The sequence below is a fragment of the Aldersonia sp. NBC_00410 genome (assembly GCF_026342035.1).
Lineage (GTDB): Bacteria > Actinomycetota > Actinomycetes > Mycobacteriales > Mycobacteriaceae > Aldersonia.
In genome coordinates this window covers 515,869-572,834 of the sequence record NZ_JAPENM010000003.1, presented here as the reverse complement: position 1 = coordinate 572,834, position 56,966 = coordinate 515,869, and the positions used below count along the sequence as shown (strand labels likewise).

General features: G+C 66.8%; 60 protein-coding genes (2 of these 60 only partly in view). 21 read left to right on the top strand and 39 right to left on the bottom strand.

Going from position 1 to position 56,966, the window contains the following annotated elements; translation table 11 throughout:
* The 5 genes from cydC to OG921_RS09665 all read right to left on the bottom strand — a co-directional run.
* Positions 1-1,043, bottom strand: partial view of a thiol reductant ABC exporter subunit CydC gene (gene cydC, locus OG921_RS09685; RefSeq protein WP_266112175.1) — the 5' portion only. It extends 649 nt beyond the left edge of the window; the window shows 1,043 of its 1,692 coding nt (coding positions 1-1,043); its start codon is at positions 1,041-1,043; its stop codon lies beyond the left edge, outside the window.
* Entirely contained in the window at positions 1,033-2,661 is a 1,629-nt protein-coding gene (cydD, locus tag OG921_RS09680) for a thiol reductant ABC exporter subunit CydD (RefSeq protein ID WP_266112174.1), read from the bottom strand. The genes cydC and cydD overlap by 11 nt, the downstream gene beginning before the upstream one ends.
* An 83-nt stretch (positions 2,662-2,744) precedes the next feature.
* Positions 2,745-3,782 (bottom strand): cytochrome d ubiquinol oxidase subunit II, encoded by a 1,038-nt coding sequence (cydB, locus tag OG921_RS09675; RefSeq protein ID WP_266112173.1) that lies wholly within the window; start codon positions 3,780-3,782, stop codon positions 2,745-2,747.
* A gap of 13 nt (positions 3,783-3,795) precedes the next feature.
* Positions 3,796-5,310, bottom strand: a complete 1,515-nt coding sequence (locus OG921_RS09670) for a cytochrome ubiquinol oxidase subunit I (RefSeq protein WP_266112172.1) — start codon at positions 5,308-5,310, stop codon at positions 3,796-3,798.
* Between the two features lie 64 nt (positions 5,311-5,374).
* A complete protein-coding gene (locus OG921_RS09665) occupies positions 5,375-6,247 on the bottom strand; it encodes an aminodeoxychorismate lyase (protein WP_266112171.1) in 873 nt (290 codons plus the stop codon).
* A 33-nt stretch (positions 6,248-6,280) separates the two neighbouring features.
* Between OG921_RS09665 and OG921_RS09660 the strand changes: the two genes are divergently transcribed.
* The 4 genes from OG921_RS09660 (at position 6,281) to OG921_RS09645 (ending at position 9,367) form a co-directional block, all read left to right on the top strand.
* A complete protein-coding gene (locus OG921_RS09660) occupies positions 6,281-7,417 on the top strand; it encodes a folate-binding protein YgfZ (protein WP_266112170.1) in 1,137 nt (378 codons plus the stop codon).
* Entirely contained in the window at positions 7,414-8,061 is a 648-nt protein-coding gene (locus OG921_RS09655) for an MOSC domain-containing protein (RefSeq protein WP_266112169.1), read from the top strand. Before OG921_RS09660 ends, OG921_RS09655 begins: the two co-directional genes overlap by 4 nt.
* On the top strand, positions 8,058-9,020 hold the full coding sequence (locus tag OG921_RS09650; RefSeq protein ID WP_266112168.1) for an asparaginase: 963 nt from the start codon (positions 8,058-8,060) through the stop codon (positions 9,018-9,020). Before OG921_RS09655 ends, OG921_RS09650 begins: the two co-directional genes overlap by 4 nt.
* 143 nt (positions 9,021-9,163) lie before the next feature.
* Positions 9,164-9,367 carry a DUF3073 domain-containing protein gene (locus OG921_RS09645; protein WP_266112167.1) on the top strand — a complete coding sequence of 68 codons (204 nt, stop codon included), beginning with the start codon at positions 9,164-9,166 and terminating at the stop codon, positions 9,365-9,367.
* 94 nt (positions 9,368-9,461) lie between these two features.
* On the opposite strand, the gene purM is transcribed toward OG921_RS09645, so the two are convergent.
* Positions 9,462-10,535 (bottom strand): phosphoribosylformylglycinamidine cyclo-ligase, encoded by a 1,074-nt coding sequence (gene purM / locus OG921_RS09640; protein WP_266112166.1) that lies wholly within the window; start codon positions 10,533-10,535, stop codon positions 9,462-9,464.
* Positions 10,536-10,699: 164 nt separating this feature from the next.
* Here purM and OG921_RS09635 point away from each other — a divergent pair, with 164 nt between their 5' ends.
* The 4 genes from OG921_RS09635 (at position 10,700) to OG921_RS09620 (ending at position 12,888) form a co-directional block, all read left to right on the top strand.
* On the top strand, positions 10,700-11,566 hold the full coding sequence (locus tag OG921_RS09635; protein ID WP_266112165.1) for an alpha/beta fold hydrolase: 867 nt from the start codon (positions 10,700-10,702) through the stop codon (positions 11,564-11,566).
* Positions 11,553-12,182 (top strand): TetR/AcrR family transcriptional regulator, encoded by a 630-nt coding sequence (locus OG921_RS09630; protein WP_266112164.1) that lies wholly within the window; start codon positions 11,553-11,555, stop codon positions 12,180-12,182. The genes OG921_RS09635 and OG921_RS09630 overlap by 14 nt, the downstream gene beginning before the upstream one ends.
* Before the next feature lie 100 nt (positions 12,183-12,282).
* Positions 12,283-12,564, top strand: a complete 282-nt coding sequence (locus tag OG921_RS09625; protein ID WP_266112163.1) for a type II toxin-antitoxin system RelE/ParE family toxin — start codon at positions 12,283-12,285, stop codon at positions 12,562-12,564.
* Between the two features lie 30 nt (positions 12,565-12,594).
* Complete coding sequence (locus OG921_RS09620; protein WP_266112162.1) at positions 12,595-12,888, top strand: HigA family addiction module antitoxin; 294 nt, start codon at positions 12,595-12,597, stop codon at positions 12,886-12,888.
* A 10-nt stretch (positions 12,889-12,898) separates the two neighbouring features.
* On the opposite strand, the gene purF is transcribed toward OG921_RS09620, so the two are convergent.
* Positions 12,899-14,473, bottom strand: coding sequence for an amidophosphoribosyltransferase (gene purF, locus OG921_RS09615; protein ID WP_266112161.1), 1,575 nt, complete (start codon positions 14,471-14,473; stop codon positions 12,899-12,901).
* Positions 14,474-14,648: 175 nt separating this feature from the next.
* Between purF and OG921_RS09610 the strand changes: the two genes are divergently transcribed.
* Together OG921_RS09610 and OG921_RS09605 are read left to right on the top strand one after the other, a co-directional pair.
* A complete protein-coding gene (locus tag OG921_RS09610) occupies positions 14,649-15,965 on the top strand; it encodes a YhgE/Pip domain-containing protein (protein WP_266112160.1) in 1,317 nt (438 codons plus the stop codon).
* Between the two features lie 127 nt (positions 15,966-16,092).
* Entirely contained in the window at positions 16,093-16,398 is a 306-nt protein-coding gene (locus OG921_RS09605; protein WP_266112159.1) for a hypothetical protein, read from the top strand.
* On the opposite strand, the gene OG921_RS09600 is transcribed toward OG921_RS09605, so the two are convergent.
* The 10 genes from OG921_RS09600 to OG921_RS09555 all read right to left on the bottom strand — a co-directional run bounded on the left by OG921_RS09600 (position 16,382) and on the right by OG921_RS09555 (position 25,941).
* Positions 16,382-17,005: a GNAT family N-acetyltransferase gene (locus OG921_RS09600; RefSeq protein WP_266112158.1), complete on the bottom strand. Its 624-nt coding sequence runs from the start codon at positions 17,003-17,005 to the stop codon at positions 16,382-16,384. The two genes, OG921_RS09605 and OG921_RS09600, sit on opposite strands and share 17 nt — an antisense overlap.
* A gap of 22 nt (positions 17,006-17,027) precedes the next feature.
* Positions 17,028-17,405, bottom strand: coding sequence for a sterol carrier family protein (locus tag OG921_RS09595; RefSeq protein WP_266112157.1), 378 nt, complete (start codon positions 17,403-17,405; stop codon positions 17,028-17,030).
* A 3-nt stretch (positions 17,406-17,408) separates the two neighbouring features.
* A complete protein-coding gene (gene purL / locus OG921_RS09590; RefSeq protein WP_266112156.1) occupies positions 17,409-19,700 on the bottom strand; it encodes a phosphoribosylformylglycinamidine synthase subunit PurL in 2,292 nt (763 codons plus the stop codon).
* 118 nt (positions 19,701-19,818) lie between these two features.
* Entirely contained in the window at positions 19,819-20,466 is a 648-nt protein-coding gene (locus OG921_RS09585) for a hypothetical protein (protein ID WP_266112155.1), read from the bottom strand.
* 70 nt (positions 20,467-20,536) lie between these two features.
* Positions 20,537-21,598: a hypothetical protein gene (locus OG921_RS09580; protein WP_266112153.1), complete on the bottom strand. Its 1,062-nt coding sequence runs from the start codon at positions 21,596-21,598 to the stop codon at positions 20,537-20,539.
* Between the two features lie 290 nt (positions 21,599-21,888).
* The gene (locus OG921_RS09575; protein WP_266112151.1) at positions 21,889-22,491 is read right to left on the bottom strand and encodes a signal peptidase I; all 603 of its coding nucleotides are present in this window, start codon (positions 22,489-22,491) and stop codon (positions 21,889-21,891) included.
* Positions 22,492-22,517: 26 nt separating this feature from the next.
* On the bottom strand, positions 22,518-23,255 hold the full coding sequence (locus tag OG921_RS09570; protein ID WP_266112150.1) for a hypothetical protein: 738 nt from the start codon (positions 23,253-23,255) through the stop codon (positions 22,518-22,520).
* A gap of 470 nt (positions 23,256-23,725) precedes the next feature.
* Positions 23,726-24,487 (bottom strand): SipW-dependent-type signal peptide-containing protein, encoded by a 762-nt coding sequence (locus OG921_RS09565; protein WP_266112149.1) that lies wholly within the window; start codon positions 24,485-24,487, stop codon positions 23,726-23,728.
* 9 nt (positions 24,488-24,496) lie between these two features.
* Entirely contained in the window at positions 24,497-25,177 is a 681-nt protein-coding gene (locus tag OG921_RS09560) for a hypothetical protein (RefSeq protein WP_266112148.1), read from the bottom strand.
* Between the two features lie 101 nt (positions 25,178-25,278).
* The gene (locus OG921_RS09555) at positions 25,279-25,941 is read right to left on the bottom strand and encodes a hypothetical protein (RefSeq protein WP_266112147.1); all 663 of its coding nucleotides are present in this window, start codon (positions 25,939-25,941) and stop codon (positions 25,279-25,281) included.
* A 165-nt stretch (positions 25,942-26,106) separates the two neighbouring features.
* Between OG921_RS09555 and OG921_RS09550 the strand changes: the two genes are divergently transcribed.
* Entirely contained in the window at positions 26,107-27,390 is a 1,284-nt protein-coding gene (locus OG921_RS09550; protein WP_266112146.1) for an ion channel protein, read from the top strand.
* On the opposite strand, the gene OG921_RS09545 is transcribed toward OG921_RS09550, so the two are convergent.
* Positions 27,387-28,082, bottom strand: a complete 696-nt coding sequence (locus tag OG921_RS09545; protein ID WP_266112145.1) for a hypothetical protein — start codon at positions 28,080-28,082, stop codon at positions 27,387-27,389. The two genes, OG921_RS09550 and OG921_RS09545, sit on opposite strands and share 4 nt — an antisense overlap.
* 147 nt (positions 28,083-28,229) lie before the next feature.
* Between OG921_RS09545 and OG921_RS09540 the strand changes: the two genes are divergently transcribed.
* On the top strand, positions 28,230-28,862 hold the full coding sequence (locus OG921_RS09540) for a maleylpyruvate isomerase family mycothiol-dependent enzyme (RefSeq protein WP_266112144.1): 633 nt from the start codon (positions 28,230-28,232) through the stop codon (positions 28,860-28,862).
* Positions 28,863-28,937: 75 nt separating this feature from the next.
* Here OG921_RS09540 and OG921_RS09535 read toward each other — a convergent pair whose 3' ends face one another.
* Together OG921_RS09535 and OG921_RS09530 are read right to left on the bottom strand one after the other, a co-directional pair.
* Positions 28,938-30,221: a M18 family aminopeptidase gene (locus OG921_RS09535; protein WP_266112143.1), complete on the bottom strand. Its 1,284-nt coding sequence runs from the start codon at positions 30,219-30,221 to the stop codon at positions 28,938-28,940.
* Positions 30,222-30,262: 41 nt separating this feature from the next.
* The gene (locus tag OG921_RS09530) at positions 30,263-30,655 is read right to left on the bottom strand and encodes a MarR family winged helix-turn-helix transcriptional regulator (RefSeq protein ID WP_266112142.1); all 393 of its coding nucleotides are present in this window, start codon (positions 30,653-30,655) and stop codon (positions 30,263-30,265) included.
* Positions 30,656-30,918: 263 nt separating this feature from the next.
* On the opposite strand from OG921_RS09530, the gene OG921_RS09525 reads away from it, so the two are divergent.
* Complete coding sequence (locus tag OG921_RS09525; RefSeq protein ID WP_266112141.1) at positions 30,919-31,893, top strand: R2-like ligand-binding oxidase; 975 nt, start codon at positions 30,919-30,921, stop codon at positions 31,891-31,893.
* A 48-nt stretch (positions 31,894-31,941) separates the two neighbouring features.
* Here the strand turns inward: OG921_RS09525 and purQ are convergent, their stop codons facing one another.
* Complete coding sequence (purQ, locus tag OG921_RS09520) at positions 31,942-32,634, bottom strand: phosphoribosylformylglycinamidine synthase subunit PurQ (protein ID WP_266112140.1); 693 nt, start codon at positions 32,632-32,634, stop codon at positions 31,942-31,944.
* Positions 32,631-32,864, bottom strand: a complete 234-nt coding sequence (purS, locus tag OG921_RS09515) for a phosphoribosylformylglycinamidine synthase subunit PurS (protein WP_266112139.1) — start codon at positions 32,862-32,864, stop codon at positions 32,631-32,633. The genes purQ and purS overlap by 4 nt, the downstream gene beginning before the upstream one ends.
* A gap of 139 nt (positions 32,865-33,003) precedes the next feature.
* On the opposite strand from purS, the gene OG921_RS09510 reads away from it, so the two are divergent.
* The 3 genes from OG921_RS09510 (at position 33,004) to OG921_RS09500 (ending at position 34,707) form a co-directional block, all read left to right on the top strand.
* Positions 33,004-33,651 carry an MBL fold metallo-hydrolase gene (locus OG921_RS09510; protein WP_266112138.1) on the top strand — a complete coding sequence of 216 codons (648 nt, stop codon included), beginning with the start codon at positions 33,004-33,006 and terminating at the stop codon, positions 33,649-33,651.
* Positions 33,648-33,959 (top strand): antibiotic biosynthesis monooxygenase, encoded by a 312-nt coding sequence (locus OG921_RS09505; protein WP_266112137.1) that lies wholly within the window; start codon positions 33,648-33,650, stop codon positions 33,957-33,959. Before OG921_RS09510 ends, OG921_RS09505 begins: the two co-directional genes overlap by 4 nt.
* Before the next feature lie 259 nt (positions 33,960-34,218).
* Complete coding sequence (locus tag OG921_RS09500; RefSeq protein WP_266112136.1) at positions 34,219-34,707, top strand: FBP domain-containing protein; 489 nt, start codon at positions 34,219-34,221, stop codon at positions 34,705-34,707.
* A 27-nt stretch (positions 34,708-34,734) separates the two neighbouring features.
* Here the strand turns inward: OG921_RS09500 and OG921_RS09495 are convergent, their stop codons facing one another.
* From OG921_RS09495 to OG921_RS09460, 8 genes are all read right to left on the bottom strand, one after another.
* Positions 34,735-35,499, bottom strand: coding sequence for an ESX secretion-associated protein EspG (locus OG921_RS09495; RefSeq protein WP_266112135.1), 765 nt, complete (start codon positions 35,497-35,499; stop codon positions 34,735-34,737).
* A complete protein-coding gene (locus OG921_RS09490) occupies positions 35,496-36,959 on the bottom strand; it encodes a PPE domain-containing protein (RefSeq protein WP_266112134.1) in 1,464 nt (487 codons plus the stop codon). The genes OG921_RS09495 and OG921_RS09490 overlap by 4 nt, the downstream gene beginning before the upstream one ends.
* A 28-nt stretch (positions 36,960-36,987) precedes the next feature.
* A complete protein-coding gene (locus OG921_RS09485) occupies positions 36,988-37,347 on the bottom strand; it encodes a hypothetical protein (RefSeq protein WP_266112133.1) in 360 nt (119 codons plus the stop codon).
* Positions 37,348-37,400: 53 nt separating this feature from the next.
* On the bottom strand, positions 37,401-37,934 hold the full coding sequence (locus OG921_RS09480) for a DUF3558 domain-containing protein (protein WP_266112132.1): 534 nt from the start codon (positions 37,932-37,934) through the stop codon (positions 37,401-37,403).
* An 89-nt stretch (positions 37,935-38,023) separates the two neighbouring features.
* Complete coding sequence (locus tag OG921_RS09475; RefSeq protein ID WP_266112131.1) at positions 38,024-39,679, bottom strand: FAD-binding dehydrogenase; 1,656 nt, start codon at positions 39,677-39,679, stop codon at positions 38,024-38,026.
* Positions 39,680-39,733: 54 nt separating this feature from the next.
* Positions 39,734-40,435 (bottom strand): DUF2334 domain-containing protein, encoded by a 702-nt coding sequence (locus OG921_RS09470; RefSeq protein WP_266112130.1) that lies wholly within the window; start codon positions 40,433-40,435, stop codon positions 39,734-39,736.
* Between the two features lie 59 nt (positions 40,436-40,494).
* A complete protein-coding gene (locus tag OG921_RS09465) occupies positions 40,495-40,986 on the bottom strand; it encodes a glutathione peroxidase (protein WP_266112129.1) in 492 nt (163 codons plus the stop codon).
* 77 nt (positions 40,987-41,063) lie between these two features.
* Positions 41,064-42,470: a cation:dicarboxylase symporter family transporter gene (locus OG921_RS09460; RefSeq protein ID WP_266112128.1), complete on the bottom strand. Its 1,407-nt coding sequence runs from the start codon at positions 42,468-42,470 to the stop codon at positions 41,064-41,066.
* A 128-nt stretch (positions 42,471-42,598) separates the two neighbouring features.
* Here OG921_RS09460 and OG921_RS09455 point away from each other — a divergent pair, with 128 nt between their 5' ends.
* Complete coding sequence (locus OG921_RS09455; RefSeq protein ID WP_266112299.1) at positions 42,599-44,149, top strand: sensor histidine kinase; 1,551 nt, start codon at positions 42,599-42,601, stop codon at positions 44,147-44,149.
* Positions 44,146-44,838, top strand: a complete 693-nt coding sequence (locus tag OG921_RS09450; protein ID WP_266112127.1) for a response regulator — start codon at positions 44,146-44,148, stop codon at positions 44,836-44,838. The genes OG921_RS09455 and OG921_RS09450 overlap by 4 nt, the downstream gene beginning before the upstream one ends.
* 18 nt (positions 44,839-44,856) lie before the next feature.
* On the opposite strand, the gene OG921_RS09445 is transcribed toward OG921_RS09450, so the two are convergent.
* A complete protein-coding gene (locus OG921_RS09445) occupies positions 44,857-45,801 on the bottom strand; it encodes an NAD(P)-dependent oxidoreductase (protein WP_266112126.1) in 945 nt (314 codons plus the stop codon).
* A 49-nt stretch (positions 45,802-45,850) separates the two neighbouring features.
* Entirely contained in the window at positions 45,851-46,633 is a 783-nt protein-coding gene (locus tag OG921_RS09440; protein ID WP_266112125.1) for an SDR family oxidoreductase, read from the bottom strand.
* Between the two features lie 217 nt (positions 46,634-46,850).
* On the opposite strand from OG921_RS09440, the gene OG921_RS09435 reads away from it, so the two are divergent.
* A complete protein-coding gene (locus OG921_RS09435) occupies positions 46,851-47,465 on the top strand; it encodes a TetR/AcrR family transcriptional regulator (protein WP_266112124.1) in 615 nt (204 codons plus the stop codon).
* Positions 47,466-47,474: 9 nt separating this feature from the next.
* On the opposite strand, the gene OG921_RS09430 is transcribed toward OG921_RS09435, so the two are convergent.
* Positions 47,475-48,899, bottom strand: coding sequence for a lipase family protein (locus OG921_RS09430; RefSeq protein WP_266112123.1), 1,425 nt, complete (start codon positions 48,897-48,899; stop codon positions 47,475-47,477).
* 102 nt (positions 48,900-49,001) lie between these two features.
* Here OG921_RS09430 and OG921_RS09425 point away from each other — a divergent pair, with 102 nt between their 5' ends.
* Complete coding sequence (locus OG921_RS09425) at positions 49,002-49,664, top strand: TetR/AcrR family transcriptional regulator (RefSeq protein ID WP_266112122.1); 663 nt, start codon at positions 49,002-49,004, stop codon at positions 49,662-49,664.
* A 20-nt stretch (positions 49,665-49,684) separates the two neighbouring features.
* Here the strand turns inward: OG921_RS09425 and OG921_RS09420 are convergent, their stop codons facing one another.
* From OG921_RS09420 to OG921_RS09395, 6 genes are all read right to left on the bottom strand, one after another.
* Positions 49,685-51,832, bottom strand: a complete 2,148-nt coding sequence (locus tag OG921_RS09420; protein ID WP_266112121.1) for a S9 family peptidase — start codon at positions 51,830-51,832, stop codon at positions 49,685-49,687.
* A 38-nt stretch (positions 51,833-51,870) separates the two neighbouring features.
* Positions 51,871-52,755, bottom strand: a complete 885-nt coding sequence (locus OG921_RS09415; RefSeq protein WP_266112120.1) for a phosphoribosylaminoimidazolesuccinocarboxamide synthase — start codon at positions 52,753-52,755, stop codon at positions 51,871-51,873.
* 107 nt (positions 52,756-52,862) lie between these two features.
* Positions 52,863-53,297 (bottom strand): HIT family protein, encoded by a 435-nt coding sequence (locus tag OG921_RS09410; protein ID WP_266112119.1) that lies wholly within the window; start codon positions 53,295-53,297, stop codon positions 52,863-52,865.
* The gene (gene purB, locus OG921_RS09405) at positions 53,298-54,761 is read right to left on the bottom strand and encodes an adenylosuccinate lyase (protein WP_266112118.1); all 1,464 of its coding nucleotides are present in this window, start codon (positions 54,759-54,761) and stop codon (positions 53,298-53,300) included.
* A 32-nt stretch (positions 54,762-54,793) separates the two neighbouring features.
* A complete protein-coding gene (locus OG921_RS09400) occupies positions 54,794-55,402 on the bottom strand; it encodes a TetR/AcrR family transcriptional regulator (RefSeq protein ID WP_266112117.1) in 609 nt (202 codons plus the stop codon).
* Positions 55,403-55,496: 94 nt separating this feature from the next.
* On the bottom strand, positions 55,497-56,645 hold the full coding sequence (locus tag OG921_RS09395) for an aminotransferase class I/II-fold pyridoxal phosphate-dependent enzyme (protein ID WP_266112116.1): 1,149 nt from the start codon (positions 56,643-56,645) through the stop codon (positions 55,497-55,499).
* Positions 56,646-56,756: 111 nt separating this feature from the next.
* On the opposite strand from OG921_RS09395, the gene OG921_RS09390 reads away from it, so the two are divergent.
* A protein-coding gene (locus OG921_RS09390; RefSeq protein ID WP_266112115.1) for a M23 family metallopeptidase crosses the window boundary here: on the top strand, positions 56,757-56,966 show its 5' end (the start). Its footprint extends 552 nt past the window's final position; 210 of the gene's 762 nt are visible here — the first part of the coding sequence; its start codon is at positions 56,757-56,759; its stop codon lies beyond the right edge, outside the window.

Here is a 56,966-nt window from a genome sequence, read left to right as displayed (position 1 = left end):
CCGCAGCGCAATTGCCGCGCCACCAGCGGGCCGTCGGGTACCGGCGCGCCCGCCGCCACGGGCACTCCCGCCGCGGCCCGGTCCAGCAGCGCCATGATCCGCCGGGCCGCAACCCGCGCCCGGGACAGTGCGACCGCGGCCGCGGGCAGCGCGCCGACGGCTTCGAACGCGGACAGCGGCAGCAGGACGAGGATCGCGAGCGCCATCGGCGTCATTCCACCTGGGCTGCCGCCGTCCGGGCCGTAGGCGACGATCCCGATCAGCAGCGCGCCGAGCACGCTCGCCCCCATCGCGAGCGGTGTGGCAGCGGCCGCGAACGCCCCACCTGCGGCGGCCCGGTCGGACTGACGCGCTGCGGTGGTCGCCGCACCCTCGGCCGCATCCAGCACCCCGTCGAGCCGACCTGCGACGCGAAGCTCGGCGGCATGATCGAGCGCGGTGACGGCATGTCCGGCGTACTCACCGGTCGCCGTCATGCTCGCCCGCTCCGCGGCACGAGCGGCCCGCGCACCGAGATTCGGCGCAAGTATCCCGGCCACGACCAGCGCCGCGGCGAGCACCGCAGCGGCGGGCAACGAGATGGTGGCGATCAGGCCGACCGCGGCGATGCCGAGCAGGATGGCGACAGCCATCGGCACGAGGGCACGCACGACCACCTCGCCCAGCGTTTCAACGTCCGCGCCGACGCGAGTGAGCAGCTCCCCGCGGCGAACGCCGGTCACCGCCGCCGGGTCACCGTCTGCGAGCCTTCGGTAGAGCTGAGCTCGCGCCGCGGTGGTGCCACGGAACGCCGCATCGTGGGTGGCGAGCCGCTCCAGATACCGGAACACGCCGCGCGAAATGCCGAGCGCACGCACCGACACGACGGCCACCGACAGGTCCAGCACCGGTGGCATCTGCCAGGCGCGGACAATCAGCCACGCGGCCAGCGCGGCGAGCGCAAGCGCGCTGCCAAGTGCCGCGACACCGCCGGCGATGGCGAGCGCGATGCGTCGCGGGTCGAGTTCGAGCAACGCGAGCGCACGGCGCAGATCACTCGCCATCGGCGCGCCATCCCACCGCGGCTCGGCCGTGCACCCCGATGACGGCGTCGGCTGCGGTCAGCGTGCGCTCGTCGTGCGCGACGAGCACGACGGTCGCGCCGGCGTGCGCCCGCGCCTGCAACGCGGCCAGCACCCGCGCCGCACTCACCGCGTCGAGGTGCGCGGTCGGCTCGTCGAGCAGCAGTACCGGTTTGTTCGCGACGAGCACCCGGGTCAACGCGAGGCGCTGCCGCTGACCGAGCGAAAGGCCGATCCCGCCGGTACCGAGCCGAGTCGCCCAGCCCTGCGGCAGGTCCGCCAGCACTGCATCGAAACCGGTTGCCGTACAGCATGATTCCAGATCGCCGTCGCGGCTGCCCAGCAACTCCACATTTTCGCGCACCGTCCCGGCGAGCAGCACCGGCCGGGCCGGGAGCCACGCAACGTGGCGGCACCACCACTGCGCATCCAGGGCCGCAAGGTCGGTACCATCCACGCTCACCCGGCCGGTGTCGGGCTCGACCAGGCCCAGGATTGCCAGCAACGCAGTCGATTTGCCCGCACCGTTGGGACCGGTCAGCACCGTGACTCGGCCCGGTGCCAGCACGGCATCCAACGATTCGGGTGCCCAACCGTCGCGCGACCGGATACCGATACCGCGCAGTTCGATTCGCCCCTCGAGCCGTGCCGGGATCGCGCCACCGTGCGCCTTCGCGGCGTGCTCCGGCTCGTCGAGCACCTCGAATGCCGCTCGAGCGGCGGCCATCCCATCCTCGGCGGCGTGGAACCGCTCCCCGACCGCCCGCAACGGTTGATATACCTCCGGTGCCAGGATGAGCGCCGCGATCCCCGCCTGCAGCGCCATCTCCCCGTACACCAGCCGTAGGCCGATGCTGACCGCGACGAGCGCGACGCACAGCGTCGCGAGCAGTTCGAGCACCATCGAGGACAGGAACGCGATGCGCAGCGCGGACATCGCTGTGCGCCGGTGCGCGTCACCGAGTTCGGTGACCCGTTCGCGCGGTCCCTGCTCACGGCCGAGGGCACGCAGGGTCGGCAGGCCGGTGAGCAGATCGAGCAGCTGCGCGGTGAGGGTGCTCATCGACGCGAGGGTGGCGTCCGCCTTGCCGCGGGTGAGCAACCCGATCAGCACCATGAAGACCGGAATGAGCGGCAGCGTGACCGCGACGATCGCGGCCGAGACGACATCCTGGGTGAGGATGGCGACCAACACCGTCGGCGGTACGATCACCGAAAGCATCAGCGCCGGAAGATAACCCGCAAGGTAGGGGAGCAGGTCCGCGAGTCCCTTCGTCAGCAGAGTCGCCCAATCACCCTTGGCGGAGTCGACGTCGCGCGGGTTGCGCCGCGCCGCCGCGGTGAGCACGCGGGACTGCAACTCGGCGATCGTGCGTGCCGCGGCCCGATCACCGAACCGCGCCTGCGCGCCTGCCGCCACCACCCGCACCGCCACGGCGATCGTGAGAATGACGAGTTCGGTTCGCCATATACCGATCTCGCGCTTGGCCGGGTCGGTGATCACACCGGCCAGTATGTCGGCGATCAGCAAAGCTGCGGCGATCACCGCAATGCACGTCACCACCGACAGTGCCACGGTGACCGCGAGATACCACTGCATGGACGGTGCGTAGCGCCACAGTCGCGGGTCGACCGGCGCCCGACGGGCGCGTTGCCGAACACGATTGTCGGTCTGACCGCTGCTCACCTGCGTTGTAACGGCAGCCCGATCGACGGTGGGATCTGCTCGGCCGAAATACGCTGGCGGAACACCCAGTACGTCCAGCCTTGGTAGATCAGGACCAGCGGGACGAGGATCACTGCCACCCAGCTCATCACGACCAGCGTGTAGTGCGTCGAGGATGCGTTCTCGATGGTGAGGCTGTAGGCAGGATCGGTGCTCGACGGCATCACGTTCGGGAACAGTGACCCGAACAACAACACCGAAGTGGCGGCAATGGCGACGCTGGTGAGCGCGAACGCCAAGCCTTCCCGGACTACGCGAGTGAGCGCGACAACGCCGACCAGGCACCCGGCCGCGATGAGCACCATCAGCCACGTCCAGCCCTTGCCGTACTCGAATTGCGTCCACAGCACGAAAATTCCGGCGATCACGGTGGTCGGGATGGAGAGCCACTGCGCCAGCTTGATCGCGTCCGAGCGCACCCCGCCGCCGGACTTCAGCGCGGCGAATACGGTGCCGTGCAGGAGGAACACGAACAGCGTCGTGAGCCCCCCGAGCAGTCCGTACGGGTTGAGCAGATCGATCAGGCTCGAGGTCACCTGTTTGTTCTCGTCGATCGCGACGCCGCGCACGATGTTGGCGAACGCGACTCCCCACAGCAGCGCGGGCATGAACGAGCCGAAGATGATCGCGTAGTCCCAGCGTCGACGCCACTGCGGATCATCGATCTTGCCGCGGTACTCGATTGCCACCACCCGCACGATCAACGCCACCAGAATCAGGAGCAGCGGAATGTAGAAGCCCGAGAACAGCGTTGCGTACCACTCCGGGAACGCGGCGAACATCGCCCCGCCCGCGGTGAGCACCCACACCTCGTTGCCGTCCCAGACGGGCCCGATCGTGTTGAGCAGCACGCGCCGTCGGGTGTCCGCGGCTTCGTCGCCGCCGCGGCCGAGAATGCCCATCAGCATGCCGACGCCGAAGTCGAATCCCTCGAGCACGAAGTAGCCGGTGAACAGCACCCCGATCAGCACGAACCAAAACTCGGGAAGGCTCATACCCCAACCCCTTTCAGTACGCGAACGAGAGTTGGCGGGGCTGATCCCCCGGGATTTCGCCGTGTGGCTCGTCGTCGGGATGCGCGTCGTGCGGCAATGGTCCGGCCCGCACGTATCGGCGCATCAGCGCGAACCACACCACGAACAGCGCGGCGTAGACGAGGGTGAAGGTGATCAGCGAGAACCACACCAGGGCCGCCGAGTGGTCCGACACCGCCATGTCGACGGTCAGCCGAACCTGTTCGACGCCGGTGGGATTCGGCGCCACCACCCAGGGTTGCCGGCCCATCTCGGTGAAGATCCAGCCCGCGCTGTTGGCCAGGAACGGCGTCGGCAGCGCGATCAGGCAGACCCACTTGAACCAGTTCTGGTCCGGGATCCGGCCCCGCCGGGTGACCCACAGCCCGATCAGGGCAATCGCGGCCGAGCCCGCGGCGAGTCCGATCATCGCGCGGAACGACCAGTAGGTGACGAACAGGTTGGGCCGGTAGTTGCCCGGACCGAACTGCTGCTCGTACTGCGCCTGCAGATCGTCGACGCCCTGCAGCGTGACACCGGTGAATTGCCCCTCGGCGAGCCAGGGCAGCACGTACGGCACCTGCAGGACCTGCGTAATGCTGTCGCAGTTGTTCTGGGTGCCGATGGTGAGGACCGAGAAGTCGGGGTCCACCTCGGTGTGACAGAGGGATTCCGCCGAGGCCATCTTCATCGGTTGCTGCTGGAACATCAGCTTGCCCTGCGTGTCGCCGGTCCAGACCAGCGCGATGCCGGCCAGAATGATGACGAGAAATCCCAGTCGTGCCGCGGGCCGGAACATGGTGGCGGCGTTGCTGTCCGGCATGTTGTCGACGGTGGGCTCGACCACTGTGGCCGCCCCGACTGCAGACTTGGCCCGTCGCGCTTCCCGCACCATCCACCAGCCCGAGATCGCGGCGACGAATGTGCCCGCGGTGAGGAACGCGCCGGCGAGTGCGTGCGGAAACGCCGCCAGGGCCGTGTTGTTGGTCAGCAGTTTCCAGATGCTCGTCAGCTCGGCGCGGCCACGCTCTTCGTTGAAAGTCACCCCGACCGGGTGCTGCATGAACGAGTTCGCCGCGATGATGAAGAAGGCGGACAGATTGGTGCCGATCGCGACCATCCAGATCGTCGCGAGGTGTACGCCTTTGGGCAGTCGGTGCCAGCCGAAGATCCACAGCCCGAGGAACGTCGACTCCAGGAAGAACGCGGCGAGCGCCTCCATCGCCAGCGGCGCGCCGAACACGTCACCGACGAACCGCGAATACTCGCTCCAGTTCATGCCGAACTGGAATTCCTGCACGATGCCGGTGGCGACGCCGAGGGCGAAGTTGATCAGCAGCAGTTTGCCGAAGAACTTCGTGAGTCGATACCACGCGTCTTTCTTGGTCACCACCCACGCGGTCTGCATGATGGCGACCAAGGGCGAAAGGCCGATGGTCAGCGGGACGAAGATGAAGTGATAGACGGTGGTGATGCCGAACTGCCACCGGGAGATGTCCAACGCGTCCATGGCGTTCCCTGCCGATCGGTGAGCGGGATATCTACTACGTCAGATAGTAGACACCCCACTCGGCTCAATTTCGAGTGTTCGTCACCGATTTGTTCTCCATTGCACTCTCCACCAATTCGGTGATCTGCGCCGCACAATCGGGCTCGGGCAACGTCAGCCCGTCCAACTCGCGCACCCGCACGGCCAGCGCCACGCTCGACACCAGCCATACCCCGTCGGCAGTGATCAGGTCCGCCGGGAACAGCGGCACCACCTCCGGCGTGAAGCCGTGCTCCTCGGCGATCTCGAACATCGCCTGCTGCGTTGTGCCCGGCAGAATCCCGCTGGTCAACGGCGGGGTCCGCAGCCGGTCACCCTTGACGACCACCACCGTGGAGCGCGGACCCTCCAGGACCCGGCCTTCGCTACTGATGAAGATCACGTCGTCGGCGTTGTTGCGCTGCGCGAACCGCAATGCCGCCATATTCGTGGCGTAGGAGAGCGTCTTCGCCCCGAGCAACTGCCACGGCGCGCTGCCAGCCAACTCCACGGAATGACCGCGCTGCAACGTCATCACGACGGCACCCTTCGCGCGGGCACGGGCCACCCGCTCGGGCACCGGCGCGACGGTGACGAATGCGGTGGCGTCACCACCGGATTCGCGGCCCCGGGTGAGCACCCAGCGCATCATGCCCTCGGACCGATCACCCCACTCGTCGGCAGCGATCTCCGCAGCGCGCGCCCACACCACGCAGTCCGGCTCGGGCAGCTCGAGCATCCTTGCCGAGTTCACCAGCCGTTCCATATGCCGCGCGACGTTGCACGGCACACCGTCACGAATCAGCAGCGTCTCGAAGACTCCGTCGCCGCGGACCGCGCCCACGTCATCGGCGGTCAGCAGCGGAGCGTCGGGGTCGAGGATCTCTCCCTCGAGGTTCACCAGCACACGATCGGCCATGTCACCAGACTAGGACCCGGATATTGTGGAAGCGTGGATCTTCCCCCCAGCCCGTTGCTCGTTTCGCCGGGAGCAGTGCCCGGACCCGACGATTCCCCCGATCGGCCGGTCGCGTGGCACTACGGCGACCCCCTGCGCGAGCAGCGAACCGCGGTGCAGCGGGTGGCCGTCGTGGACCGCTCGCATCGCTTCGTGATCGCCATCGGCGGCCCGGAGCGGCTCAGCTGGCTGCACACGATTTCCAGCCAGCACCTCACCGAACTCGCCGACCGCCGCTCGGCGGAGAACCTGAGCCTGGACCTCAACGGCCGCGTCGAGCACCACTTCGTGCTCACCGATCTGGACGGCACCACCTGGATCGACACCGAGGCCGGGACCGGGCCGGACCTGCTCGGTTTCCTACAGAAGATGGTGTTCTGGGCCAAGGCGGAGCCGCGCGACGGCAACGAACTCGCGGTGCTGAGCCTGCTCGGGCCGGAGGCGGGCAGCGTCGTCGACGAGCTCCCCGCGGACGACTACGCGGCACTGCCCCTGCCGGGATTATCGGGTGGATTCATCCGCAGGATGCCTTCCCTCGGCTCCCCGGGCACGTCGAGTCATTCCGCAGGCTCCACTCCGGCCTTCGACCTGCTCGTGCCCCGCGATCGGCTGGCCGAGGTCTGGCAGCAGCTGATCGACCGCGGCGCCACGCCCGCCGGGCTGTGGGCGTTCGAGGCGTTGCGGGTGGCGGCGCTGCGCCCGCGCACGGGCGTGGACACCGACGACCGCACCATCCCGCACGAGGTCGGCTGGATCGGTGGGCCGGAGGTCGGCGGCGCGGTGCATCTGGACAAGGGCTGCTACCGCGGCCAGGAGACGGTCGCCCGGGTACACAACCTGGGCAAATCGCCGCGTCGAAAGGTGCTGCTGCATCTCGACGGGTCCGCCGACAGTCGTCCTGAGCCGGGTGACCCGGTGACGCTGGACGGGCGCACGGTCGGCCGTGTCGGCACGGTGATCGATCACTACGAACTCGGCCCGATCGCCCTCGCGCTGGTCAAGCGCAACGTGCCGGCGGGGACGGCGCTGGTCGCAGGTCCGAGCGCAGCGGCGATCGACCCGGATTCCGTTCCCGAGGACGACGCGCCGCAGGCCGGCAGGCTGGCGGTCGAGCGGCTGCGCGGCAGATGAGCGCGCCGGAGGAGACCGGGCGGGTCGACGCCGTGTGCGTCGTGCACGCCGAACACCCGGTGCTGAAGAACCAGCGCACCGCCATCGACAAGCAACCGGTCGCCGGTCCGGTCGCCATCACCGCCCTCGGCCCGGCGGGCGACCACGTTGTGGACACGGTCAACCACGGCGGCGTCGACCAGGCCGTCTACGCCTACGCCGAGCACGAGGCCGCGCGCTGGGCCGAGGAACTCGGCCGCGCGATCCCGCCAGGCAGCTTCGGGGAGAACCTGCGTATCTCGGGCATGCCGGTGACCGACGCGGTGGTCGGCGAGCAGTGGCAGATCGGCGACACGCTGCTCGCGGTCACCGCGCCACGGGTGCCCTGCGCGAAGTTCCAGGAGTGGCTCGGCGAAGCACATTGGGTCCGCCGGTTCACCCAACGCGGTGATGTCGGCGCCTACCTGCGCGTGCTGCGGGAGGGCGCCATCGACGCGGGTGACCCGGTCGAGGTGGTGCACGTTCCCGAGCACGGCATCACCGTGCGCGACCTGTTCACGATGCACGACATCGATCGGCTCGCCGCGCTGCTCGACGAGCCGAACCTGTCGGCCAGTGCGCGGTACCGCATCGAGAAGGCGCTCGCGCGGGCGGCACGCGCGTGAGCGTCGACCTCGTCGAGGTGGTGCGGTCCGGTTTCCGCGAGTGCGTCCACCGGGGCTCGGTGGTCGTCCTCGACGCGGACGGTGTGGTGCTCGACGAATTCGGCGAGGTACACACTCCGATCTATCCGCGCTCGACGAACAAGCCGATGCAGGCGGTGGCGCTGCTGCGCGCCGGTTTCGCGCCGGCCGACGATGCCGAACTCGCCATCGCGTCCGCGTCGCACCACGGCGAGCCGCGGCACGTGGCGCAGGTGCGTCGCCTGCTGGACCGCCACGGGCTCCGCGAGGAGTTGTTGCGCTGCCCCGCCGAGTTGCCGTCCGACGAACGCGCCCGTGCCGAGGTCCTCATGTCCGGCGCGCGTCCGCGACGAGTCCACCACAACTGTTCGGGCAAGCACGCGGCCATGCTCGCGACCTGCCGGCACAACGACTGGCCGCTCGACGGCTATGTCGACTCCGGGCACCCACTGCAACGTGCGGTCACCGACACGTTGATCGACCTGTCCGGTGAACCCGAGACGGAACTCGGCATCGACGGCTGCGGCACCCCGATCGTGCCGATCTCGCTGGTGAATCTCGCCCGCACCTTCGCGAAATTGGTCACATCCGAGCCGGGCTCGCCGGAACGCCGCGTGGGCGACGCCGTGCGCGCCGAACCGTATCTGGTGTCCGGCACCGACGGCGAGGATCTGCTGTTGCAAGCCGCCGTCCCCGGGCTGTTCTGCAAGGCCGGTGCGGAGGGCGTGCACGCGGGTGCGCTGCCGGATGGCCGGGCGTTTGCGCTGAAAATCGATGACGGACAAGGCCGTGCCCGACTTCCGCTGGCCGCGGCGTGCCTGCAGCGGCTCGGCGTCGAACAGACCGATGGTCTCGCGGACCTTGCCGCCGCTCCGGTTCTCGGTGGCGGCGCTCGGGTCGGCACCATCCGCGCAGTTCCGGGGTTGTTCCACGGCGCTTGAGCGAATTTTGCCGATCGTCGCGGGCCCCGCATGGAAGCGCGACCGCGATTGGCACGCTAAAGTGTGTAGCAGGAAAACTCACATCGGAAACGGGGCCGCCAAATATCCCCAGGCCGCCCCGCAAAAGCGCGAGGGGGTTAGCCATGGGCCGCGGCCGGGCTAAGGCAAAGCAGACCAAAGTTGCTCGGGAGCTCAAGTACAGCTCGCCGAATACCGACTTCGATAGCCTTCAACGAGAGCTGTCGGGCGGTGAATCACCCATCTCGCACCGCAACGGTGTCCTCTCCGAAAAGCCGGACGACGTATCCCGCTGGGAAGAGGACGAGTACGAAGACTGGCGTCGCTGACATCTGACAGCAGTCAGGGGGAGCCGACCGAGTCGGCTCCCCCTGATCTGCTGTCGTTCGGCGTCCGCCGGGTCGTATCGGTGCCGGCAGCGGCCTAGAACCGCGGGTGCTCGCCAACCATCACGACGCGATCGACCGCGTCCTTGTTCGCCTGCACGGACCCCAGCGTCCAGCAGCTGATGTGGCGTGCCGTCAGCACTGCCAGGGCGCGATCGACGTCTTCGGGCGCGACGATGGCGACCATGCCGACGCCCATATTGAAGGTGCGCTCCATCTCGATGCGGTCGACGCGGCCGCGCTGCTCGATCATCCGGAAGACCGGTGCCGGGCTCCAGGTTCCCCGGTCGAGTTCGGCGACGAGCCCCTTGGGCATGACGCGCGCCAGGTTGTTCGCCAGTCCGCCACCGGTGACGTGCGAGAAGGTGCGCACGTCGGTTTCCGCGATCAGTGCGAGGCAGTCCTTGGCGTAGATCTTCGTCGGCTCCAGCAACTCCTCACCGAGGGTGCGGCCGAACTCTTCGACGTGCCCGTTCAGGTTCATCCGGTCGATCTCGAGCAGCACCTTGCGGGCGAGGCTGTAGCCGTTGGAATGCAGCCCCGAAGCACCCATGGCGATGACGACGTCCCCGGGGCGTACCCGATCGGGACCGAGGACGGAATCGGCCTCGACGACACCGACACCGGTGGCGGACAGGTCGTAGTCACCGTCGGACATCAGGCCCGGATGTTCGGCGGTCTCGCCGCCGAGCAGCGCACAGCCGGCCTGCACGCAGCCTTCCGCGATACCGCCGACCAGTTCGGCGACGCGTTCGGGAACGACCTTGCCGACAGCGATGTAGTCCTGCAGGAACAGGGGCTCCGCGCCGCATACGACGAGGTCGTCGACGACCATCGCGACGAGGTCCAGGCCGACGGTGTCGTGCTTGTCCATCGCCTGTGCGACAGCGATCTTGGTGCCGACGCCGTCGGTGGACGATGCGAGCAGGGGTTCGCGGTAGTCGCCCTTGAGGGCGAACAGCCCGGCAAACCCACCGAGCCCGCCCTGTACCTCTGGGCGGCTGGCCCGCTTGGCGAGTGGGGCGAACAATTCGACGGCACGATCCCCGGCCTCGATGTCGACGCCGGCCGCCGAATACGAGACACCCGAGGGACGCGTCTGGTCTTCCATGGGGACGGCGCTCCAACCTCGTTGGCCTTATAGATGCGTGCTTACGCTACCGGAGAGCCCGTCGACACCGGGCGTCGCTGCCATCGAGGAGCGCATCCATTGACATACATTCTGTATGTATGTGATGGTTGACGGGCCATCGCCGACAACCCGGGGAGACCGTCATGGGACACAGCGCAGCGCTCGGCACCGCACACGACATCGATCTGCCCGGCGGGCGAATCTGCTATCACGAACGCGGTACGGGCTCGCCGGTCGTGTTCGTGCACGGACTGCTGGTGAACGCGAACCTGTGGCGCAAGGTGGTGCCCGCGATCGCTGATGCCGGATACCGCTGCCTCACCCCGGATTGGCCGCTCGGCTCACACAGCATCCCGGTGCCCCATGCCGACCTGACTCCCCCCGGCCTCGCCACCCTGATCGAGTCGTTTCTCGAAGAGCTCGACCTGCGCGACGTCACCCTCGTTGCCAACGACACCGGCGGCGCACTGACCCAGATTCTGCTGGCGCGCAAGCCTTCTCGCGTTGCGCGGGTGGTCCTGACGCCATCGGACTGCTACTCGAACTTCCTGCCGCCGATATTCCGCGGGCTGACGACGCTGGCGAAGGTTCCCGGGTCGATGGGCCTGCTCACCACCACCCTGCGCGTGCGGGCTCTGCACCGGCTGCCGTTCACCTTCGGTTGGCTGACCAAGCGCCCGGTTGCGCCGGAAGTTGTCGACGGCTACCTCGAGCCGAGCCGTCACGACCGGGCCATCCGCAAGGATCTGCGGCACGCCCTCGCCGGGCTGCACCGGCGCTACACGCTCGCCGCGGCCGAGAGCTTCCCCGAGATCACCGTGCCCGTTCTGATCGCTTGGGCTCCCGAGGACAAGGTGTTCCCGCTGCGCTATGGCGAACGCCTCGCGGCCGACCTGCCCAATGCCACCCTGCGCCTGATCGAAGACAGTTACACCTTCGTGCCCGAGGATCAGCCGGAGTTGCTCGCGGAACTGATCCTGGAATTCACTCGCGAGCATGCCGCGCCGTAGTCAACTCGACCGTTCTCGGTCGACGAAAGCCGATCTGGTGGCGACCGGTCGGCGGTTGTTCGCCGAACGCGGCTACGCAGGTGCGGCGGCCGAGGACATCGTCGCCGCGGCCGGCGTCACACGCGGCGCGCTGTACCACCACTTCGGCGACAAGCGCGGGCTGTTCGTCGCCGTGCTCGAGGAGTTGGAAAGCGAGATCACCGCCGAGCTGACCACGAGCGTTGGGGCGGTGATGGCCGAACTGGGCGACGACGCCGAAGCGCGGACGGCGACTATGCGGGCCGGCATCATCAGGTCGCTGGACCGCTATCTCGAAATCTGCGTACGCCCCGAGATTCTGCGCATCGCGCTCATCGATGCGCCCACCGTGCTCGGCTGGCAGTCCTGGCGAGAACTCGAAGCCAGGCACGGCCTCGGTCTGGTAATCGGAATCGTCGCGCTCGCCGCCGAAAGCGGCAGTGTCGCAGGCGAGGACGTCTCACTCATCGCGCAACTGCTATTCAGCTCGATCATCGAGGCAGGCTTGTTCGTCGCACATGCCGAGGATCATGTCGCTGCGCGCGCCGAGGCGATGCGCGCACTGCTCGTTCTGCTCAGCTCGATACTGCCCGGCTGACAGGGGATCTCGGGCGCGAGGAGCCGGGCAAGTCCTTGGAATCATGGCCACAACGGATATAACGTTGCGCGTTAATAACGCAGTGCGTTATGCTGGTCTGGTGATCGAGTCGTTCGGCGACAAAGAGGCCGAGCGGGTCTTTCATCGGCAGTTCTCGAAGAAGCTTCCACACGACATTCAGCGGATCGCGCGACGGCGCCTCCTTTTGATCGACGCGGCCACCGACGTCAACGACCTGCGGGTGCCGCCGGGCAATCGCCTGGAGAAACTCTCCGGGGACCGCTTGGGCCAGTACAGCGTTCGGATCAATGATCAGTACCGCATCTGTTTCGTCTGGCGCGCCACAGCCGCGTACGACGTCGAGATCACCGACTACCACTAACCACCCGAAGGACCGACAAGGAATACCAACATGACTCCAGACCTGAGCCCCGTTCACCCCGGTGAGATCCTCCGTGAGGATTTCCTCGAACCTTTCGGGATCACGCAGAACCGGCTCGCCACGATCATCGGTGTTCCGCCGCGACGGATCAACGAGATCGTGCTCGGGAAGCGGTCGATCACTGCCGACACAGCCCTGCGGCTGGGGAAGGCATTCGGCAACAGTGCACAGTTCTGGCTCAATATCCAGGACCGCTACGAACTCGACGTTGCAGCCGACAAACTGGGCGACACCCTCGCCGGGATCACGCCGCTCTCGGCATAGCGGTTGGTCCCTACGGACGTAACAACGCGCTCGCGTTGTCGTTGCCCTCGACAACCGCGGCCTCGAACATGCCCTCGAGCACGTTCTTGCCGATGCCCTCGGTGGGCAGCTCGATCGGGTACTTGCCGTCGAAGCAGGCCGCGCACAACCGGGACTTGGGTTGCTCGGTGGCGGCGATCATGCCGTCGATCGAGATGTAGCCGAGGCTGTCGGCTCCGATGGAGCGGCGCACACCGTCCACCATCTCGTCGAAATCTTCTGGGGCACTGCCAGTTCCGGCCCCATTGGCGATGAGCTCGGCGGGTGAGGCGAAGTCGATGCCGTAGAAGCACGGCCATTTCACCGGCGGGGAGGCGATCCGAACATGGATCTCGAGCGCGCCGGCCTCACGCAGCATCCGGATCAGCGCGCGCTGGGTGTTGCCGCGCACGATGGAGTCGTCGACGACGATGAGCCGCTTGCCGCGGATGACTTCACGCAGCGGGTTGAGCTTGAGCCGGATACCGAGTTGTCGAATGGTCTGGCTCGGCTGGATGAACGTGCGCCCGACGTAGGCGTTCTTCATCAGACCTTGCCCGTACGGAATGCCGGAGCCCTGCGCGTAGCCGACCGCGGCTGGCGTGCCCGACTCCGGAACCGGGATCACCAGATCGGCATCGACGGCGTGCTCCTTGGCGAGCCGGCGCCCGATCTCCACGCGCGCGGCATGCACCGAGCGACCCACAATGGTGCTGTCGGGACGGGCGAGATAGACGTACTCGAACACGCAGCCCTTGGGCTCCGGGTTGGCGAAGCGGGAGGATCGCACGCCGTCGGCGTCGATCGCGAGCAACTCGCCGGGCTCGATCTCACGGACGAACGAGGCACCGACGATGTCGAGGGCCGCGGTCTCGCTGGCCACCACCCAACCGCGATCGAGCCGGCCGAGACAGAGCGGACGCACACCGTGCGGGTCGCGCGCCGCGTAGAGGGTGTGCTCGTCCATGAACGTCAGACAGAACGCGCCACGCAACGTCGGAAGCAGCGACATCGCGGCCTGCTCGATGGTGCTGTCGGCGGCGGCGTGCGCGAGCAGGGCCGTGATGATGTCCGAGTCGGTCGTCGCGGCAACCGGGCGGCGGGAGTCGACGAGACGCTCGGCGCGCGCCCGATCGGCGAGTTCTGCGGTATTGACGAGGTTGCCGTTGTGCCCGAGCGCGATGCCGGTACCGACGGCGGTGGTGCGGAAGATCGGCTGCGCGTTCTCCCACGTGGTCGAACCCGTGGTGGAGTACCGGCAGTGGCCCACCGCCACGTGCCCCGGCATGGCGGCGAGGGTCTGCTCGTCGAAGACCTGGCTCACCAGGCCGAGGTCCTTGAAGACGAGCACCTGCGAACCGTCGGATACGGCGATACCCGCGGCTTCCTGGCCACGGTGCTGCAACGCATAAAGCCCGTAATAGGTGAGCTTCGCGACATCTTCACCGGGCGCCCACACACCGAAAACCCCGCATTCCTCGCGGGGTTCGTTTTCGTTCTCGTCTGCCGAAGGGTCTGCCGTAGCGAGAAGGTTGGGGGTACGGACCGAATGCTCGGCACTAACCACAGTTGCTCCCTGATCGGTGGGCGTGGGGGGCATAACCCATTCTACGGGTGATCGGGCGCACGTCTGGCCTGGATGACGCCCGAAACCCGGTTTGGACACCCCACGGACCGCCAATGTGGCGGAACTCACCCACGACACGCGGGGGCGCGCCGAGTACGGGTAGCGTCCTCTGCTCATGAATGCCGTTCCGACGCCACCGCGTGCCGCGGTGCGCAACCCTCGCGTCTGGCTCTTCCCCGCGGTCGTGGTGATAGGGCTGATGACACTGCTCGCCGGCTTCTATCTGGACAGCATCGCCGACCCGGAGGCGAGCCTGCACGACTTCCCGGTCGCGCTGGTGAACCAGGACGAGGGCGAGCTGGTGCCGGGTCCGAGTGGCGAGCAGAAGCAGAACTTCGGCGATCAGATCGCGGCGGCCATCGGCAACGGCATCGATCCGGACCAGATCGACCTGCGTCAGGTCGGCATCGCCGAGGCGCAGCAACAGTTGCAGAGTGCCGATGTGTACGGCGTGATCATCATCCCCAGCGACTTCAGCAAACGGCTGCTGATCCTCGCCGCCGGCAGCGTCGTGCCCGGCGAGATCGAAAAGCCCGTCATCACCGTGCAGTCCAATCCGCGGGCCGGTACGTTCGCCAGCGCGATCATGGACCGGATCGGGGATCAGGCTATGACGCAAGTGAATTCGGAGGTCGGCAAGCAGCTGACCGGCCAGGTGCAGCAACAGTTGGCCGGGCCACCGCCGACGCCGATTCCGGGGGCGAGCGCATTGACGCTCGCCGAGCCGGTGAATGTACTTGCCACCGAATACAACCCGCTGCCCGGCGGCACCGGAAATGGTCTGGCGGCGTTCTATTACGCGCTGCTGCTCGTGCTCGCCGGGTTTACCGGGGCGATGATTGTGCACACGATGGTCGACCAGGCGCTCGGCTTCGCGCCGACCGAATACGGGCCGTGGTACCGGCACTTGGAGTCGATCGGTATCTCGCGGTTCAACACCCTGATGCTCAAGTGGACGGTGATGGCGGCGATCGCGCTGGTGGTGTCGGGGATCTATGTCGGTGTCGGGCACCTGGTCGGGATGCCGATCGACCGAGCGCTGGCACTGTATTTATTCGGCGTGCTCGGCATTCTCGCCGTCGGAGTCACGGCGCTGTCGGTACTGGCGCTGTTCGGCACGGCGGGCCTGCTGATCAACCTGGTCGTGTTCATCGTGCTCGGTCTGCCGTCGTCCGGCGGCACGGTGCCGTTGGAGGCCCAGCCCCCGGTTTTTGGTTGGCTCGCGAAGTTCGAGCCGATGCATCAGCTCTATCTCGGCGCGCGATCGATCCTGTTCTTCGACGCCGGTTCCGCCTCCGGCCTGGGGAGGTCTGCGGTCGCCACGCTGATCGGGCTCGCGATCGGTCTGACCCTGGGCATCGTCACGACCCGGGTCTATGACCGCGCGGGCTTGCACCGCCGGACGCGGCCGGAGACGGCTTCCGTGCCCTGACGCGGCTCGGCTGGTTACGACGCCAGAAACGCAGCGGATTCGAGTAGCGGACTACGCGCGACCCGGCTCCGAACGCCGCCAATGATCGAGGCATGGAGGTTCATGCATCGATCGGAGGTGGTTGGCAATGACTGCAACGGTGGCAGGCAAGATACCCGCGCCAATCGCCGCGCCCCGGCGCCTGATCACGTTGCCCATCCGACGTCCACGGGTGTCATGGCGCAAAGCGGCGGCCGTACTGCTCGTCGCCGTCGCCGCCGCATTCGTTGTGGCGTTGTCGATCGCGGCGGTCAACCAGGACTACCCCGCCGGCGTTCCCGGCACGGACACAACCGTGCCCGTGCCGTGTCACGAGACCGCTGTGCCGCCCGGTGAGACTGCGCCGCACTGGGATTCCTCTGTCGGTGCTGCGCCGATCAGCTTGTGCCCGTAGGGTTCGGAGCGGCGCTCGCCATTCGGTCGGCGATGCGGGCGCGCAGACCGTCGCGCACGGTCGGCCATTCACTTGCGATCACCGAGTACACGATCGTCGTGCGCCGACTTCCGTCCCGGCGGCGCGCATGGTCGCGCAGCGCGCCCTCCTGCTGCGCGCCGAGGCCGAGCACCGCCGCCCGCGAACGAACATTCAGATCGTCCACATTGAGCTGTGCGCGGCGCGCCGCGAGCGTGCCGAAAATGTGTTCCAGCACAAGAAGTTTCGACTCGGCGTTGATTGCCTTGCCGCGGGCGCGCGACGAGATCCAGGTGTAGCCGATGGTGACCCGGCGGTGCGGCTCGCTCATCTCGTAGAGAGACGTCGTCCCGACGATCTCACCCGAGGCCGCGTCGACCTGAGTGAGCATCTGACGCCCGGACCGCAGCGCGTGTTCGACCGACTTCCGCGACGGTGGCTCCGACTCGATGCCGAACGGAAAGTACCGCAGCGTGTCCGGATCGTCGTGGGCGATTGCCAGGCCCTCGACGTCGTCGAGTGTGGTGGGTCGCAACACGACGTGCGCGCCCTTCAGCGTCGGCGTTTCGGTCCAGAACTCGCTTGCCACTCGTCTCCCCCTCGATCCGGTTTCACACAATCGGCAGCCAGTGCGCCACCTCCCCCGCCCGCCCCCCGGACGCCGAGACCCGCCCCGCCGCCACCGCGGCGTCGAAGTCCATCGCACCGGTGGCGAGCAGCAACCAGGTGCGCGGATCGGTCTCCACCACGTTCGGCGGTGTTCCACGCGTATGCCGCGGCCCCGAAATACACTGCACCGCAACGAATGGCGGCACCCGCACCTCCACCGAAGAGCCCGGCGCCGATTGCGCAATCGCCCGCGCAGTCAGTCGAACGGCCACGGCGAGCTCGGCACGTGACGGCTCCGGCGCGTTCTCGTCAACCAACCAGCCCGCTACTGCCGCAACGGCTTCCCGCAGCTGTGCGGGATCGACTCCGGATCGTGGCAAGGCTCAGGCAGCGCCGTGGCCGAACAATGCCGGCAGGGTAGCTTCGAAACGCTTGCGCAACTCCGCAAGCGGCACGGTGAACAGGTCCTGCACCTCGACGGCATCGGAGCCCTGATCCACCACGCCGATCCGCACCCAGGGCATGTCTCGCGCCGAGCACATATTGGTGAACCGGGTCTCCTCTGTCCGCGGCACCGAAACCAGGACGCGCCCAGCCGATTCCGAGAACAGCTGCACAAACGGGTCGGAGCCGTCCGGAAGAATGATCCGGCAACCCGTCTCGCCGGCCAGCGCGGACTCGACGACCGTCTGCGCCAGCCCACCTTCGGACAGGTCGTGCGCCGCGCTGATCATGCCGTCGCGCGAGCCGGCGGTCAGGATCTCTGCCAGCAGTTGTTCACGAGCAAGGTCGACCCGCGGCGGCACGCCACCGAGATGGTCGTGCACCAACTGCGCCCAGATCGAACCGCCGAACTCGTCATGGGTGTCGCCGAGCAGGATCAGCGTCTCGCCCGGTTCGCGGCCGAACCCGGTGGGGATGCGGCGGTGCACATCGTCGATCACGCCGAGCACACCGACCACCGGGGTCGGCAAAATCGCGGTCTGCCCGGTCTGGTTGTAGAAGCTCACATTGCCCCCGGTCACTGGGATCCCGAGGGTGGCGCACCCATCGGCGAGTCCGCGCACCGCCTGCTGGAACTGCCACATCACCGCCGGGTCCTCGGGCGAACCGAAGTTCAGGCAGTTGGTGACGGCCTTCGGAGTGGCGCCGCTGACAGCTACATTCCGGAAAGCCTCGGCGAGCGCAAGCTGTGCGCCGGTGTAGGGGTCGAGCTTGGTGTAGCGCCCGGACGCGTCGGTCGCCAGCGCAATCCCCCGCCCGCTTTCCTCGTCTATCCGCAGCACACCGGCATCGGCATGCTCGGCGAGCACCGTGTTTCCGCGGACGTAGCGGTCGTACTGTTCGGTGATCCAGCGCCGGCTGCACAACTGCGGGCTCGAGATCATCCGCAGCAGCGTGGTGAGCAACTCGTCGGCAGAGGAAGGGCGCGCCAAGCCGTCGGGCACGTTCGCGATCAGTTCGTCCTGATCGGCGGGGCGCGCCACCGGACGCTCGTAAACCGGGCCCTCGTGCGCCACGGTGCGCGGCGGCACGTCGACCACGGTTTCACCGTGCCAGGTGATGACCAGCCGATCCCCGCCGGTGACCTCGCCGATCACGGTCGCAAGCGTGTCCCACTTGGCGCACACCGCCAGGAACGCGTCCACGTTCTCCGGGGTCACGACCGCGCACATGCGTTCCTGCGACTCGCTCGACAACACCTCGGCCGGGGTCATCCCTTCGGCGCGCAACGGCACCTGCTCCAGGTCGATATGCATGCCGCCGTCACCTGCGGCAGCCAATTCCGATGTGGCACAGGATAATCCGGCACCACCGAGGTCCTGGATACCGACCACCAGCTTGGCCGCGTACAGCTCGAGGCAGCACTCGATGAGGACTTTCTCGGTGAACGGGTCGCCAACCTGGACGCTCGGCAGCTTCTTGGGTCGGCCGCCGCCGGTGTCGTCGAAGGTCTCCGACGCCAGCACCGACACGCCGCCGATGCCGTCCAATCCGGTTCGGGCACCGAACAGAATGATCTTGTTCCCGGCGCCGGAGGCGAATGCCAGGTGCAGGTCCTCCACCCGCATGACGCCCGCGCAGAGCGCGTTGACCAGCGGGTTGCCGGCATAGGACGGGTCGAAAACGGTCTCGCCGCCGACATTGGGCAGGCCGAGGCAGTTGCCGTAGCCGCCAACCCCGCGCACCACACCGTCCACGACGCGGCGGGTGTCCAGCGCATCTGCGGCGCCGAAGCGCAGCTGGTCCATCACCGCGATCGGCCGCGCGCCCATCGCCATGATGTCGCGCACGATGCCGCCGACGCCGGTGGCCGCGCCCTGGTACGGCTCGACGTAGGACGGGTGGTTGTGGCTTTCCACCTTGAAGGTGACCGCCCAGCCGTCGCCGATATCCACGACACCTGCGTTCTCGCCGATACCCGCGAGCATCTGGGCGCGCATCTCGTCGGTGGTGGTCTCGCCGAAGTACCGCAGGTGCACCTTGGAGGACTTGTAGGAGCAGTGCTCGCTCCACATCACGGAGTACATCGCCAACTCGGCGTCGGTGGGGCGGCGTCCGAGGATCTCCTTGATGCGGGTGTACTCGTCGTCCTTGAGCCCGAGTTCCCGGTAGGGCTGCGCTGTGTCCGGCGATGAAGCGGCGTGCGAGACGGTATCGACGTGCGAAGTCACGGAGCGACGAGTCCTTTCGACCTGGCGAGAATGCGCAGAAGCTACCGGGCGAGTCTAGTCGCCACCTGCGACGTGCCCGCAGGAAGTAGGTGTGACCCTGTCCGGCGCGAGTGGCGCCCTATCCCATGATGGACAAGAACTGCCAGACCGGCGTTACCGAGAGGTCCTGCGTCGTGTTGTCCACCGTGGTCGGCAACGTCAGGGCGAAGCAGAACCGCACCGGCGTGTGGTCCGCCGGGATGACATGGGTTGTTTCGCCGCTTCCCGTCGACAGGGTGGCGTCGGTAGGGAACCCGATCAGCGGGGGTGCCGCGGCGAACGTTGCCTCATCGCAGGTGGCGGTGTTCCCGATGATCTTGACGCTGTAGAGGAGTGCGGCGGTGAGAGCATTCGGCGGATCGAAGGTGGCGCCGATCAATTTGACCGGCACATCCGAATTCGGCACGTCCGTCGTCCGCAGTGTGATCGGCGCGTACACCGTCGCGCCCGGATACATAGCATTCGCAATTATCGGAAATTGCATAGCGCCGCCCGGCGCCGTGGCGTACTGCTGATAGCCGCCGATCTCGCCAAAATCGGCTTCGATATCGAACGCGCCCGTGGATACGGTGCCCGAACCGAAGATCGAATCACTGAATATCGCCAGCGTGGTTGCTATGCCTCCGGCGAGCAGCAGTAACCCGGCCGCGAGCACCGCCAGGATCTTGCGCTTACGTCGTTGCGCCTGGGCCTGCCCGGTCGCGCCGGGATCCGGATAGTGGGTCATGACGACACCGCCTTCACTTTCCGCCACCCACAAGGGTCGCACGCGACGAACATCGTTATCCCGGTCATGATTACGGCCCCGGCAGCAACGGGCCGAACAACAATGGCAAGCCGCCCGGCGGCGGAGGCAACGGCGGAGGTGGCGGAGGAGGCGGCGGCACCGGGGCGCCGGCCGGAGCAGGTGGAGGGGGCGGCACCGGCGCACCCGCCGGGGCAGGCGGAGGGGGTGCCGATCCCGCCGATCCCGACGACCCGAATAGGTTGTTGAGCAGGGCTCCCGAGCCGAAGTCCGGGAACCAGTCCGGAAGGGATCCGCCGCCCGCAGCCCCGTCGAAACGGCCCTTGTATTCCGGCCAGATCGGCTCGTTCGTCCCGGTCGCGCAGGTGACTCGCGCCAGTTCGATGTCGACGGCCATATCTCCGACGGTAGGGACTGGTGCTGTGTCGACGGCATCGAACTCGACGATCAACCGAAGCCCCGCCATGGGAGGCACCGCCTGGGTGAAGGTTTGCAAGTAGACAAATCCGGTCACGGTAACTGGGACGAGACCTGGGGCCGTGCCGTTCAAGGGGACGCCGAGGGTCGGGCGCGGGTTCTGGTTGTTCTCCGGCACCAGGGTCGCGACGTCGACGGTGTTCCCGCCGTTGATCCGGATCGACCCGCCCGGTCTCGTCACCACTCCTCCGCTCGGCGGGCATTCGGCCTTGGCGCCCTTGATGTCGTTGAACCGCCCCAACCAGTCGCTACCGATGGTGTCGCTATAGCCGAAGTCCGTGTTTGCGAGGTTGGCCGTCGCGTCGGAGGACCGTTCGTTCGGACGCAGGACGCAGAGATTATCCCTGGCGTCCGTGTATCCCGCACAGGCGTTCGACTGCAAGGTTCCTAATCCGCCGAAAGTGTAGAAAGTGAGCCCGACGAGCGGTGTTCGCACCACGAGGACCTTCGAGTCCGTATCCGTAGCTGCAAAGCTTTCTTGGTCGTTATATGCGATGACTTTGTCCTCGTTTGACTGCTCCAGATTCGTCAGCGTCGCGTTTCCCGCAATTCCCTCGCCGTAGCCGCGCTCGGCAGTCGCCGAGACGATCCCTTGCGTCAGCCACACCTCGACTGTCCAGTTCGCGGCGGTATGCATCGTGACGCCGAGTAATAAGACGGAACCCGCGGCCAGCAGCGGGAGCCAACGACGAATGCGCCGGGGGCGTCGCCCTCGGGATTCTGTGCCTCGCCGACGGCTCATTGTGCGGACCTTCGTCCGTTACTCGGCCCGCCCCGGTGCGCGAGTGCGCATCGGGGTCGGTTGGCCGCTGCACGATGATGCTCCTGGCGCTACGGCGAGGTTTGCGATCCCTCTCATACGAGCGACCCTTTCGTCAGGGTTCCTCCTGGTACGGCGAGATTCCTTCGCCACGAACGTAGCGCGACTCACACCCGTGTGTGGACCGTTTCGTTGTCACCCCCGGTGGGTCCTGCGCCCGGTCCGGTTGGCTCGTCCGGGTCATCCGGACCGCCGGCTTCGTCGGTGGGCGGCCCGGTCGGCGGGTTCGTTTCCTCCTCCCGCGGCCAGGCGGCCATGCCAACGATGAGGGCCACCACGAACGTCACGATCAGCAGCACGATCGGGCTGATGAGCTTCACCAGGACGTAGCCCAACTCCGGAATCGACCACAACACCAGGCCGGCCCGGACGACGGTGTACGGGTCGGGATCCGGCGAAGGATTGGCGTCGCCCTGCATCGTGATGATCGTCGAGCCGTTGAGGCCCGGCTGCGCGGTGAGCACCCGGTGCGTGATCGGGTCGAGGCTGTCGCCCCGGTCCATCATCGTGACGTCACCAACGTGCAGCGTCGCCGCATCGACTTCCCGGGTGATCGCGAGGGAACCGGCCGGGATGGCCGGATCCATCGAACCGCTCTTGAAGATCACCAGGCGGACTCCGAACACCAGCGCAACGATCGACGCGATGATGCAGATTGCACCGAGGACTGCGGCGATGTTGAGCAGGATGTTCGCGGCCTTTTTCCACATGGTGCCCCTTCGCGGGCGAGCAGGATCTACGGGATATTCGCGAGAATGCTGAATTGCCAGGTCACACCAGCAGCAGAGCCACGTAGGGCAGGGTTCGCCAAGTTTTCTGGAGTATCCGGCAGCGTAACCGCAAAGCAGACGACCTGTCCCGTGGTGTCATCAATGGGCAAGTCCAAGGTTGCACCGCCAGCCGTGGTTAAGGGCGACCAGCCGGTGATCCCGAACGCGTCCTGGCCCCCGGTCCAGTCAGCCTCTGTGCACGATGGAGTCGGGGGCGCCCCGAAGGGGACGGTCTTGGTGGCGATTAGTTTGGGCCAGAACTGCAATGCCCCAAACAGTTCCGCACTTTCGGGCTTCGTGGCGACCTCCGGTGCCCGTGTCACACCGGCTAGGAGGGAGGCCAAACCCGGATACTCGTCCTTCTCGGGATTGACGCGAAGACCAACACTGGAGTAGATCGGTTTCCCGGGCACAATATTCGTCTCGGACGGGTCGAGCGGGAAGTCGAAAGTCCCAGCTGCGGCGCTATCGATGTAGGCGGTCTGCCAATCGCCGCCGCCGCTCGCGGCGAACGCGCCCTGCGCCTCCCAATCACCCGTTGCGAATGTCGCCTTACCAAAGACATTCGTGCTGAACACCGCCAGCGTGGCGCCGACCCCGAGCCCGACCACTAGGCCCACCGCTAGAAACGCCCTCCGCTTGCGCTTCGCTCTCTCCGAATCCGCTTCCGGCGTACTTGCCGTGGCGCCCTGATCAGTACTCATGGAACCAACCTCCATCTACATCTGACGGTTATGGGCTTCATCAAAGTGGACGGTAACACCGCCGACCTGCGCAATGGACGGTTTTCGCTGCGGCCGTTACCAATGCGGATCCCATGCATATTTCGGTGCCGGGAAAGACGCTATTTGACACCGATGTCACTGGGCAATTTCGAGCGGACGAAATAATCGCTCGAGAAACGAATTGCCAAGTTACCGTTCAATTTCGGAGATTCCGACCACGTACCGACCGAGGGTATCTCGCCCTCCTGGGAGGGGGCGAGAAATCGTTGCAGCCGACACCAGTCGCCGTCGGTTGTGAAGTTTCCCTGAACGTTCCAATTCCGATGGCGTGAATTTGCCTCACGACCGGTCGGTTGGTTTCCGCCAATTCCCGCTCTCCGACTGCCAATTCCGCCGCGCTTCGCGGCGTATCGGCGGAGGGCGTTCGGGTGCCCCGCGCCCATCGGCACTCATGGCGCCGCGGCAATGGGAATCGCGTCGAAATGCCACAGGATCGGACCGGAATCGATGCCCAGCGCCGCCGCCGGCGCGTCGATCGGCACGTCGATCTTGAAGCAGACGATCGTGTAACCACTCCGGGTCTCGGCCCCGTTGTCCGCGGGCATGACGAGGGGCTGCTGAGGGTCACTGCCCGTCGTGAGCGGAGCGTCGACGGGGAAGCCGGGGATGGCAACCAGGTTGTCCCATTGGTCGTCGCGGCACTTGGCACGGCCGGCCGCTGGGTCGATGACCTGGCGAACCGTGTACCGCAGTGCACTGGCGAGAGCGTTGCCCGCTTCGATTTGCGCCCCTACCAAGCTGAGCTCCGCGGGAAGCCGCGGCGCGTTGTCGTTCTCCGGGGTCCTCCCGAGGCGAAACCTGGTCGAACAGAAGGCGGAAGCGCCCGGCACAACGTCCTTCGATGTGTCACGCCCGCCCTTGAAGATGTCGCGGCAGTTCATGTTTCCGGCTTCTTCCGGTGTCGGGTGGTCCTGGAAGTCCGTCTCGGGGAAGAAGATCCCGGCTCCGTACACCGGATCGCCCTGAATGGTGAAGTGCCCACTCGTCACCGTGCCGGAGCCAAACACGTCGTCGGTCCATGCCGCGAGCGTCGCGGTGGTGCCGAGCCCCAACACGATCCCGGCAATGAGGACCGCACGAACCTTGTGCCACAAGGTGATCCGTGAGGACGTCGGTAAACCGAGACGTCGCTTCGATTTCGATGGGGACATGGCAGCCTCCTACGTCGTCGCCGACGAGATGTCGAAGCCCCAGGTGACTTTGCCCGTGCTCAGCCCCTGGATTGACTGGTCGTCGGAATACGAACTGGGCAGCGTCACAGCGAAACACAGATTCTGCGGGGCACTGTCCGCGGTGAGCCGGAGCGGTGTCGCGCCGCTACCAACCGTCAGTGCGACGCCTTCCGGAAAGGTCGGCGGGACGGTGCCCGCACCGAATCCGGTGGCATTGCACGCCGCGGCCGGCAGCGACTTGACCGTGTAGATCAACGCGATCTGCAATGGATTGCTGCCGGCCTCGAATTGGGCTCCCTTCAGCACGGCATCACCGGGAGATGAGTTCTGGGTCGGATCGATCTTCAGCGCTACCGGCGCGTAGACGGTGTCACCCGGTGTCATCAGGCCCGGATTGATCTGGAACTCGAACTGGCCGGCGTCGCCCGCCGAGGCATACGACTCCCAGGTCGTGCCGCCGTCGAAGCTGCCCAGCACATTGAAGCCGGAGCCTTCACCGGTCGCGAAGCTGGCTCCGCCGAAGATCGAGGTGGTGTACCCCGCGAGTGTGGCGACGGCGCCGAGGCCCACGATGATGCCGACCGCGAGAATGACCTTCACCTTGCGCCTGCGACGGCGCAGTTCGTCCGACTGCCCGGTGCCGCTGTCGCCCGCCTGTTCGGTACTCATCGGGATCGTCTCCCTCGATGCGGCCGGCCTCCTGACCGTTCACCAGTGCCGACGGTAACACCGGCCCCCTGCGCGGCAGGCCGTTTACGCGCAATTCGGCACTACGGAATCGAGGTCGACGCGAATTCCCACTCCATCGTTCCGGACGTCGCATTCTGCACCTCGAAACTCGCCGGTAATGACAGCGCAAAGCAGAAATCGAGACCATCGGCATCGTCTTTCGGCACCGTGACGGCCTCGGTGCTCCCCTGGGTCAACGGATCGTCTGTCGGCCAACCCGAGTATTCGGTCCCGGTCGTCCACCCATCCGCATTGCAGTTGGCCGGGGTCGCGCTATTGACCGAATAGGTCAGGGCGAGGAACAGCGGGCTGGTGGGGGTGGTCGAGTTCGCGCCTATCAGAGTGACCGCGGCGTCGTAGGAGGCCCTGGTCGGATCGACTCGGACGGCTGCCGGCGCGTACACCGTGTCGCCGGGCACCATCTGCAGCGGATTGAGCTCGAAAGCAAAATCGCCGACACCGGAGATGCCCTTGTCGAAGTCTGCCCATTCCCCATCCCGGAACTTGCCCTGGGTATTGAACGTGCCGGTCTGGAACTCCGCCTCCCCGAACACCGAAGTGGTGTAAGCCGCTAGCGTCGCAGTGACACCGAGACCGAGGACAATGCCGACGGCGAGGAATGCGCGAACCTTGCGCTTGTGGCGGTGCAGCGCAGGATCAGGCCCCGCTTCGTCGGCCGCCCGGCCAGTTTGATCGGCGCTCATGGTCCGTCCCGGTCCTACCGCTGATGTGGTGAACTACGACGAAAGTAGCACCGCACAGCCACGCTTCGGGCGGACTCCGCGCAACGGTATTTTCGCGTTCGTAGCATCGGCGGCGCGGCCCAGAGCGGGCTAATGTCACTGCCGACCACATCTGCGGGAGGCACGTTGACGACCACCCATGATCCGACGCGCACCACCGGCGACACAGCGAAGCAGGCGTTTCCCGCGCTCGTTATCGGCGTGGGCTCGGCGCTCGCGTTGATCGGCATCTCCGAGCTCGCCGACCAGCTCGAGCACTTCCTCTGGGATTGGCTACCCGACTCGTTCGGCACCACCGGCGAGAACCGTTGGTGGATCTTCGGAATGCTCACCGTCGTCGGTCTTGCTGTCGGCCTTGTCGTCTGGCTCGCACCGGGTCACGCCGGCCCGGATCCGGCGACCACCGGCCTGGTGTCCGCGCCACTGCCGCTCTGGGTGCTGCCGGGCCTCGCAGTGGCACTGGTCATTTGCCTCGCCGGCGGCACCAGCCTCGGGCCGGAAAACCCGATCATCGCCATCAACGTCGGGCTGGCCGTCTGGTTACTGAGCAGGTGGTTACCGAACGTTCCCGGCGCGTTCGGGACGGTGCTCGCGATCTCGGGCACGGTGGGTGCGATGTTCGGCACCCCGGTCGCCGCCGCGTTGCTGTTGACCGAGATGAAGGAGTTCCATCAGCGTGGCAGCTTGTGGGACAACCTATTCGCGCCGCTCGTCGCGGCGGGATCGGGCGGCCTCACGATGTATCTGCTGGAGAGCCCGACGCTTTCGGTTTCGGTTCCCAAGATGGGCACTCCGGGCTGGGACGATCTGCTGAGCGGACTCGTGATCGCGGTCATCGCCACCCTCGTCACTCTTGTCGGCCTCTACGCGTACAACCCGTTGCACAAGCTGTTCCGCCTGTTGCCCCACCCCGTGTTCATATTCCTCGCGGGCGGGTTGGTGCTCGGCATGCTCGGCGCGATCGGCGGCGAGATCACGCTGTTCAAAGGCCTCGAACAGATGAAGGAACTGACCGATACCGCAGGTGACTACACCGTCGGCGGCCTCATCCTCATCGCGCTGGTGAAGCTCGGGGCGATGGTGGTCGCGGCGACAGCAGGATTCCGTGGCGGAAGGATCTTTCCGTCGGTATTCATCGGTTTGGCAATCGGTCAGGTGGCGCACGCCATCGACAACGACATACCGCTAGCGCTGGCGATCGCCTGCGGGATTCTCGGTGTCGTGCTTGTGGTTTCGCGCGACGGCTGGCTGTCGCTGTTCATGGCCGTGGCAATCGTCGGCGATGCGAACGTGCTCCCGCTGCTCTGCCTGATCATCCTGCCCGTCTGGCTGATCGTATCGGCACGACCCGAAATGATCGCCACCCCGACGGAACCCGCAGAAAACCAGCCGCCACGCCAGAGCGCCTAGATGTCCGCCTGAGAGACGAAGTTCCACACCACCGGCCCGGTGCTCTTGCCGCGGACCGCCACGTCACTTGCCAGCGATTCCGGCAGCGTCACCGCAAAGCAGAAGTCCACCGGTTGGGAGTCCCTCGGCAAAATAGCGGGCCGTAGCGGGTCACTCGAGGTGAACAACGGGTCCGGAGTCCCCGCGGAGCCGGGGAAGCCCGGCCGCGGGTTGCCCGGACGTCCGGCGACGCAGTCGGCGGCGCCGGCGTCGCCGACCGTGTAACGCAACGCGCTGAACAACACGTTCGGTTCCGGCACCACGCCGCCCTGGAGCGTGATGCGGCCGTCGAAACTGTGATGTTTCGGGTCGACCCGCAGCGACACCGGCGCGTAGACGGTTTTGCCCGGGTACATGCTCTGCGGTTCGACCGAGAACTGGAAGTCGCCGGTATGTGGCGTGTTCGAGAAGCTCGACCAACCGCTGTCTGCGCGATTGACGCTGAAGTTGCCCTGCACGTTCCAGTCGCTCGACTTTTCCTCGCTCCACGGCAGGATCGAACTCAGCAACCCCCAGTCGCTGTCGCCGTCTCGCGAATCCCGGTACACCGCAACCACGGTCATCACGAGCAGCCCGAGCACCAAACCCATGGCGAAGAAGAGCACGAACTTGCGCCGGCGGCGCTTCCCTACTTCGGGTGATTCAGTGCTCATCGGAAACCCGTAATCGTCGAACCCAGCCGGAACAAGAGGCCCGTGTGGCCGTCGTCACAATAAGTGACGGTAGCACCGACGACCTGGGAGTAAGGCCGGTCCGGCAGACCCGAGTACACAAGTTGCGAATCCCAATAGACTGCGGCCATGTCGCTGTCGTACTCCGAGACGCTCGACGCCGTCGCGCAATCGCATGCCCGCGTCGTGTCGGCACTGTCGAATCTGACCGACGATGAGGCGCGGTCACCGTCGCTGCTGCCCGGGTGGTCCCGCGGCCATGTCGCCACGCATATCAGTCGCAACGCCGATGCATTGCACCGGTTCGTCGTCGGTGTGCTCACCGGCGTGCCGGGTGAGATGTACCCGGGTGGCCCGGATGCGCGGGCCGCCGCCATCGAGGAGGGGGCGGACCGGCCGGCCGCGCTGCTCGCCGCCGATTACGCCTTCGCCGGATCTCGGGTGGTCCGCGAACTCGGCGAGATCACCGAGGACCTGTTCGATACCCCGATCGCGTGGCGGATGCCCATCGTCGCGCGGGACCTGCCGGTGCTGCGCTGGCGCGAACTCGAAATCCACCACGTCGACCTCGGACTGGGCTACACCCCCGACGACTGGCCTGCCGACTTCGTCGCGTCCACCCTCGAATCACAGCTTCCGCGCCTGGCTGCGGCGGCGCCCTACGTCTCCGTGCCGGACCTTCCCGACGCGCAGGTGCTCGCCTGGTTGATCGGTCGGCCGCAGTCGCCCGGCCTGCCCGAGCTACCCGCGTGGCCGTTCTGATCTACGCCGACGGTGTTCGCGAAACTCATTGGCATGACGGCGAATAGCGGCAGCAACTCACCCGTCGGGGTACGCCTACTCCGGTGCGAGGAATGCCGCGAGTGCGTCGGTATAGGCGCGAACATCGCTGGCGCCCATCAACTCTCGGGCCGAGTGCATCGCGAGCTGGGCGGCGCCGACGTCGACCGTCGACATTCCAGTGCGCGCCGCGGTGAGTGGACCGATGGTGGACCCGCACGGGAGATCGGCGCGGTGCACGTACCGCTGCAACGGCACGCCGGCCTGATCGCACGCCATCGCGAAAGCAGCCGCACCCACCGCATCCGTGGCGTAGCGCAGGTTCTGGTTGACCTTCAGCACCGGCCCGCCGTTGACCTCGATTCGGTGCGCGGGTTCGTGCCGCTCCGGGTAATTGGGATGGGTCGCGTGGGCCATGTCGCCCGACGCACAGATCGAATCGGCCATCGTGCGCAGGAAGTCCTCTCGGCCACCGCCGCGGGCGAGCACGATTCGCTCCAGCACCGTGCTGAGCAGATCCGATTGGGCGCCACGATCCGAGGTGCTGCCCACCTCTTCGTGATCGAAGAGGGCAAGGACCGGAACGCGATCGGTCGGCCGGTCCGCTGCCGAGATCAACGCCTGCGTGCCCGCGTAACACGTCCCCTGGTTGTCCAGGCGCGGCGCGCTGACGAGCTCACCGTCGACGCCGACCACGCCGCTCGGCGCGAGGTCGTGCGTCATCAGCTCCCAGCCCAGCACCTCCTCGGGGTCGACGCCGGCCTCGGCCGCGATGAACTGGACGAACGAGCGCGGCGACGTGCCCACTCCCCACACCGCGTTGAGGTGCCGCTGCGGATCCAGCTGCACGCCCTTGCGGTCCTCGGACAGGTGGATCGCGAGCTGCGGCACCCGCAGAATCGGCCGGTCGACGCGGATCAGTTGGTGCCGGGCACCTTTCGCATGCCGCGTGGCGATCCGGCCGGACAGCCCAAGATCGCGATCCAGCCAGGAGTTCAGCCACGCCCCGCCGTACGGCTCCAGCCCGACCAGCTGCCAGCCCGCGACCGACAGATCCGGATGCTGTTTGACGCGAAGGTTCGGGCTGTCGGTATGCCCGCCGACGACGCGGAACGGCAGGGGCGACCCGCCCGCGACACTCCACGCCACCAGCGAACCGCCGCGCAGCACGTAGTAGCGACCCGGTTCGGCCGGCCACGCATCACGCTCGGCGAGCCGAACGAAGCCGTGCGCCGCGAGTTCAGCGGCGACGGTCGCGCAGACGTGGAAGGGCGATGGGGAGGAATCCACGAAGCGGCACAACAGCTCCGCACTGGCATCGGTGCGTCCGGACGGGCTCATGCCGGGATCCTAGGCGCTGCGCGGGTGTGGGCGTTGCTCGGTCAGCCGCGCGCGGGTGCGGGAGCCGACCGGGCTGCAGTGGCCGACACCTGCTGCAGCAACTCGACCAGTTCGTTGACGCGCTCATCGCCGAGTTGGGCCCGCAGCTGCTGCTCGACGGCGAGCTCGGCGTCGTTCGCCTCGTCCACCAGGGCATGGCCGCTCGGGCTGAGCATGACGATCACCTGCCGGCGATCCTCCGCGGAGACCCCGCGCACGACCAGCCCGCGCGTGACGAGCAGATCGATCGAGCGGGTGGCCGAACTCGCGGGCAATTCGGTGCGCCGGGCCAACTCGCTCATCGTGATGCCACCGACGATCGACAGACTCGCCAGCACACTCCAGTGGTCCGTGGTGATCCCGCGGTTGCGCAGCACGGCGTCCAACCGGTGCACCCAGCAACGGTCTGCGCTTCGCAGCGCCCGACTCAGCGAATTCCTGCTGCCAATGATCATCCGGCCAACTCCCGCCGCTGGGATTGTCTGCCAAAAGGATACAAGCCGTTGCAGTGCAATTTGAATCGATTGCGTCAAACCCGTTATTCGCGTCGTTTACCGCCGCCGCATACCCCGTAGGCAATCCGGCAAACATCGGCGTCGTACCGCCGCGGCGGGTCTAACGTGATTTGGTGAACCACCCATGTGGAGGGAGACCCATCATGTCCACACCGATCACCGATCACACCTACGCCCCTGGCCGCGACGGATTCAATTCGTTGCGCGCGGGCGGACTCAATTGGGATTCGTTTCCACTGCGCCTGTTCAGTAAGGGCAATGCGAAATTCTGGAATCCAGCCGATCTCGATTTCAGCGCCGAAGCTGCCGATTGGGAACGGTTGAACAGCGAACAACAACGCAGCACTACGTACCTTTGTGCCCAGTTCATTGCCGGGGAAGAGGCTGTCACACAAGATATTCGGCCGTTCATGGACGCAATGGCCGCGGAGGGCAGATTCGGCGACGAGCTGTACCTGACCCAGTTCTGCTTCGAGGAGGCCAAGCACACCCAGGTGTTCCGGCTCTGGATGGACGCCGTCGGTCTCACCGACGACCTGCATCCATTCGTCGCGGAGAATCCGTACTACCGCCAGCTGTTCTACGAGGAGCTACCCGGGTCGCTGCACGAGTTGGCCACCGACCCCAGCCCGGCCACGCAGGTCCGGGCCAGCGTCACCTACAACCACGTCATCGAAGGCAGCCTCGCGCTCACCGGCTACTACGCCTGGCAGAAGGTCTGCACGCAGGAAGGCATCTTCCCCGGCATGCAGGAACTGGTGAAGCGGATCGGCGACGACGAGCGCAGGCACATGGCGTGGGGGACGTTCACCTGTCGCCGTCATGTCGCCGCCGACGACCGCAACTGGGACGTGGTGCAACAGCGAATGACCGAACTGATGCCGTTGGCGCTGGGCATGATCGAGTGGGTCAACAACCGTTTCGAGAAGAACCCGTTCGGCATCGACGACAAGGAGTATCTCGTCTACGCGGCCGATCGCGCACAGCGCCGCCTATCCGCGATCGAGTCGGCACGTGGACGCCCGATCGCCGAAATCGACCTGGACTACTCGCCGGAGACACTGGAAGAACGGTTCGGCCAGGAGGACGCCGAGGCGATGCGAGTGGCGGCGGGCTGAGCCGAAAAACCAACCGCCGGTATATTTTTCGCCTACCGCTCGCGAGCGTCAGACCGCGATGACTGCGTCGAGCACGGACAGGAACATGCCGAGCCCGTCGTCGCTCGGTCCGGTCAGCGCCTCGGTGGCGTGCTCTGGGTGCGGCATCAGACCGACCACTCGACCGTTCGCCGAGCTGACACCCGCGATGCCGCGCTGCGACCCGTTCGGGTTGTCGCCGGCGTAGCGGAACACGACGCGGCCCTCGCCCTCGAGCTCGTCGAGCACCTGTGTCGATGCCTGGTAGCGGCCCTCGCCGGACTTGAGCGGGACGAGAATCTCCGCGCCCGCGTCGTACCGGCTCGACCATGCGGTGGTGTTCGCCTCGACACGCAGCCACTGGTCGCGGCAGATGAAGTGCAGCCCCTCGTTGCGGGTCAGCGCGCCCGGTAGCAGCCCGGCCTCGCAGAGCACCTGAAAGCCGTTGCAGATGCCGAGCACCGGCAGGCCCTTGTTCGCGGCGGCGACCACCTCACCCATCACCGGCGCGAATCGGGCGATCGCGCCGCAGCGCAGATAGTCGCCGTAGGAGAAGCCGCCCGGCACGATGACCGCGTCGACGCCCTTGAGGTCCGCGTCGCCGTGCCACAGCGCAACCGCCTCGCCGCCGGCAAGCTTGACCGCGCGTGCGGCGTCGATGTCGTCGAGCGTGCCGGGGAAGGTGATGACACCGATCCGTGCGCCAGCCGTCTGGGAGCTCACAGGCGGGTGACCTTCCACTCCTCGATCACCGTGTTGCACAGCAACGATTCGGCGATCTGCTCGAGCTGGGCGTCGTCGACGTCGTCGGCGATTTCGAGCTCGAAACGCTTGCCCTGCCGGACATCGGAGACGCCGGCGAAGCCCAACCGCGGCAGCGCACCGACAATCGCCTGGCCCTGCGGGTCGAGAATTTCCGGCTTGGGCATGACGTCGACCACGACTCGAGCCACGGGCTTGCTCCTTGTTGTTCGTCGGTGTGGTGCAGCGGGTTGTGTTCGGCGATGTGGGTTCGCACACCGCGACACCGCGGCGACCACGAAGTTTACCGCCTCCCGCACGGAGCCGATCCGCCGTGCGCATACTGGCGGTATGCGACTCGCGCACTTCAAGCATTCCTGCCTGCTCGCCGAACTGCACGACACCCGGATCCTGTTCGACCCCGGCGCTTTTTCGCACGGCTTCGAAGGACTGACCGGGCTCGACGCGATCTTCATCACACATCAGCATCCCGACCACGTCGACACCGCGCGCCTGCCCGCGCTCATCGACGCCAACCCCGGCGCCGCGCTCTACGCGGACCCGCAGACCGCCGCACAACTCGGCGATCCGTGGACGCCCGTTCATGCCGGCAACGTCTTCGAGGTCGGCAATGTGCAGGTGACCGGCGGCGGGGGCAGGCACGCGGTGATCCACCCCGACCTGCCCGTCATCGACAACACCGTCTACCTGCTCGGCACGCCCGAGCAGCCCGCCCAACTCGTGCACCCGGGCGACTCGCTGTGGGTGCCGTCCGTGCCGGTGGACGTGCTCGCGATTCCTGCGGTCGCGCCGTGGATGAAGGTCAGCGAGGCCGTCGACTACCTGCGCGCCGTGCGACCGCGCCTTGCCGTGCCGATCCACCAGGAAGTGGCCTCGGAGAACGGGCGCGGCATCTACTACTCCCGGCTGTCCGAGATGGCCCACGACGGCACGGACTTCCGGGTGCTGCCGGAGGAGGACGGCGTCGAGGTCGCGTGATCCTCGAACACGCACTGCTCGACGTGAAGTCCGGTCGCGAGCAGGAATTCGAGGCGGCATTCGACCGAGCCAAGGCAATCATCTCGCGGATGCCCGGATTCGGGCGGTTGACCCTGTCGCGGTGCATCGAGGGTCCGAGCACCTACCTTCTGCTCGTGGAATGGGACCGGCTCGAAGACCACACCGAAGGATTCCGCGGGTCGGCGCAGTACGAGCAGTGGCGAAAACTTCTGCACGACTTCTACGACCCGTTTCCTACGGTGCAGCACTTCGAGGAGGTCGGGCGGGCGGGCCCGGCATTGGGCTAGCGACACACTCCCGAGCCGTCCCACATTATGGATGGAAGATCCGTTGCGTTCAGCGGAGTGAACGGAAGCGTTCACTCCGCTGAACGCACCAAAAGTTCCATTCACAATGTGGGACGGCAGCGAGCGCGGTTCGCAGCTGGCCGAGACGGTGACAGCATTGGGCTGGCGACGCACCCCTGCCCACTTTCGACGGGATCCCGTCGATTCGAGCACCGAGTGCGCCGAGGGGCCGAGGCGCGCCACCGGTAATCTCCCCGTCATGGAACCCGTCACCGAGTCCGAAGTGCGGGCCTCGTTCGTCAACTGCTCGAAGGGCGACGCGAAACGACTGCCCGTCCCCCGCGACTTGGACAATCGCCCCTGGGACGATCTGGACTTCCTCGGCTGGAGCGACCCATCCTTCGCTGGGCGCTGCTACCTCGTCTTTCCTACCGACGACCGGCTGATCGGGATCGCGCTGCGCCATGAATCCAACGCATCGGTTCGCGCGCAGATGTGCTCGATCTGTATGACCACGCACAGCCGGGGCGGAGTTGCGCTGATGACCGCGCGCAAGGTGGGTGAATCGGGACGCCGAGGCAACACGATAGGCATCTACATTTGCGCCGATCTCGCCTGCTCGCTCTATGCGCGGCGCAAGAAAACGCCCTCGCTCGGTAACCAGTACCGCGAGGATCTCACCGCCGACGAGCGGAGCGAGCGGGTTCGCGACAACATCGCCGCCTTCATCGCACGACTCGGCGACTGAGTAAGTGAGTGCGTCGCCGGTTGGGGGTCAACGGCGGCGGGTTCCGTCGATACTCGCGATCAGCGTGGTGAACCAGTCGGCCACGGTCGTCCGGGTTGCGGGCTCGATGGTGAGCGTGTCGGTTCTGCGGGTGAGGTACCGGCCGTCGCCCGCGAAATCGGCCCACTGGAAGCCGCGCATGTCACGATTCGCGCGCGCATCCACCGCGACCCCGGGGGCCGCGACAACCTCGCCTGCGGAGATTCGGGGTCGGTTGAGAAACCTCGAAACCCGTTCACGCGCAGGAGAAATTTTCACATCGGCCAAGAAACGATCGCCTTCACCGCGGCGAAGCTCGGCCTCTTGCACCGAGAATCCGCGCTGACGTCCGGGCTCGCGGCTCGGCAGTGCGGCGGCGAGCAGGTCGGGCAATTGCGCGGCAGGCGCCGCGGTCAGCACGATGTCGCCGCCGATGTCCTCGGCGGGACCCGGCTCCTGAACGGCGATCGTCGCGAGCCCGCCGGATACCCCCGCGTTGACTCGAACCACCGACTCGCCGGGTTGGCCGAGGTTGTCGAGGCCGTACGCAGCGACCCACAGCGACGTGTCCGCGATTGTCGCCACCGCGCGGTGCAACGTCTCATCAAGGTAGGTCTGCAGACCCTGTGCCGCCGCCCGCCGCTGGCGTTGGTAGTCGACCGCGGATTCGATGGGCGAGCGGTATTGCAGCGGGTAGGGCAACCGATCGCGCCCGAATTGTTCCCACAGGATCTCGAATTCGAGCGCAGCGAGCCGCCAGGTCCGGGTGCTCACCCGCCGATGACCGGCGGCGCGACCTTGGGCATCTCGCCGATGAGGTCGTTGGCGTTGTCGACGTTCACGAGGTAGTCGGGGGTCTTGTGCTCGGTGTCGGTTTCACCGCGCCCGCGCGAGCCGTGTGGCGCCATGCCGCCCATGCCGGGAGCGCCCGGGCGGCCGGCGGCGGCCACACCCGATGCCGCGTTTCCGCCCGCACCTGCTCCGGCAACTCCCGCACCGAGCGCGCCCGGTGTCGCCAAGCCCGCACCGCCGGCCGATCCACCCGCTGCCGCCCCGGCTCCGCCCGCTCTCGCGCTGCCGAGTCCCGGGCCCAGAATCCCGGACGCGCCTGCGCCTGTTCCGCCCCCAGCAGAGGCGGCACGGGTGGCGGCGTCGCTCGAAGTCGCGACGGGGTTGGCGGTTGAAGTTGCGCCCGATCCGTCCGCACCGGTCGATGTGTTGGCCGGATTCGTCTGTCCCGCAGACGGATCAAAGCTCGCAGGGCTGACAGCGCTCGGATTGGTCTGGGACGCATCGGTTCCGGTCGGGGATCCCGTTCCGATGCCGTTGTTGCCGAAGCCCGTCGTGGCGCCGCCCGTCCCCGGTGTGTTCCAGGACGCAGTGGTGCCGCCGCCGCCGTAGCCGGATTGCGTGGTCGGACTGTTGCCCGGTGTTCCGGCGCTGGTGGGATCGAACGGTGGTGGCAGGACCGGGATTTGCGAGGACGCCTGCATGACGACCGGCGCATACTCGGTCTTCATGATCTGCGCCGCCTCCTGACGGCCTTCCTCCGACTTGTGGAACTGCTCCATCACCCCGCCGACCGGGTTCAAACTGAAGACACTGCTGCGGAGCGCACCGAGGACGCTGCCACTTTCGGGTTCCGGCATCCGCAGCTTGGCCTGATTGATACCCGTCTGACCCTCGTTGATCTTGTTCGCGATCAGGCGGGCGGCGGATTCGAGCTGGCACGTGGCGGTGGAGTATTGGGTGACGGCGGCTTGCGCACGCGTTGCTGCAGTGCCCTCCCAGCCGCCCGAAATCACCGAGGCGATCCTGCCGTTGAACTCGGCGACACTGACTTTCAAGGTGTCTGCGGTCTTGGTCCAGGCCTCGGCGTCCTGGATCATCGTGGCCGGTTGCGTGGAGTCAATGGCGGCTTTAATCGCGGGATGCGACATACCGTCGAAGTTCTCCATCACCATCTGCACCGGAGCGTCGTAGTGTCCACCGAACTCTCGCTGCTCCCGCTCGCGTTCGGCATAAAGATCGTCGCGTCGAGCGTTCCCGTCCTGCTGGACCTGCCGGTCACGTGCCCAGCCCAGCGGATCGGTATCAGTCGTGAGACCGATACCCTGCAGTCCGAGGCGGGTGACGGCGCTCGCCGAGTTGACGAAGTCCGAAGTCGCGTCGCCGACATCGTCGGCTATGGAACGCACACCGCTCGCGACCAGGTCGAATCCCGGGAACCCCATGCCCACTCCCCCTCAGTAGTAGTAAGTCTCAGTGACCCGGATCGACCGCGGACAGATTCGCCGCGCTGGTTGCATCGGCGGATTGATACGCCTTGCCGGCCTTCTCGAATAGATCGCGCATCTGGTTGACGGTCTCGATGTGCTGATTGATGACCTGCTCGAAGCCGTTGTCGCCAATCGCCTTCTGCTCGAAGATGCCGCCGAGTGTCTGCGCCGACCCGAGGATGCCGTATGCCGATACCGTCGTCATAGAACGCGCTTGTCGCTGAATTTCGACCAGTTTGTCGGCGAAATCCTGACACGAGGCCACGCATTGTTCGGCTACTCCCGATTCCAGGTACAACTGCCCTTCTGTGGCTGCAGTCGCCAGTTGCGCGAACACATTCATTGGTGCCGTCATGTCGTATTCCCCTCGGTCAGGTTCAGCGTGGGCACGTCCGACTAGCTGGGAACCCGGCCATCGAGCACATTCGCAATCTCCACCGCACGCCCGCACGGATCCGCTACAGGATTCGGCCGGCTAGTCCTCTGCTCGACCCGCACCAACAGGGCCCCGTCCGATGACCCCATGGCTACGTCACAGTATTCGTCACTCGTCGGACCGGACTCGTGATAGGTGAAGGCCTCCCGGGAACCCACCTGCACCGGAACCTGATCGACGTTGCGGGGATTCTTCTGCACCTGCTCCATCGACAGATTCGATTGGAACAATGTGAGCAAGAAGTTGCTCGCGTCCCAACCGCATACGTTCCATCCAGCTCGGTCGGCACCGACGATCCCCGGCTTGGCAGTCGCCGGATCCACTCCCACACCCCGCAGCGCATCCTCGGGCAGCGTGCACGGATCGAACGCCGGCTCGGCCACCCCGCTCGTCGTGGTCGGCGACCCCTCGACCGACTCCGACCCACACCCAGCCACCGTGACCAGCGCAAAAGCGGCCACGGCAGGTGCCAACCAGCGAATACTCAATGCCATCCCAATCCGAAGCGAACGTGAAGCTACCTATTCAGACGCAGCCCGCCGCCGCTCGGTTCCAGCGCCAGCTGTCCGAACTCGCAACCACGTCACAATCGCGCGGCCACCGCCCGGCCCGCCGCCCTGCCGGAGAAGATGCAGCCACCGAGGAAGGTGCCTTCCAGGGAGCGGTAGCCGTGCACGCCGCCGCCACCGAAGCCGGCGACCTCACCCGCGGCATACAGGCCTTCGAACGGGGTGTCATCGGGCCGGCGGACCTGTGAGTTCAGGTCGGTCTCGATGCCGCCGAGCGTCTTTCGGGTCAGCAGGTGCAGCCGCACCGCGATCAACGGTCCGGCCTTGGGGTCGAGCAGCTTGTGCGGACTGGCGACCCGAACGAGCTTGTCCGCCAAGTATTCTCGCGCGCCGTGGATCGCGGTGACCTGCATGTCCTTGCTATATTTGTTGTCCATTTCGCGGTCGCGGGCCACCACCTCTGCGCGCACCTGCTCGTGGTCGAGCAGATCCTCGCCCGTGAGCTTGTTCATCTTCGCGACCAGATCGCCGAGATCGTCGGAGACGAGGAAGTCCACGCCCTTCTGCTTGAACGCCTCCACCGGCCCGGGCGCGCCCTTGCGCACCCGCTGCAACAGCATGCGGATATCGCGTCCGGTGAGATCCGGGTTCTGCTCCTGGCCGGAAAGCCCGAACTCCTTCTCGATGATCTTCTGATCCAGAATGAACCACGTGTAGTCGTAGCCGGTCTTGACGATGTACTCCATCGTGCCGAGCGTGTCGAAGCCCGGAAACAGCGGCACCGGAAGCCTTTTCCCGGTCGCATCGAGCCACAGCGACGACGGGCCCGGCACGATGCGGATGCCGTGGTTCGGCCACACCGGGTCGTAGTTGGTGATGCCTTCGGTGTAGTGCCACATCCGGTCCCGGTTCACCAGGCTTGCGCCGGCCTGCTCGGAGATCGCTAGCATCCGTCCGTCCACGTGCGCGGGCACGCCGGCGAGCATGTTCGTGGGCGGGCGCCCCATCCGCTGCGGCCAGTTTTCCCGAATCAAGTCGAAGTTGTGGCCGATTCCGCCGGACGTGACAATCACCGCCTGCGCCGCGAACTCGAATTCACCGACGATCTCGCGCGACGAGGCGACACCGCGAGCCGCGTCGGACGGCTCGAGCACCGTGCCCCGTACGCCGGTGGCGGCGCCGTCGGTCAGGACGATCTCGTCGACGCGATGCCGGTGCGCGAACCGGACCAGCCCGCGCTCCACGCCCACCTGGACGCGCCGCTCGAAGATCTCGACCAGTCCCGGCCCAGTGCCCCAGGTGATGTGGAAGCGCGGCACCGAGTTGCCCGGCCCGTACGCCCCGTAGCCACCGCGCTCGGCCCACATGACTACCGGGAACAACTTCAGCCCTTGCTGCGCGAGCCACGGATACTTTTCGCCGGCTGCGAATTCGACGTAGGCCTGTGCCCATTTGCGCGGCCAGCGGTCTTCCCGCTCGCGGTCGAACCCCGCATTGCCGAGCCAGTCCTGCAGCGCCAGTTCATAGGAGTCCTTGATACCGAGGCGCCGCTGCATCGGGCTGTCCACGAGGAGCAGCCCGCCGAACGACCAGAAGGCTTGTCCACCAATGTTGTTGGCATTTTCCTGGTCGACGACGATCACGCGGCGGCCCGCGTCGACCAGTTCGGCGGTGGCGACCAGCCCGGCCAGTCCTGCTCCCACGACGATGGCGTCGGCAACTTCGCTCATGCAGCACACCGTAGCGCGCAGCCGCGCGCCGCCGTCGGTAGATCGATCGCGTCGCTAAGCGACCCGGGAGACCCCCGGTCGGGTCAACCGATACACCTCGGGATGGGCACCGTGGTGCAGCGCGATATCCACCGCGTCCAGCATCGACTGCCGCGGCCCGGACGCGTCGAGCAGCTTCGCCGAGACCGACAACCGCAGCACGCCGCCGCGCCGCGCGATCCGTTCCGCGCCGAGCACCACCATGTGGCACCACCAGGGTTCGGTTCGGAATCCGGCACCGATACCGAGCACGCGCGCCTTCACTATCGTGTTCGCGTCCAGATCGTGTATACCGTTCGCCAGCGCGGCGAGCCGGAAGCCCGCCCCCGGCAGCGCGGCCATCGCGCCCGCCGAGGCCGCCCAGCGTGGCGGCGCGAACAGCCGGGTCCGCAGGCCGGTCTGCTCCATCACCCGGTCGGCGGCGGTGAGCCGCAGCATCGCCTCGTGCTGGGGCAGCGCGGCAAACTCGGCGCGCCGCCGCTTGGTGGCCGCCTGGTCGTAGCCGTGCAGCACGATCGCGTCGCCGGCCGCGCGACGGGACCGCAACCACTGCTGCGATTCCTCGTCGCGCGCGAGCCGGTACTTGTCCTTCATCCGCGGCGCGACAAGCAGCGACAGCGGCACTTTGCGCGCATCCATCTCCGCCGCGAAGTCCGCTGCCGCTTCGAGCCTGGTCTCCTTGATCCCCGCTACCGACACGATCAGCACACCGGTCATGGCGTCACCATCGCACCGCGAGGTGTACGCACCGTTACGGTGCGCCGAAGGTCGGACGTCTACTTCGGAAGCGCGGCCTCGATCGCCTCGATAACCTCGGGGGCGTCCGGCACGGTGCGCGGCCGGAAGCGATTCGCGACCTTGCCGTCCGGGGTGATGAGGAACTTCTCGAAGTTCCACTGCACGTCGCCCGCGTCGCCGCCGGCGTCCGGGGTCTGGGTCAGCTCGGTGTAGAGCGGGTGGCGGTTCTCGCCGTTGACATCGGTCTTGGCCAGCAGCGGGAAGGTGACGCCGTAGGTGGTCGAGCAGAACTCCTGGATCTCCTCGGCGGTGCCCGGCTCCTGACCCATGAACTGGTTGGACGGCACGCCGATCACGGTGAGCCCCTTGTCCGCGTAGTCGCGGGCGAGCTGCTCGAGCGCGGTGTACTGCGGGGTGAGGCCACACTTGGAGGCCACGTTCACCACCAGCACCGCGCGTCCGTCGTACTCGCCGAGCGAGGTCGGGTCGCCACCGAGGGTTTCCAGCTGAATGTTCTGCAGATCCGTCATGGCGTCGAACCTACCGAAACAAGCGATGCGGGCACGAGGGTTGACCTCGTGCCCGCACCTAACCTGCGCGACGTGCGCTAGGTCAGGACCGGATCGCGGCGATGCGCCGAGTTCGAGTCGGACGGCTCGTCCGACGGCACAGACTGTGCCCGGTGGTCCTCGGGCAGGTCGTCATCGATCATGTTCTCCTCGTCGAACGGCCGCTTGCCGTCGAGCGTCTGCTTCACCGTGTCGGTGTCGACGCTCTTGGTCCAGCTGCCGACCAGCACCGTGGCCACGGCATTGCCGGAGAAGTTGGTCACCGCGCGAGCCTCGGACATGAACCGGTCGATGCCGACGATCAGGCCGACGCCGTCGAGCAACTCCGGCCGGTGGCTCTGCAGGCCGCCGGCGAGGGTGGCCAGGCCCGCGCCGCTGACGCCCGCAGCGCCCTTGGACGCGACGATCATGAACGCCAGCAGCCCGATCTGCTGCGGCAGCGACATCGGCATGCCCATCGCGTCGGAGATGAAGATCGAGGCCATCGTCAGGTAGATCGCGGTGCCGTCCAGGTTGAACGAGTAGCCGGTGGGCACGACGATGCCGACGGTGGTGCGCTCCACGCCCGCATGCTCCATTTTCGCGATCAGCCGCGGCAGTGCCGACTCGGACGAGGATGTCGCGACGATCAGCAGGTATTCCCGCGCCAGGTAGCGGACGAGCTTGAAGATCGAGACCCCCGAGACCAGCTTCAGCAGGGTGCCGAGCACCACGAAGACGAAGATCGCGCAGGTGATGTAGAAGGCGAGCATCAGGATGCCGAGTTGCTTGACCGCCTCGAGTCCGGTCTGCCCCACCACGCCCGCCATGGCACCGAACGCGCCGATCGGGGCGAGCCATAGGATCATCGACAACACCCGGAACACGAGCTTCTGCAGCATTCCGACCCCGCGCAGGATCGGCTCACCACTGCGGCCCATCGCCTGCAACGCGAAGCCGACCAGCAGCGCGACGAACAGTGTCTGGAGCACGTTGCCCTCGGTCAGCGCCGACAACATCGAAGTGGGCACGATGCCCTGGAAGAAGTCCATGGCGCCGCCCGCACCGTGCGCCTTCTCGGCGTACTGGGCGCCTGCGCCGGAGTTGGCGGCGATATCCATTCCGGATCCCGGCTGCAGCAGGTTGCCCACCACCAGGCCGATACCGAGCGCGATCGTCGACATCCCGACGAAATAGGCCAGTGCGATACCGCCGACCTTGCCGACGCTGGCCGCGGCCTTCACCGAGCCGATGCCGAGCACGATCGTGCAGAAGATGACGGGCGAGATCATCATCTTGATCAGGCTGACGAAGATGGTGCCGAGAACGGCGAGGTCCTTCCCCAGTTCGGGGGCGAGCCAGCCGACCAAAACGCCGGCAACGACCGCGATGATCACCGCGATATAGAGCCAGTGGGTTCGATCGTGACGTTTGGCCGGTGCGTCGGCCGTGGTCGGTGCGGTCATTGCCGTTCCTTTCGGATATGAGTGAGTCGGGTCACCCTTCTAGGAAGATGGTGGTGTGACCCAGACCGCACGTCACCGTTGAGTTCGAATAGTTCACATCGAGGGAGTGCCCCGTGAACCTGCGCGATATGCCGCTTGCGCGCCAGGTATTCGCACTACAAATGGCGGTCCTGGTCGTCGTGATCCTGGCCGGCGGAGTCTTCGCTGCCCTCGACGCGCGCCACGACCACGACGCGGCGACCCGCGAGGTGGTCACCGATGTGGCGGCGACGCTCGCTGCGGCACCGTCCACCGCCGCCGCCGTGCACTCCGCGGATCCGACCGCGCAGTTGCAACCGCAGACCGAGGCGATCCGGAAACAGACCGGAATGGATTTCATCGTGGTCATGGCGCCCGACCGCACCCGGTTCACGCACACCGACCCGACCCTGATCGGCAAACCTTTCACCGGCACCATCGACCCGGCATTGGCCGGCGAGACCTTCACCGAGACCTATACCGGCACGCTCGGTCCATCCATCCGCGCGGTGACGCCGGTATACGACGGCGACGAGGTGATCGCGCTGGTGTCGGCGGGCGTCACCCGCACCCACATCGGCGCCGAGGTGTCCCGGCAGCTGCTTACGATCCTGCTTATCGTCGGGCTCGGCATCGCGGTCGCGCTGGTCGGGTCGCTGCTGCTGAGCCGCCGCCTGCAGCGGCAGACCCACGGCCTTGCACCGAGCGAGTTGCGGACGTTGTACGAGCAGCAGCAGGCGGTGATGCACTCGATTCGGGAGGGCCTGCTCGTGTTCGGCCGCGGCGGCGAGCCGGACGGTCGCGCAGCGCTGGTCAATGACGAGGCGCGCAGGCTGCTCGATCTGCCGACCGGCGAGGTAGCGCGCGGTGACCTCCCGGACTCCATTCAATCCTTGGGCGACAACGACATTCGCGATGAGACGCATGTGACGCCGAGCCGGGTACTCGTGGTCAACCAGGAGTCGGTCGAGTGGGGCGGACAGACGATCGGCAATGTGATGACGATCCGCGACCGCACCGAACTGCAGTCGGTGATGGGCGAACTCGACTCGGTGCGCGGCTTCGCCGACTCGCTGCGCGCCCAGGCACACGAGTCGGCGAACCGGCTGCACACCGTGATCACCATGGTCGAACTCGGACGCTACGACGCCGCCGTGGACTTCGCCACCGCGGAACTCGCACTGTCCCAACACCTCATCGACCGGTTGACGAGTGCGGTGGGCGAACCGGCGCTGGCCGCACTGCTACTGGGCAAGGTCAGCCAGGCAGCCGAACGCGGCGTGGAACTCACCGTCGCCGAGGAGACCGCGCTGGACACCGCTGAGCCGCTCAACCCCCAGGAGTCGGTCAGCGTGGTGGGCAACCTGATCGACAACGCCATCGACGTCGCGGCGCTGGCCGAGGACGGCTGGGTGGAAGTGACCATCACCCGTGACTCGTCGGCACTGCTGGTCCGCGTCGCCGACAGTGGGCCCGGGCTCGACCCCGCGACCTTCGGGGCCGCACGGTCGCGCGGGTTCTCGACGAAGTCGGGGCACCACGGGCTGGGCCTAGCCCTCGTCGGACAGATCGTCAACCGGCACCGCGGCACGATCGAGGCGGTTCGCGAGCCATCGGCCGCCATCGTCGTCACCATCCCGAATAGCGCAGGCGCACCGTGATTTCCGTGCTCATCGTCGAGGACGAGCCGCTTATCGCCGAGGCGCACAAATCGTATCTCGGTAGGCTGCAGGAGTTTCGGTGCGTCGGCGTCGCGCACACCGCACGCGATGCCATGCGGATCGCGACCGGCGCGATCGCCGCCGGCAATCCGATCGAGCTCGTGCTGCTCGACATCGGTCTGCCGGACGCGAGCGGGATCGATTTCGCCGGTGCCCTCGGCGGGCTGCGACCCAATCCCGACATCATCGCGATCACCTCGTCGCGCGACCTCGCGGTGGTGCGGTCGGCGGTCGCCCACGGCGTCGTGCTCTACCTGCTCAAGCCGTTCACGTTTGCCGCATTCCGGGACAAGCTGGACCGCTACACGGAGTACCGCGCGTCGCTGTCGGTCGGCGAAGCAGCCGTGTCACAGCGCGACATCGACCGCGCGATGGGCGTACTACGCAGTGCCGATGAACGCACGACAACGCCGAAAGGTATCGCCGCCAACACTTTCGACGAGATCGCGCGGATCGTTCGGGACGCATCCGGCGGCATCGGCGCGGCCGAGGCGGGGAAGGCGCTGGGGGTATCGCGGGTCACGGCGTGGCGGTATCTGGAGAAGCTCGCCGATGACGGAACCGTGGCGCGGCACACCGAATACGGGAACGCCGGGCGGCCCCAGGTGCGGTACCGCTGGAAATCCTGAGTTCGAGTTGTCCGCGGACTACCCCGCCCAGTACGGCGACATCTTGAGCATCGAGCGCTGCACGAACGGGCGGACCACCGGCATGAGGTAGCGACGCACTCCGAGCAGGGCCGCGATATCGGCGGTGATCGCATCGAAATCGCGCTGCTGATACCGCAACAGCTGCTGGCTCTCCGCCGTGTCCACCCAGTCGGTCGCATACGGCTTGTCCGCGAACGCACCGTCGGGCGGCAGCTGCAACCCCATCGCGCCCATGATGCGGGTGAGGAACTCCCGGTAGGTCACCTGACACTGTTCGCCACCGCCGATGAACAGCGTCCGGCCCCACACCGCGTCCACGTCGAGCGCATTCGCGACCGCGACCGCAGCATCGAGCGGATGGAGCACCTCGATGCGGTTGGCGAGGCCGATCTCGAACATGATCGGTTCGGCCTTGCGGAGTCCGATCACCGGAACATCGACGAACCGCGGCACGAAGCACTCAAGACCCGAGGTCCGCACCATCGCCTCGCACTCGATCTTGTGTGCGCTGTAATCGTCGAGCGCCTCGAGTGGATCGTCGATCTGCCGCGGCGGTGTCTTGTGCAGTGTGTCGCCGTGCACGTCGAAGGTGGACGCGAAGATCAGTCGCGGCGCGACCGACTGCGCCTGGCACGCGGCGATCACGTTCGCGGTGCCGTCGACGTTGACCGCCCGCGCAAGTTCCGGATTCGCCTCGCTCCCAGGCGGAATCAGCGCGGCGAAGTGCGCCACCACGTCCATGCCGTCGACGGCGGCCTCGACCGCATCGGCATCGGTGATGTCGGCCCACCGAACGTCGGTCAGCTGTGGAAACTGCGCGGCACGGCGGCGGTCGGCCGGTGTGTCGAGAGTCAGGCAGCGCACCGTGTGCTCGCGGCGCAGCAATTCCGCGAGCACGTAGGAACCGATATTGCCGAAGGCGCCGGTGAGCAGAATATTCACTGCGGCCCGCGAATTGTGTTGAGCATCGGCGCTGTTCCTTTGCGGATGGTCAGCGGAAGTACTCTCCGCCGTTGACGATCAACGTCTGGCCGGTGAGCATGCGGGCGTGATCGGAGGCGAAGAACACGACCGAGTTCGCCACGTCACCGTCCTCCGGGATCTCGCGCAGCGCCATCTTCCGCGCAATCCCGGCCTTCACGTCCTCCTCGGACACGCCGCGCTGTTTCGCCGTCATCGACACGTACAACTCGACGTTCGGGCCCCACATCCAGGTGGGCACCACCATGTTGACTCGAATCTTCTTCGGTCCGAGTTCCTTTGCCAAGGAGAACATCGCGGAGTGCAGTGCGCCCTTGGAGGCGGCGTAGGCGGTCTGCGGCAATGCCGGGTTGAACATCGCCTGCGTACCGACGAGGACGACCGAGCCGCCGCGCTTGCTCAGTTCGGGCAGGGCGGCCTGCGTGAGGCGCATCGTGGCGATCACATTGAAGTCGAAGACGTCTTTCCACGCATCGAGATCGGCACCTTCGAGGCCGCCGAAGACGGCGTCCTTCGCGGCCACGATCGTGATCGCGTCGACCGCGCCGAACTTGTTCACGGCCACACTGATCAGGTTCTCGCAGTCGGCCTGTTCGGACATGTCGGTGACGGCATACGCAACGCGCTCGCCGGTGGGGTCGATCTCTTCGGCGATGGTCTTCAGGTTGGACTCCGTGCGTGCGCCGAGCACCACATTGGCGCCGTCACGATGCGCCGCGAGCGCGACCTCGCGGCCGAGTCCCGTGCCCACCCCGGCGACGACGACCGTCTTGCCCTCGAGTAACTGCGCCATGCCCAAACTCTCCTCGACCGATGAAATCGTCCCCGTAACGTAACGGTAGGTAACGATAAGGTCAACGGTCCGGGAGCGCACGACCGACGTCGTCACCGGCGAATACGGCAACTGATAGTGATCGGAATAGTCACTGACGCAGCGGTCGAGCACCCCGCCGGACTACTGTGACGGCCCGTAACGAATAAATTCCGGCCAGCGGCTACGATGAATGGCCATGTCCTCCGCTGCCGATGAGAATCCGAGCCAAGCCGCCGCTCGGCGCATTCCGGTACGCGGTCGACCGCGCAGCCGGGCAATCGATGACGCCGCCCTCGCCGCGGCACGCGAGCTGCTCGCCGAGGTCGGCTGGGACCACACCACGATGGTCGCGATCGCCGAACGCGCCGGCGTCGGCAAACCCGCCCTGTACCGGCGCTGGCCATCGAAGACCCACCTCGTGTTCGAGGCCGTATTCGGTTGGATGAACGCCTACGCGCCGACCGCCGATGCAACCGACTTGGAAGACTGGATTCGCCGCGCCTTTGCCTACACGCTCGAGTTGTTCGCAAAACCCGAAGTGCGCGCGGCACTTCCCGGTCTCATGGCCGCGCTGAGCGACCACCCCGATCTGCGGAACTCGCTGTGGCGCGAGTTCGGTAATCCGGGCATGGTGCTGCTCATCGAGCAACTGCACCGGGCCGGAGTCCCGGAGGCGGACGCACGCCGGGAGGCCACCGAGCTCATGACGCTCATCATCGGCGCGAGCATGGTGACGCAGGTCTTCGGCAACGCTCCCGACGTCGACGAAATCGCTGCGCGGCTCGCCAGCAAGATCTCTCCGGCGGTCTGATCCGCCCGGCTACGCGCCGATCGGCTTGCCGAACAGGCCCGCCAGCACCTCTCCGACGGTCGCCACGAACGCCGGCCACGTGCGCTGGTCAAGCGCAATCGAACCCACGTCGTTGATGGTGCACCCGGGCGTCGCAGGAACACCGTCGAGTCGATCGCGCAGCCACAGCACCGCACTGGGAGCGGCGGCGACCGGCAAGCTGAGGTGTTCGCTGAAGTGGTCGCGGGTGTAGACGATCGATGCCGACGGGTCCTGGCAGTAGCCCTCCACCAGCGTGTTCACCTGCCCCACAGGGATTATCCAGTCCATGTTGGCCTGGTAGATGAACATCGGCGCAGCGGGCGCAACCTTGCCCATTCGGGTGCGGTCGATCACCGAACGCACCACCGGATCGTCGAGCGGATCACCCGGGGAATTCAGCAGGCCCTTGATATCGAGGAACGGCAACGTCGCCGACTGGTACGTCACGCACAGCGGACTCTTGACCGCCATCAATGCGCGGCCAAACGGATTCGCATGCTCGTCCAGATACCGTTGAAATTCCGGATATTCGCGGCCCAATCCGAGCACGGACCCCAACACCAGGCCTGCGGGCGCCGCATTACCGCCATTGTTGAGCACGGCATCGAGGGAGGCAGGCACACCACCCTCCGCGACGCCCACGAGGTTCAGTTCCGGAGCGTAGGAGGACTGCAGCTCGGCCGCGTGCCCGGTCGCGATGGCACCGCCCGAGTAGCCCCACAACGCGACTCTGGTCTCGACACCCGGGAGTCCGAGTGGTGCGAACCGCTGCGCGGCCCGCACACCGTCCAGGGTCAGTCGTCCGCCCAGTGGTCCAGCGCCATATGCCGAATTCGGTCCCTGATAATCGGGCACCGACACCGCCCAACCCTGGGCCAGCGCTGCCTGTATCTCGATGAACTCCACCGACACCGTTGCCGACCCGGTGAGTGGACTCGGCACCGAGGCCAGCTGCAACCCATAGGACGGCGCGCAGTACCTGGCCAGTGAGTCTTCGCCGATCTGGAACGAAACAAGCTTGCGCGCGCCATCTTTCGCCGGCCCGCGCGGCTTCAGCACGGTCGTCACCGCGGCGATCGGCTCGCCACGGCTATCGGTGCTGCGATACGACAACTGCCAGGCATCCACATTGACCGGGACGACACTGTAATTGGCCACATTGACCTGTCGAGCGGCAATGATGTCGCCCGGAGTCATCGGTGCGTATTCGCTCGAGGGCGGCGCGTAGAAAGCCGGGTCGAATTCCGGCGGGCTCGGTGGTACCGGGAACGGCAGCGCGGGCGCGACATTCACCTCCGCGTGCTCAACGGGCACCGCGGATGCGACGCCCACTGCGAGTGTCATCGGCAGTACCAGCGCGACCACCACCGCGACCGATCGACCGAGCCGCCCCGAACTCTTCGACAATGTCATGGCCATCTCCCCGGATAAGTGAGACTACCACGTCTCACATTGGCGAGGAGCTTAGCCGACGTGACACACGTCGCACAATGGCGGGCGACTAAAGTCGGCCGGGTGAACGCCTCCCGCGAGCGGACCTACGGCGGCCGACTCGTCGTCGACCGACTGGACGAAAGACGTCGACAATTCATCTCCGCTGCCATCGAGGTGTTCGGCGAAAAGCGCTATGCGGCAAGCACGGTCACAGAAATCTGCAGAGTTGCTCGGTTGTCGCGCCGGCAGTTCTACGAGCTATTCGACAGCCGGGAAGATCTCCTACTCGACACCTACGATGCGATACAGCAGCAGGCCAGAGACTCCGTCGTCGCGGCGGTCGCCGACGCCGAAGCCGACGATCTGCCGGGGACAGTGCGCGTGGCGATGGCCGCCTATATCGACGCGGTCGGCCGGGAGAACCGGCGCGCACGCGTCGCGTTCGTCGAAATAGTCGGTGTCAGCGACCGGGTCGAGGCGCACCGCGATGCGGTTCGTGGCCAGTGGGCGAAACTGATCACCGAACTGATCACGTCCGTCGGCGGCACCGAACCGAACGCAGTAGGTAACTCGGAACTCGCGACCGCCGCGGTGATCGGCGCGGTCAACGGCTTGATCCACCACTGGATCACCCACGAGTCCAGGCCACCGATCGAGGAACTCGCCGACGTGCTCACTTCGGTGCTGCTGGCCGTCCTCGTCCCGGCCGACGGCAAACCCGCAGGCGCGCCCGCCTCCGCCTGAGTACCGGCCCCCGCCTCGCCTCAGACTGCGCCCGCGGTATCCAGGATCCAGGCGAACTCGAAGGCGACTTCCTTCCACTTCGCATAGCGGCCGCTCACCCCGCCGTGTCCGGCGCTCATCTCGGTCTTGAGCAACAGTTGCGAATCGCCGGTCTTGTGCGCGCGCAGTCGCGCCACCCATTTCGCCGGCTCGACGTACAGCACCCGGGTGTCGTTGATACTCGTGATCGCCAGAATTGCCGGGTAATCCTTCGCCTCGACATTCTCGTACGGGCTGTAGGACTTCATGTACTCGTATACTTCTTTGTCCGCCAACGGGTTTCCCCACTCGTCCCACTCGATCACGGTCAGCGGCAGCGAGGGATCGAGAATCGAGGTGAGCGGATCGACGAACGGCACGTTCGCATCGATTCCGGCGAACAGTTCGGGCGCGAGGTTGGCGACCGCGCCCATCAGCAGACCGCCCGCGCTGCCGCCGTCGGCGACCATATGCTCGGGGGTGGTGACACCGGCATCGACGAGATGCCGTGCACAATCGACGAAATCGGTGAAGGTGTTCTTCTTGGTGAGCGTCTTGCCGTTCTCGTACCAGAGCCGGCCCATCTCGCCGCCACCGCGCACGTGCGCGACCGCGAAGATCATGCCGCGGTCGAGCAGCGAGAGCCGGGCCACCGAGAACGCCGGATCGGTGCTCGCCTCGTAGGAGCCGTAGCCGTAGAGCAGCAGCGGTGCCGGTGCGGTGATCCCCTTGCGCTTGACGATCGAGATCGGAATCTGCGTACCGTCCGCCGCCCGCGCCCAGTGGCGGTGCTGTTCGTAGTCGCTCTCGTCGAATTCACCGAGCACCGGTTGCTCCTTGCGCAGCAACATCTCTCCGGTTTCGAGCACATAGTCGTAGACCCGTGACGGCGTGATGAACGAGCCCATGCCGAAACGCAGCGTGGGCTGCACCCACTCCGGATTCGCGCCGCCGCCAACCGAAAACAGCTCGAGGTCGAACGACAGCTCGCGCCGTTCACCGTAGCCCGATTCCGTGAGCGGCCAGATTGCCAAGCGCGGCAATGCCTCTCGTCGATAGCTGAGCACCAGATGGTTCGAGAACGCATCGACGTCCTCGAGCCGGACATCGTCGCGATGACCGATCAGCATCCGCATGTCCGACGGGTTGTCCACGGGGGCGTCGGCCAGCACGAAATTCTCGGCCTTCACTCCCTCGACAATGTCGTTGTGCAGGATCAGGAACCGATCCTCCCCGCCGACCACAGCGTGTTCGGCGGAGTACTCGACGCCTTCGCGGCGCGGCAGGATGACGCGGAATTCGCCTTCGGGATAGGCGGATTCGAGCATCCACCCTTCCGAGGTGATCTTCGAACCCACCCAGATCATCAGATACTTCTCCGAACGGGTGGAGCCGATGCCGACCCAGTACCGCTCGTCGGGCTCGTGGAACACCTGCGCATCACTCGAGCGGGGAGTGCCGAGCTCGTGCCGCCACACCGTGTCCGGCCGCCACGACTCGTCGACCGTCAGGTAGAACACGTGCCGGTGGTCGATCGCCCACGTCGCACCCGGTGCCGTGCCGGGGATCTCGTCGGGCAGCAGCTCGCCGGTACGCAGGTCCTTGAAGCGCATCGTGTAGCGCTCGTCGCCCAACACGTCGACCGAGTACGCGAGCAGCGTCCCGTCGTGGCTCACCGAGAACGCCCCGAGCGCGAAGAAGTCGTGGCCCTCGGCGAGTTCGTTGCTGTCGAGCAGCACCTGCTCAGCCGGAATATCGACGTCGACCGAGAGCTCCGGCGGGTTCCAGTCCTCCGGTCCGTCGATCGGGCACCGGCAGCTGACCGCGTACTGCTTGCCCTCGAAGCTGCGCGTGTAGTACCAGAATTCACCCATCCGGGTGGGGACCGAAAGGTCGGTCTCCTTCGTGCGCGCCTTGATCTCGTTGAAGACCTTGTCCTGCAACGGCTTCAGGTGCTCCGTTTGCGCCTCGGTGTAGGCGTTCTCGGCCTCGAGATAGGCGACGACCTCGGCATCGTCCTTGTCCCGCAGCCACTCGTACTCGTCCACCACCACGTCGCCGTGATGTACCCGCTCGGTGGGCACCTTCTTCGCCACCGGCGGGGCCACCTCGGTGGGGGCGGGACTCTCGGTCTCGGGCTCGACTGCCATGCCGACCACCGTAGTCGCCGCCTTCGAGCGTCGTGCCGCTAGCTCACCCAGTCGTCGAAACTCAGTCCGGAGATGCGCTCGTATGCCTCGATGTAGCGAGCCCTGGTGGCCGCGACCACGTCGTCGGGCAGCGACGGCGGGGGCGTATCGGATGCGCGGTCCCAGCCCGACTCGGGGCCGGTGAGCCAGTCACGCACGTATTGCTTGTCGAAGCTCGGCTGCACCCGGCCCGGCTCGTAGCCGTCCGCCGGCCAGTAGCGCGACGAATCCGGGGTCAGCACCTCGTCGGCGAGCACCAGGGCACCGTCACGATCGACGCCGAACTCGAACTTCGTGTCGGCGAGAATGATGCCCCGCTCCTCGGCCAGCATCACCGCACGCGAATAAATATCGATCGTGTCCTCGCGCAGCTTCGCCGCAAGGTCCGGTCCGACCCGGTCCACGACACCGTCGAAATCGATGTTCTCGTCGTGCTCGCCGAGCTCGGCCTTCGCCGCCGGAGTGAAGATCGGCTCGGGCAGCTTGCTCGCCTCGACCAGGCCCGCCGGCAACGACACCCCGCACACCGCGCCGGTGCGCTGGTAGTCGGCGAGGCCGGAACCGGTGAGGTAGCCACGCGCGACGCACTCGATAGGGAGCATCCGCAGACGCTTGACGACCATCGCGCGGCCGAGCACCTCGGCAGGGATGCGGTCGTCCTCGGGGTCGCCCGCGATGTGGTTCGGTACCGCGAGCTTGCGGAAGAAGTAGAAGCTCATCGCAGTGAGGATGCGGCCCTTGTCCGGGATCTCGGTGCTGAGCACATGGTCGTAGGCGGAGATCCGGTCGCTGACGACAAGCAGCATGTGCTCGTCGTCGATTGCGAACAGTTCGCGGATCTTGCCGCCGGCCAGAAACTGATACTCGGAAAGGGAAGGGCGCACGGGCGTTCAGCCTATCGCCTCGGCTCACCGCAGGGGGGCGCCGCCCGTGCTGACGACCGGCACGCCGGTGATCCCGCGCTCGTTCGGCGGCGCGGGTGAGCTGCGGCTCACGAAGCCGAACCACGCTCCAGCGCGCCGCGAATGGAACCGGCCAGATAGTCGAGGTCGGCACGGCGCGGGCTCGTCGGGCGCCCGCGCAGGCCGAACCCATCACCTGGAGTTCGTGGAATGACATGCAGGTGCACGTGGAAGACCTCCTGCCCCGCGGTGACCCCGTCGGCCAGGAAGAAGTTCACCCCGTCGGCGCCGACCTCGCTGTCCCGCAGCGCCGCCGCGAGCCGCTGCCCGACCGCGAACAGCTTGCCGCCGATCGCCGGATCGAGTTCCGCGAGGCTGCGCGCGGGGATCTTCGGGATCACCAGCAGATGCCCCGGGGTGAACGGCCGGATGTCCATGAACGCGAACACGTCGTCGTCCTCGTACACCTTGCTCGCCGGCGCCCGCCCCGCGACGATGTCGGCGAAAATCCGGTACGGGTCCATCTAGAGGATCGGCGACGGCGAGTACTGCGCGGCTTCGGGGTACTGCCGCACCAGCTTGTCCACCTCGGCCACCACCGCGGCCACCTGCGCCTGGGCCGCCCCGATAAACGCGGACTTGTCCTCGAGCGCGGCATCGAGCGCAGCCCGGTCCAGCGGCAGGCGCTCGTCGGCGGCGAGCCGGTCCAGCAGATCGGGCTCACGGCCCTGCTCACGCATCGCGAGCGCGACCGCGACCGCGTGCTCTTTGATGACCTCGTGCGCGGTCTCGCGGCCGACGCCGGTGCGGACCGCCGCCATCAGGATCCGGGTGGTCGCCAGGAAGGGCAGGTAGCGGTTGAGCTCCCGCTCGATCACCGCCGGGTAGGCGCCGAACTCCGCGATCACGGTCAGGAAGGTCTCCATCAAGCCGTCGATGGCGAAGAACGCGTCCGGCAGCGCGACGCGACGCACCACCGAGCAGAACACGTCGCCCTCGTTCCATTGCGCGCCGGCGAGCTCGGCGGTCATCGAGGCGTAGCCGCGCAGCACCACCTGCAGGCCGTTGACGCGCTCACAGGAGCGGGTGTTCATCTTGTGCGGCATCGCCGACGAGCCGACCTGCCCCGGCTGGAAACCCTCGGTGACCAGCTCGTGCCCGGCCATCAGCCGGATCGTGTGGGCGAGCGACGACGGGCCTGCACCGACCTGAACCAGCGCCGAGATCGCATCGTGGTCCAGCGAGCGCGGGTACACCTGGCCGACGCTGGTGAACACGTGCGCGAAACCGAGATGGTCGGCGACTTTGCGTTCGAGCGCGTCGAGTTTGGCCGCGTCACCGCCGAGCAGGTCGAGCATGTCCTGCGCGGTGCCCATCGGTCCCTTGATCCCGCGCAACGGGTAGCGCTCGATCAGTTCGCGCAGCCGGGCCAGCGCCACCAACAGCTCGTCCGCCGCAGACGCGAACCGCTTGCCGAGCGTCGTCGCCTGCGCGGCCACATTGTGCGAGCGCCCCGCCATCACGACGGTCTGGTACTGCGCCGCGCGCTCCGCAAGCCGGGCCGCGATCGCGACGCCGTGACCGTGCACATGCTCGAGCGAGCGCAGCACCTGCAGCTGTTCGACGTTCTCGGTGAGGTCACGGCTGGTCATGCCCTTGTGCACGTGCTCGTGCCCGGCGAGCGCGTTGAACTCCTCGATGCGCGCCTTCACGTCGTGCCGGGTGACCCGCTCGCGCTCGGCGATGGAGGCGAGATCGACCCGGTCGAGCACCCGTTCGTAGTCCGCGATCACATCCGCGGAGACCGCAGAATCGGTACCGAGTTCGGCCTGTGCACGCAGCACCTCGAGCCAGAGCTGACGCTCGAGCACGATCTTGTACTCGGGCGACCACAAGCGGGTCAGCTCTGGGCTGGCGTACCGCGTGGCGAGGACGTTCGGGACCCGGACGGGACTGGGACTGTTGGGGCTGGCATTCTCGGCGCTCACGGCTGTCCAGTCTAGGAGAGACCGCCCGCGATCTAGCGTTCGGCGGACGGCGCGACGAAGTCGATGACCTCCAGCAACGCCCCGCGGGCCACCTTGCGCGGCGCCGGATCGATCTCGGTGAGCGCACCGATGAGCGCACCGTCGACCACCGCAACCAGACGGCGCAGTTGCTCGGCACGCACCTGCCTGCCGCACCGCCGCAGCGCATCGCCGAGCATGTCGTCGAACGCCCCGCGCAGCCGCAGCTGCACCTCCCGCAATTCCGGCCGGCGCGCGGCGACGAGGAGCCGCTCGTAATGTGCAAGCAACCGTTCGCGTCCGACCGAATCGTCGGCATCACTCAACGTCAAGTCGAGGATGAGGTCGACGGTGGACTCCGCTCCGCGCCTTCGGTGGGTGACGTGGTCCACCCGCCGACGCATCGCGTCGAGTTCGGCGTTGCCGCTGAATTCCACTGCGGCAATGATCAAGTCGTCGAGCGACTCGAAATAGTAGGTGGTTGCGGCGAGTGGCAGATCCGCCCTGCTGGCGACCGACCGATGCCGCACCGCTTCGAACCCACCTTGTTGCATCAACTCGGCTGCGGCAGCGACCAGGGCGCGCCGACGACGTTCCCCCTTCGGAGTGGTCGCTGTGGTCACCGTGTAATCGTGACAGCACGCGTCGGCTACCACGGCGGAATCGGCAATGTTGTTGATACTGCGATCATCCCGTTGCGAATGGGGCGTCGGTGTTTCAGACGGTACGCAGCCGGTCCAGTGCCTCCTCGATGTCCGCGGTCGCCCCGGCAAATGAAAACCGCACGGTCCGAACACCATTCACGGTATCGAAGTCGATCCCCGGGGCCAGGGCAACGCCGGTCTCGGCCAGCACCCGGCGGCACCACAGCGTGCTGTCGTCGGTGCGGTGCCCGATGTTGGCATAGGCATAGAACGCGCCGTCGGCAGGCGCGAGATCGCCCATGCCGATCTCGGGCAAACCGCGCAGCAGCACCTCCCGATTCACCGCGTAGCGGCGCACGTGCGAGTCCAGTTCGGCCTTCGCCTCGGCGGTGAACGCGGCGATCGCCGCGAACTGCGAAATCGCGGGCGGGCACACCGTCATATTCGACGCCAGCCGCTGCAAGGCGCGGCGCAGCGACGAGGGCACCAGCATCCACCCCAACCGCCAGCCGGTCATCGAGAAGTACTTCGACACCGAACCGATCACCACCGATTCGCGTGAGGTCTGCCAGGCGCTCGCGGTGGCCTGCGCACCGAACACGATCCCGTGGTAGATCTCGTCGGAAATGAGCAGCGTCCCGTGCTCCTCGCACCAGCGCGCGAGCGCGGCGAGTTCATCCGGATCGATGATCGTGCCGGTCGGATTCGCCGGGCTCGCGACGATCAGCCCCGCGGGCGGGGCGGGCAGCGCGTCCAGCATCGCGACGGTCGGCTGGAACCGGGTCTCGGGGCCGCAGTCGAGCTCGACGACCTTGCAGCCGAGGGCGGCGAGCGTGTTGCGGTACGCCGGGTAGCCGGGACGGGCGACGACCACGGTGTCACCGAGATCGAACGCGGCCAGGAAGATCAGCGTGAATGCCCCCGAGGAGCCGGTCGTGACGACCACGTCCTCGGCATCGACGGCGACGCCGGTGGTGTCGCGGTGATGGGCTGCGATCGCGGCGCGCAACGGCTCGATCCCGAACGTCTCGGTGTAGCCGAGCAGCTCGGTCCCGAGCGCCTCGGCCGTCGCGCGCAGCACCGCCGCAGGGGCCGGGGTGGACGGCTGCCCCGCGGCGAGGGAGAGCACGTCACCGTGCGTGCGGCCGCGCTCGGTCGCCGCTTTCCACACATCCATCACATGAAACGGCTCCACCTTCGAGCGTTCGGATTCGCTGCGCACCCGTTCGACGCTAGTAGGTCGCCGCCCACCCACGGCGCACGCCCGCACTGCGCGATTGTTTCGCCCGCACCGGGTCGCTGTTATCGTCGCGACTGACCTGCCCGCGCCGCCATGGAGCGAGCACGAACGACATCGGAGGGCCATGGCGTGGTGCGTCGACGCGTCGCATACGCGGTGATCGCCGCTGCCGCCCTCATCCTTGCGGCGGCCGACACCATTCCCCTCGGAGTCGATCGCCATGCCGGGACCAACCACGTACTCGGCGCCGATCAGCAGCAGCAGGTGTTGATGACACCGCGGTCGAGTTCGGTGTACATGCAC

Coding starts and splice junctions, on each gene's coding strand:
- cydD (WP_266112174.1), bottom strand. CDS start 2,661: ATGCAGTGGTATCTCGCGGTCACCGTGGCACTGTCGGTGGTGACGTGC.
- cydB (WP_266112173.1), bottom strand. CDS start 3,782: ATGAGCCTTCCCGAGTTTTGGTTCGTGCTGATCGGGGTGCTGTTCACC.
- OG921_RS09670 (WP_266112172.1), bottom strand. CDS start 5,310: ATGGACGCGTTGGACATCTCCCGGTGGCAGTTCGGCATCACCACCGTC.
- OG921_RS09665 (WP_266112171.1), bottom strand. CDS start 6,247: ATGGCCGATCGTGTGCTGGTGAACCTCGAGGGAGAGATCCTCGACCCC.
- OG921_RS09655 (WP_266112169.1), top strand. CDS start 7,414: ATGAGCGCGCCGGAGGAGACCGGGCGGGTCGACGCCGTGTGCGTCGTG.
- OG921_RS09645 (WP_266112167.1), top strand. CDS start 9,164: ATGGGCCGCGGCCGGGCTAAGGCAAAGCAGACCAAAGTTGCTCGGGAG.
- purM (WP_266112166.1), bottom strand. CDS start 10,535: ATGGAAGACCAGACGCGTCCCTCGGGTGTCTCGTATTCGGCGGCCGGC.
- OG921_RS09635 (WP_266112165.1), top strand. CDS start 10,700: ATGGGACACAGCGCAGCGCTCGGCACCGCACACGACATCGATCTGCCC.
- OG921_RS09630 (WP_266112164.1), top strand. CDS start 11,553: ATGCCGCGCCGTAGTCAACTCGACCGTTCTCGGTCGACGAAAGCCGAT.
- OG921_RS09620 (WP_266112162.1), top strand. CDS start 12,595: ATGACTCCAGACCTGAGCCCCGTTCACCCCGGTGAGATCCTCCGTGAG.
- OG921_RS09610 (WP_266112160.1), top strand. CDS start 14,649: ATGAATGCCGTTCCGACGCCACCGCGTGCCGCGGTGCGCAACCCTCGC.
- OG921_RS09605 (WP_266112159.1), top strand. CDS start 16,093: ATGACTGCAACGGTGGCAGGCAAGATACCCGCGCCAATCGCCGCGCCC.
- OG921_RS09585 (WP_266112155.1), bottom strand. CDS start 20,466: ATGACCCACTATCCGGATCCCGGCGCGACCGGGCAGGCCCAGGCGCAA.
- OG921_RS09580 (WP_266112153.1), bottom strand. CDS start 21,598: ATGCATACCGCCGCGAACTGGACAGTCGAGGTGTGGCTGACGCAAGGG.
- OG921_RS09575 (WP_266112151.1), bottom strand. CDS start 22,491: ATGTGGAAAAAGGCCGCGAACATCCTGCTCAACATCGCCGCAGTCCTC.
- OG921_RS09570 (WP_266112150.1), bottom strand. CDS start 23,255: ATGAGTACTGATCAGGGCGCCACGGCAAGTACGCCGGAAGCGGATTCG.
- OG921_RS09565 (WP_266112149.1), bottom strand. CDS start 24,487: ATGTCCCCATCGAAATCGAAGCGACGTCTCGGTTTACCGACGTCCTCA.
- OG921_RS09560 (WP_266112148.1), bottom strand. CDS start 25,177: ATGAGTACCGAACAGGCGGGCGACAGCGGCACCGGGCAGTCGGACGAA.
- OG921_RS09555 (WP_266112147.1), bottom strand. CDS start 25,941: ATGAGCGCCGATCAAACTGGCCGGGCGGCCGACGAAGCGGGGCCTGAT.
- OG921_RS09545 (WP_266112145.1), bottom strand. CDS start 28,082: ATGAGCACTGAATCACCCGAAGTAGGGAAGCGCCGCCGGCGCAAGTTC.
- OG921_RS09540 (WP_266112144.1), top strand. CDS start 28,230: ATGTCGCTGTCGTACTCCGAGACGCTCGACGCCGTCGCGCAATCGCAT.
- OG921_RS09535 (WP_266112143.1), bottom strand. CDS start 30,221: ATGAGCCCGTCCGGACGCACCGATGCCAGTGCGGAGCTGTTGTGCCGC.
- OG921_RS09525 (WP_266112141.1), top strand. CDS start 30,919: ATGTCCACACCGATCACCGATCACACCTACGCCCCTGGCCGCGACGGA.
- OG921_RS09510 (WP_266112138.1), top strand. CDS start 33,004: ATGCGACTCGCGCACTTCAAGCATTCCTGCCTGCTCGCCGAACTGCAC.
- OG921_RS09500 (WP_266112136.1), top strand. CDS start 34,219: ATGGAACCCGTCACCGAGTCCGAAGTGCGGGCCTCGTTCGTCAACTGC.
- OG921_RS09490 (WP_266112134.1), bottom strand. CDS start 36,959: ATGGGGTTCCCGGGATTCGACCTGGTCGCGAGCGGTGTGCGTTCCATA.
- OG921_RS09485 (WP_266112133.1), bottom strand. CDS start 37,347: ATGAATGTGTTCGCGCAACTGGCGACTGCAGCCACAGAAGGGCAGTTG.
- OG921_RS09480 (WP_266112132.1), bottom strand. CDS start 37,934: ATGGCATTGAGTATTCGCTGGTTGGCACCTGCCGTGGCCGCTTTTGCG.
- OG921_RS09475 (WP_266112131.1), bottom strand. CDS start 39,679: ATGAGCGAAGTTGCCGACGCCATCGTCGTGGGAGCAGGACTGGCCGGG.
- OG921_RS09470 (WP_266112130.1), bottom strand. CDS start 40,435: ATGACCGGTGTGCTGATCGTGTCGGTAGCGGGGATCAAGGAGACCAGG.
- OG921_RS09465 (WP_266112129.1), bottom strand. CDS start 40,986: ATGACGGATCTGCAGAACATTCAGCTGGAAACCCTCGGTGGCGACCCG.
- OG921_RS09460 (WP_266112128.1), bottom strand. CDS start 42,470: ATGACCGCACCGACCACGGCCGACGCACCGGCCAAACGTCACGATCGA.
- OG921_RS09455 (WP_266112299.1), top strand. CDS start 42,599: ATGCCGCTTGCGCGCCAGGTATTCGCACTACAAATGGCGGTCCTGGTC.
- OG921_RS09440 (WP_266112125.1), bottom strand. CDS start 46,633: ATGGCGCAGTTACTCGAGGGCAAGACGGTCGTCGTCGCCGGGGTGGGC.
- OG921_RS09435 (WP_266112124.1), top strand. CDS start 46,851: ATGTCCTCCGCTGCCGATGAGAATCCGAGCCAAGCCGCCGCTCGGCGC.
- OG921_RS09430 (WP_266112123.1), bottom strand. CDS start 48,899: ATGACATTGTCGAAGAGTTCGGGGCGGCTCGGTCGATCGGTCGCGGTG.
- OG921_RS09420 (WP_266112121.1), bottom strand. CDS start 51,832: ATGGCAGTCGAGCCCGAGACCGAGAGTCCCGCCCCCACCGAGGTGGCC.
- OG921_RS09410 (WP_266112119.1), bottom strand. CDS start 53,297: ATGGACCCGTACCGGATTTTCGCCGACATCGTCGCGGGGCGGGCGCCG.